Annotated in this window: 37 protein-coding genes and 2 pseudogenes (1 of these 39 running past the window's edge); 3 read left to right on the top strand and 36 right to left on the bottom strand. The window is 43.9% G+C overall.

The window, feature by feature from the left end; all coding sequences use genetic code 11:
* The 32 genes and pseudogenes from NBH14_RS23075 to NBH14_RS22920 all read right to left on the bottom strand — a co-directional run.
* Positions 1-198: the start of a polysaccharide deacetylase family protein gene (locus tag NBH14_RS23075; protein ID WP_186961382.1), read on the bottom strand. Its footprint begins 681 nt before the window's first position; the window shows 198 of its 879 coding nt (coding positions 1-198); its start codon is at positions 196-198; the stop codon falls past the left edge of the window.
* The gene (locus tag NBH14_RS23070; protein WP_186961383.1) at positions 195-1,163 is read right to left on the bottom strand and encodes a hypothetical protein; all 969 of its coding nucleotides are present in this window, start codon (positions 1,161-1,163) and stop codon (positions 195-197) included. Before NBH14_RS23070 ends, NBH14_RS23075 begins: the two co-directional genes overlap by 4 nt.
* Before the next feature lie 9 nt (positions 1,164-1,172).
* Positions 1,173-1,901 carry an SDR family NAD(P)-dependent oxidoreductase gene (locus NBH14_RS23065; RefSeq protein ID WP_186961384.1) on the bottom strand — a complete coding sequence of 243 codons (729 nt, stop codon included), beginning with the start codon at positions 1,899-1,901 and terminating at the stop codon, positions 1,173-1,175.
* Between the two features lie 2 nt (positions 1,902-1,903).
* Complete coding sequence (locus NBH14_RS23060) at positions 1,904-3,142, bottom strand: ANL family adenylate-forming protein (protein WP_186961385.1); 1,239 nt, start codon at positions 3,140-3,142, stop codon at positions 1,904-1,906.
* On the bottom strand, positions 3,142-3,360 hold the full coding sequence (locus NBH14_RS23055) for an acyl carrier protein (protein ID WP_186961386.1): 219 nt from the start codon (positions 3,358-3,360) through the stop codon (positions 3,142-3,144). The genes NBH14_RS23060 and NBH14_RS23055 overlap by 1 nt, the downstream gene beginning before the upstream one ends.
* Before the next feature lie 11 nt (positions 3,361-3,371).
* Positions 3,372-4,583 (bottom strand): glycosyltransferase family 4 protein, encoded by a 1,212-nt coding sequence (locus tag NBH14_RS23050; RefSeq protein ID WP_186961413.1) that lies wholly within the window; start codon positions 4,581-4,583, stop codon positions 3,372-3,374.
* A 444-nt stretch (positions 4,584-5,027) separates the two neighbouring features.
* On the bottom strand, positions 5,028-6,173 hold the full coding sequence (gene wecB, locus NBH14_RS23045) for a non-hydrolyzing UDP-N-acetylglucosamine 2-epimerase (RefSeq protein ID WP_186961387.1): 1,146 nt from the start codon (positions 6,171-6,173) through the stop codon (positions 5,028-5,030).
* A 2-nt stretch (positions 6,174-6,175) separates the two neighbouring features.
* Positions 6,176-7,381, bottom strand: a complete 1,206-nt coding sequence (gene wecC, locus NBH14_RS23040) for a UDP-N-acetyl-D-mannosamine dehydrogenase (protein WP_186961388.1) — start codon at positions 7,379-7,381, stop codon at positions 6,176-6,178.
* Positions 7,382-7,400: 19 nt separating this feature from the next.
* Complete coding sequence (locus NBH14_RS23035; RefSeq protein WP_222622145.1) at positions 7,401-8,351, bottom strand: NAD-dependent epimerase/dehydratase family protein; 951 nt, start codon at positions 8,349-8,351, stop codon at positions 7,401-7,403.
* 77 nt (positions 8,352-8,428) lie between these two features.
* Positions 8,429-8,761, bottom strand: a pseudogene (locus NBH14_RS23030) (polysaccharide biosynthesis protein); the annotation flags it as partial.
* A 628-nt stretch (positions 8,762-9,389) separates the two neighbouring features.
* A complete protein-coding gene (locus NBH14_RS23025) occupies positions 9,390-10,583 on the bottom strand; it encodes a glycosyltransferase (protein ID WP_186961390.1) in 1,194 nt (397 codons plus the stop codon).
* Positions 10,584-10,596: 13 nt separating this feature from the next.
* Positions 10,597-11,751: a glycosyltransferase gene (locus tag NBH14_RS23020; protein WP_186961391.1), complete on the bottom strand. Its 1,155-nt coding sequence runs from the start codon at positions 11,749-11,751 to the stop codon at positions 10,597-10,599.
* Between the two features lie 7 nt (positions 11,752-11,758).
* Positions 11,759-12,778, bottom strand: a complete 1,020-nt coding sequence (locus NBH14_RS23015) for an EpsG family protein (protein WP_255502367.1) — start codon at positions 12,776-12,778, stop codon at positions 11,759-11,761.
* Between the two features lie 22 nt (positions 12,779-12,800).
* The gene (locus NBH14_RS23010; RefSeq protein ID WP_250817772.1) at positions 12,801-14,045 is read right to left on the bottom strand and encodes a lipopolysaccharide biosynthesis protein; all 1,245 of its coding nucleotides are present in this window, start codon (positions 14,043-14,045) and stop codon (positions 12,801-12,803) included.
* A 199-nt stretch (positions 14,046-14,244) separates the two neighbouring features.
* Complete coding sequence (locus NBH14_RS23005) at positions 14,245-15,510, bottom strand: nucleotide sugar dehydrogenase (RefSeq protein WP_186961394.1); 1,266 nt, start codon at positions 15,508-15,510, stop codon at positions 14,245-14,247.
* Positions 15,511-15,522: 12 nt separating this feature from the next.
* The gene (locus tag NBH14_RS23000; protein WP_186961395.1) at positions 15,523-16,491 is read right to left on the bottom strand and encodes an SDR family oxidoreductase; all 969 of its coding nucleotides are present in this window, start codon (positions 16,489-16,491) and stop codon (positions 15,523-15,525) included.
* Positions 16,492-16,873: 382 nt separating this feature from the next.
* Positions 16,874-18,805, bottom strand: coding sequence for a polysaccharide biosynthesis protein (locus NBH14_RS22995; RefSeq protein WP_186961396.1), 1,932 nt, complete (start codon positions 18,803-18,805; stop codon positions 16,874-16,876).
* Between the two features lie 362 nt (positions 18,806-19,167).
* Positions 19,168-20,750: pseudogene (locus NBH14_RS22990) on the bottom strand (PD-(D/E)XK nuclease domain-containing ATP-binding protein).
* Positions 20,751-20,939: 189 nt separating this feature from the next.
* Positions 20,940-23,216: a GH92 family glycosyl hydrolase gene (locus NBH14_RS22985; RefSeq protein ID WP_186961397.1), complete on the bottom strand. Its 2,277-nt coding sequence runs from the start codon at positions 23,214-23,216 to the stop codon at positions 20,940-20,942.
* Positions 23,217-23,245: 29 nt separating this feature from the next.
* Entirely contained in the window at positions 23,246-25,516 is a 2,271-nt protein-coding gene (locus NBH14_RS22980; RefSeq protein ID WP_186961398.1) for a GH92 family glycosyl hydrolase, read from the bottom strand.
* A 20-nt stretch (positions 25,517-25,536) separates the two neighbouring features.
* The gene (locus NBH14_RS22975) at positions 25,537-27,852 is read right to left on the bottom strand and encodes a GH92 family glycosyl hydrolase (protein WP_186961399.1); all 2,316 of its coding nucleotides are present in this window, start codon (positions 27,850-27,852) and stop codon (positions 25,537-25,539) included.
* Positions 27,853-28,246: 394 nt separating this feature from the next.
* Positions 28,247-29,815 (bottom strand): RagB/SusD family nutrient uptake outer membrane protein, encoded by a 1,569-nt coding sequence (locus NBH14_RS22970; protein ID WP_186961400.1) that lies wholly within the window; start codon positions 29,813-29,815, stop codon positions 28,247-28,249.
* A gap of 29 nt (positions 29,816-29,844) precedes the next feature.
* Positions 29,845-33,222, bottom strand: a complete 3,378-nt coding sequence (locus tag NBH14_RS22965) for a TonB-dependent receptor (RefSeq protein WP_186961401.1) — start codon at positions 33,220-33,222, stop codon at positions 29,845-29,847.
* Between the two features lie 159 nt (positions 33,223-33,381).
* The gene (locus NBH14_RS22960) at positions 33,382-34,356 is read right to left on the bottom strand and encodes a FecR family protein (RefSeq protein ID WP_186961402.1); all 975 of its coding nucleotides are present in this window, start codon (positions 34,354-34,356) and stop codon (positions 33,382-33,384) included.
* Between the two features lie 69 nt (positions 34,357-34,425).
* Positions 34,426-34,989, bottom strand: a complete 564-nt coding sequence (locus NBH14_RS22955) for an RNA polymerase sigma-70 factor (protein WP_128134069.1) — start codon at positions 34,987-34,989, stop codon at positions 34,426-34,428.
* A 219-nt stretch (positions 34,990-35,208) separates the two neighbouring features.
* A complete protein-coding gene (locus NBH14_RS22950) occupies positions 35,209-38,106 on the bottom strand; it encodes a glycoside hydrolase family 38 N-terminal domain-containing protein (protein WP_186961403.1) in 2,898 nt (965 codons plus the stop codon).
* Between the two features lie 6 nt (positions 38,107-38,112).
* Positions 38,113-39,258, bottom strand: coding sequence for an MFS transporter (locus tag NBH14_RS22945; protein ID WP_128134070.1), 1,146 nt, complete (start codon positions 39,256-39,258; stop codon positions 38,113-38,115).
* 16 nt (positions 39,259-39,274) lie between these two features.
* Positions 39,275-41,647 carry a GH92 family glycosyl hydrolase gene (locus NBH14_RS22940; protein ID WP_186961404.1) on the bottom strand — a complete coding sequence of 791 codons (2,373 nt, stop codon included), beginning with the start codon at positions 41,645-41,647 and terminating at the stop codon, positions 39,275-39,277.
* A gap of 21 nt (positions 41,648-41,668) precedes the next feature.
* The gene (locus tag NBH14_RS22935; RefSeq protein WP_186961415.1) at positions 41,669-42,757 is read right to left on the bottom strand and encodes an ROK family protein; all 1,089 of its coding nucleotides are present in this window, start codon (positions 42,755-42,757) and stop codon (positions 41,669-41,671) included.
* A 30-nt stretch (positions 42,758-42,787) separates the two neighbouring features.
* Positions 42,788-44,539, bottom strand: coding sequence for a class I mannose-6-phosphate isomerase (locus NBH14_RS22930; protein WP_186961405.1), 1,752 nt, complete (start codon positions 44,537-44,539; stop codon positions 42,788-42,790).
* A gap of 201 nt (positions 44,540-44,740) precedes the next feature.
* Positions 44,741-46,039 carry a GH36-type glycosyl hydrolase domain-containing protein gene (locus tag NBH14_RS22925; protein WP_128134072.1) on the bottom strand — a complete coding sequence of 433 codons (1,299 nt, stop codon included), beginning with the start codon at positions 46,037-46,039 and terminating at the stop codon, positions 44,741-44,743.
* Between the two features lie 323 nt (positions 46,040-46,362).
* Positions 46,363-51,897, bottom strand: a complete 5,535-nt coding sequence (locus NBH14_RS22920) for an alpha-2-macroglobulin family protein (protein WP_186961406.1) — start codon at positions 51,895-51,897, stop codon at positions 46,363-46,365.
* A 286-nt stretch (positions 51,898-52,183) separates the two neighbouring features.
* Here NBH14_RS22920 and pbpC point away from each other — a divergent pair, with 286 nt between their 5' ends.
* The 3 genes from pbpC (at position 52,184) to NBH14_RS22905 (ending at position 55,229) form a co-directional block, all read left to right on the top strand.
* Complete coding sequence (gene pbpC, locus NBH14_RS22915; RefSeq protein ID WP_186961416.1) at positions 52,184-54,505, top strand: penicillin-binding protein 1C; 2,322 nt, start codon at positions 52,184-52,186, stop codon at positions 54,503-54,505.
* A gap of 101 nt (positions 54,506-54,606) precedes the next feature.
* A complete protein-coding gene (locus NBH14_RS22910; protein ID WP_186961407.1) occupies positions 54,607-54,930 on the top strand; it encodes a hypothetical protein in 324 nt (107 codons plus the stop codon).
* Positions 54,915-55,229 carry a type II toxin-antitoxin system RelE/ParE family toxin gene (locus tag NBH14_RS22905; RefSeq protein WP_186961408.1) on the top strand — a complete coding sequence of 105 codons (315 nt, stop codon included), beginning with the start codon at positions 54,915-54,917 and terminating at the stop codon, positions 55,227-55,229. The genes NBH14_RS22910 and NBH14_RS22905 overlap by 16 nt, the downstream gene beginning before the upstream one ends.
* Positions 55,230-55,235: 6 nt before the next feature.
* Here the strand turns inward: NBH14_RS22905 and NBH14_RS22900 are convergent, their stop codons facing one another.
* From NBH14_RS22900 to NBH14_RS22885, 4 genes are all read right to left on the bottom strand, one after another.
* Positions 55,236-56,087, bottom strand: a complete 852-nt coding sequence (locus tag NBH14_RS22900; protein ID WP_186961409.1) for a D-Ala-D-Ala carboxypeptidase family metallohydrolase — start codon at positions 56,085-56,087, stop codon at positions 55,236-55,238.
* Positions 56,080-56,283 carry a hypothetical protein gene (locus NBH14_RS22895; RefSeq protein ID WP_186961410.1) on the bottom strand — a complete coding sequence of 68 codons (204 nt, stop codon included), beginning with the start codon at positions 56,281-56,283 and terminating at the stop codon, positions 56,080-56,082. Before NBH14_RS22895 ends, NBH14_RS22900 begins: the two co-directional genes overlap by 8 nt.
* Positions 56,284-56,320: 37 nt before the next feature.
* Entirely contained in the window at positions 56,321-56,770 is a 450-nt protein-coding gene (locus NBH14_RS22890; protein WP_186961411.1) for an HU family DNA-binding protein, read from the bottom strand.
* Between the two features lie 211 nt (positions 56,771-56,981).
* Positions 56,982-57,509 carry a hypothetical protein gene (locus NBH14_RS22885; protein ID WP_186961412.1) on the bottom strand — a complete coding sequence of 176 codons (528 nt, stop codon included), beginning with the start codon at positions 57,507-57,509 and terminating at the stop codon, positions 56,982-56,984.
* Between the last annotated feature and the right edge of the window lie 162 nt (positions 57,510-57,671).

Genomic DNA, 57,671 nt, shown 5'->3' with positions numbered 1-57,671 from the left:
TGCAATTCGCTTAATCACATACGGAAAATCACAAGCAATCTTACCCAAACAAAAGAAAGTAGCTTTACATTCCTTTTCTTCTAATAGATCCAAAATTCGTGAAAGTATAGCATCATATTGAACATATTTATCCTGTCTGGCTCCATTAAACTTTTTCTCGATAAACCATTCTTCTATATCAAAACTAATTAGATTCATCGTACATCATAATTTACCAACCCAAAATCCCAATTTTTAAGATCATAAACTCCTTCTAAACCACTATCCTCATTAATAATATCACAAGTCAATGGAAGTAATTTAGGTTCAAGTCTAGAGGGGACTCTTACAAATAATGTTTGAAACATATTCATCTGCCCAATATAAAGCACCATATCTATTTTTTGTGATTTTAAGATATAGAGTGTTGTTTTAGAAAAAGCCCTAAAAGATAATTGTCCCTTTTCTTTACAATAGATGATATATGCAGTTCTAACTCCCTCCTCTTCTACAATTCTGAAAAAAGATAAAACATCTTTATTTTCAAAACATTGATAACAATCATTAAGAAAACGATGTTTTAAAAATTTGGCATCATCATGAATCCGATAAACACTGTCCGATTTTCTACTGTCTACAAAAACAGAAAGCATACATGACAGATAAGTAACCGAATATGCATATAATTTTGACAATAGATTTAAAAATTTCGCTTTATGTAATATAGCTCCAATATGTACAGGTAATGCCCAATATCGTATAGCTCCCACATCTTTCCATTTCACTACATTTTTCCAATACGGATAAGCAATAGCATTAGGAACCGCAATAACTGCCAAAATATTCAAACCCTTTAAATAGGTCGCCAACTTTTTATACATCTTACGGAGAACCAATGGATCCATGCGATATTCATCACGAATAAAAACACCTACAGCCAATCCCAATCGAATCAACCTGTCCTTATAATAATACTCTTGGGGAGAAACAGAGCAACTACCTACCACATCACCACCATCATTCAAGAGCAAAGCGTGATATGAAGTCCCATCCACATTGGTTGTATAATTCTTTTTGAACGACTCTATTGTCACTTCTCGTTTAAATACAGAGATAAAACTATCAACAAATGTTTTCCACTCATGATCTGACCATTCTGTAGTCTTGCACACTTTTATTTCCATGACATTATTTTAAATCGTACCAGAATCCACATAGATATTCTGTGCGGTAATTGATGCCGCACTTTCTGAAAGCAAGAAACGAATCGTTTCTGCTACCGATTGAGTTGCGGTCGGCTGTTTCATTGATGTTCTTTTATAGATGCGATCTTTTTGTTCTACCGATAAAGTTGCACTCATTGACGTTTCCATAAACCCTGCAACTAACGCATTACTTCTCACCCCTCTTTCTCCCCATTCTCTCGCCGTATTCTTTGAGAAAGCTTCCAAGGCACCTTTAGAAGAAGCATACATAGCCAAACCTTTATATCCTGTATGTACGCTGATTGATGAAAGATGAACAATACTTCCTTTTGTATGATGAAGTAGAAATTGACGAATAGCATACTTCGTTATCATCATCGGAGCGAATACATTCACTTGATACATCTTAAGAAGAGATTCATAATTCAAGTTTGTTACAATATCATCGTATGCGATAGCGGCATTGTTCACAAAGCCATGAAGCGGAGTTTTAAGACCTATGAATTTTTTAAAAATCTCTCTTCTAACATCCTCCGCATTAGACAAATCATAAGACATCCATTTGAATCTCTCGGGATAAGCAGATAGAAGTTTCTCTATTTCAATAGTTTTTGAACGGCTAACACCAAACACACAGTATATCTCATCTTCCATCAATGTTTTTACGATCTGAACACCTAAACCTCGTGAAACACCTGTTACCAATATGTTCTTCATAATTATAATTTTCTTAATATTTTACCTGTTCTTGTTGTTTGAAGTGTTTCAACAAACTTAATGACTCTCGGTATCTTAAACTCTTGAAGCTTATCTGCCAAGAAACGTCTAATTGAGAGTTCTGTCAAAGACAAATCCTCTCTAACAATTTCACAACAAACCACATTACCTATTAATCTATTTGTTTTACCAAATACGGTCACATCCTGTACCCCTTTACAAGAACGAATTATTTCCTCTACCTCAGAAGGATTTACCTTGTAACCGCCAACATTGATCATTTCATTTTTTCTTGAAATGAACTTAAATTCTAGCGGATCCGTAGCTATAATCTCTATAAGATCACCAGTTGCATACCACCCATCAACCATTTTTAAAGAAGCAGATTCGCCCATCAGTGATTTATGTAAATAAAGTTCATTATCCACAACCTTCACTTTCGATACCATGTCTCCCTTAATCATAAAATTATTTCCTTTTGAAGCAAACAACGTTCCTGCCTCAGTTGACGCATACACATTGGTCAGTTGAGCATTAGGGAAAACTGAATGCAATGCATCCAAAGTTTGTTTATCAAATTTCTCTCCCCCAGAAGTCATCCTGATAATAGATCCGCACACCTCCGATGCAGGAAGTAGTAAACGATAGAATGTTGGAGTTGCTGATATGTGGGTGATGCTATAATCCTGTATTTCAGTATATATTTCTTCTTTTTTCAACCCGAATAATCGTACAATCGTATTTAAATTCAACAAGCATTGGAAAAAAACTTGTAACCCTGCCATATGGGTTGGATTGTAAGCATATCCCCATACATCATCTACATGTTTTTTACCTATATGAACTTGCCTTGTGATCGATTCATATGTATGAGAAACCTTCTTTGGCAACCCTGTTGTTCCTGAAGTAAATAGCGTGATTCTCCAGTCAGCTAAATGTCCAGACATTTTTTCAATCAAATTATCCATTGTTAGTTCTTTTGAAGCTGAAAAAGGAACACGCTCCATCAATACTTCGGATGAACCAATCAATTTTTCAATTTCTTCATCCTTAAAATCGAAATCTAATAAGACCAATTCTCGACCTATCAAAAGTGAGATAATAATTTGCTTAAAGATCTCGTAATACGACTCACATTTCAAATAAGGAACGAAATACTCTGCAGAGCAAATATCTTTCAGCAATTGCTCATACGATATTTGCTCTTTGGTTTTAATATCGCTGTAAAATAATCGTTGCATCAATTAATTTTTTCCAATATTTCACCAACGGTAGTTACTACTCCATCTTCAAAAATATCGACATCATATTCTACCTCAATACGAACAGTCAATTCTGCAAGATCAAGAGAATCAAACCCTAAATCATTTCTCAAAGAAGACTCTGGGGCGATTGATTCTATAGTTTGCTTTTGACGGTTAGCTAGTACCGTATTAATAATATCCAGCAACTTTTTCATGATTCTTATTTTTAATTATTATCAAAATGTTTTATAATTGCATTATATGTGTTTTCCACCAAATAATTATCACATAAATATTTATACCCCTTTTCCCCCATTGATTTTGCCAAAGACTGATTTTCAACAAAAATGTCAACACATGCAGTAAAATTAGCAGGATCTACACTATCACATGAAAATCCATATCCATTAGTTTCAGCGATAGTACCTACGTCCGTATTTATATCTGTAGCAGCAATAATAGGTTTCTTGTATGAAAGATATGACAATAAGCGACTAGGATAATTAGGAATAGTATAACGATGATCTAAAAAGATCAAACCTACATCTGAAACTTTCAGCAAATTATCGTAATCTACTACAGGAAGAGCATCTAACAATTTAGCATTAGAGGGTCTATTATGTATAAACCAATTATTTAATTTTAGAAATTCCGTTCCACTGCCAACTATCAAGAAAAAACGATCATCTCGTGATTTATTATATTCCAAAACTTTTATAATAAAATCTATTGCTTGCGGTTTACCTAAGTTTCCACCATAAATAAATATAGGTTTATCTATAGGCAAATCATTCTTTTTCCTGATTTCAGTATATGAAACAGGTTCAAATTCTTTTAATTCTATACTATTTGGAGCTAACTCTATTCTATCAGATGAAATATAACTATTATGTTCAAGACAATACCTCACATTTGCAGGAGACATACAACCTATATAATCTGAGATTTTATACAATTCTTTCTCTATAGCTCTATAATATTTATACAATAAGCTTTTTTTCGAAAAAATCTGCAAATCCACTACCGCATCTGGAACTATATCTTTTAGAAGCAGGTAACTCTTCGCCTTAGGAAATTTCTTTTTTAGATATTTAACAATACTTAAAAAAGTAATCGGAGGCGTTGAATAAATAATCAAATCAACACTAATTTTTGATATATACCGACTAATTGTTCTTTTCATCAAGCAACTAATAGTCAACATTGAAAAACCTTTTTCAATAATTGAGCATTTAGTATTTTTAAGAGTCTTTACCCTAATAATAGTAGCTCCTAAAGAATCTGTATAGTAATATTTATCTAATTTAACTCCTCTTGGAGCAGGGCTTATAACGTGAACATTATGACCTTCCTTTATAAATTTTCTAAGAAGATCCGTATAAATGCCACTTTGTGATAAGTCATCTATCACATTCAGCGTTAAAAAAACAATATTCATGGCTGCCATTTTTCTAATATTTCTTCCAAACCATCTTTTCCTCTACGCCTATATAGCCTTGGAGGTAAACCGTAAACGCCCCATACAGCGTACCCATTATTTATTAGATAGTTAAGCTTAATAGATTGAAAAATAAGTTTTTTATTGAATTTAGTTAGGAAATGTGTTATACACACTTTAGATCAAGCGGATCACCTTGGTAAATGTGATTGAAGAAGTGGAATACAAGATCAGATCAAGTTTGACCTAATCTTGTATTTACGGATCTCACAAATAAAAAGGTCTTCTTATATCCTATCTTAGTTAAATTACGTAGATCGATGGAAACGACGTTCCACTAGCATTACAAAGTATGACCATTGCGAGCGAACTTCCACATCAAATCCGTGCAAATATCTGTATCAGAAATATCAGCACAATTGCCTAACGTAAGAGATAAAATAGTCATCTTCTTAATACGTTTATAATTCTATCGCAAGCATTCCCGTCTCCATAAGGATTCAATGCCTTGCTCATTTGCCCATAATACGCAGGATCATCTAATAAAGTGGAAACCTCATATACGATCTTGTCATATTCCGTACCAACCAATCGAACAGTTCCAGCCTCCACGGCTTCCGGACGCTCCGTCGTATCACGCATTACCAATACAGGTTTGCCCAAACTCGGGGCCTCCTCCTGAACTCCTCCACTATCTGTCAAAACCAATGTTGATTTCTCCATCAGATAAATAAAAGAAAAGTACTCCAACGGTTCTATAAAAAAAACATTGGTTAATTGCATTTGTCCAAAAGTATCATGAATGGGCTTACGGACATTGGGATTTAAATGCATCGGGTAAACAAAATCCACATCCGTATATTTTAAAGCCAAAAATTTAAGAGATTGACATATATTGATAAATCCATCACCAAAATTTTCTCGCCGATGTCCTGTCACTAACACAAGGCGACGTTCTCTCCTATCATTGACCGGATAGCCTAACTTCCTTAGAGTCTCTGATAACTGTTCATCCAAGACCTTATCCAACTTTATCTTATTAATTACATGAAACAAGGCATCTATCACCGTATTCCCTGTCACCCAAATGTTGTTCTCGTTGACACCTTCCACCAATAAATTCTCTCGGCTATTCGAGGTTGGTGAGAAATGGTAAGTGGCTATACGACCCGTTATTTGTCGATTCATCTCCTCAGGCCATGGACTATACCTATCATAGGTACGAAGACCGGCTTCTATATGTCCTACAGGGATCCGCTCATAAAATGATGACAGAGCGACCGCCATGCTCGTCGTCGTGTCACCATGTACCAATACGATATCAGGCAGAACTTCTCTCAAGACCTTACGCATACCTGTTAAGATACGTGTTGTCACGTCATATAGGTCTTGTCCTTGACTCATTATATCCAAGTCATAATCAGATTTGATATCAAACAAATGGAGAACTTGATCCAACATCTCACGGTGTTGTCCCGTCACACACACAATTGTTTGGAAATCTTTAGGACATCTCAATAAGCCCTTCACCAAAGGAGCCATTTTTATCGCTTCGGGACGAGTCCCAAAGACTAACATAATCTTTTTCATATCTATTTTCTGAACACACCCGCAAAATCCAAAATCATCTTGTCCGGGCAAATGGGAAGAGACTTAAATTCTTTATGCGTAACTAAAAAAACGACTATATCAGCTTTCTCATACGCCATCCGATAAGGAGTCAATTTAAATACGTTGTGAGAAGAAATATTAGGCTCGACTACCAATATATCAGCATTATTACAGCCTTGCAAAACTTTTGTCGTAATATATTTAGCAGGTGATTCCCTTAAATCATCGATGTCTGGTTTAAATGCTAATCCCATCATAGCAACCACAGGCTTACGGTGATGTTCTAACTCAAACTTCAACATCGTAGTCTTAATTTTCTCCGCACACCAAAATGCTTTATAATTATTAATCTCACGGGCTTTTGCAATAAGTTGAGACTCTATAGGAAAATCCGCCGTGATAAAATAGGGATCCACGGCTATACAATGTCCGCCAACTCCACAACCCGGCAACAATATATTTACCCGAGGATGCTTATTTGCCAAATTTATAAGTTCCCAAACATTGATCCCAGCCTTGTCGCAAATAACAGATAATTCATTAGCAAAGGCTATCTGCACATCACGTGATGAATTCTCTGTCAACTTACACATCTCTGCAGTTTTACTATTCGTCCGATGAAGAGTTCCCTTAACGAAGCGACTATAGAACTCTATGGCTTTATCCGTCGATATCTCATCCATTCCTCCTATCACGCGGTCATTATGTACCAACTCATAGATCACATTACCCGGTAATACCCGTTCCGGACAATACGCAATACTTATTTTACCTTCTAATTCTGGGCGTAAACTAAAGATCAAGTCGCTCATTTTTTCTGTTGTCCCTACCGGAGATGTCGATTCTATCACATAAAGATCATCCTCCTTCAAAAAAGGTACAATCATCCGAGTGGCTGTCTCCACATACGAGATATCAGGATCATGGTTCCCTTTAAACGGTGTCGGGACCACGATGAAATAAGCATCGCTCTCTTCCGGCAAACTTGAGGCTTTCAACATCCCGTTCTCCACCACATCTTTAAGCAATTCATCCATACCTGGTTCTATGATATGCAATTTCCCTCGATTTGTCGTATCGACAACATTCTGATTGATATCAACTCCCGTAACCTTTATGCCGTGCTTGGCCGCAATAATGGCGGTTGGGAGACCAATATATCCCAACCCCATGAAACATGCTTTCATTATAGATAACTATTAAAATTCATAATCTGTAATAATCCCTCATCCAATCTATGGTTTTCTTGACCCCATCTTCCAAAGAGACCGTCTCCTCATGCCCTAGTTCTCTCACGGCCAAACTATTATCCACTTTCTTCACCTTTGTCGTTAATACCTCGCAATCCTTGTACTCTATCAACGACTTATCGGCACCCGTATATTTCCAGATAATATCCGCCAAGGTCTCGATGTCATGATACTGGCTGCTACCAATATTATAAATTCGACCATCAATGAAATTATTACTTATATTCGCCAAAGTCCTTACACAATCGTCGATATATGTACTAGAACGATAGAAACCCTGAAAAACCTGCACGGGCAGACCAAACAAAGCATGATAACAGAACTTACAGTTTACAGAACGATACGGGTGATAATACTCTCCCGGACCATAGGTATTAAACAAACGAACAAGCACGGTCTCTGTACCATACATGATCCGAGAATTCCGTATTTGCATCTCATTAGCCCTTTTAGAGATAGCATAATCATTCATCTGATAAATCACATGTTTATCCATGACATCCTCATGCATGATATCCATATAATCCCCATATACCTCCGAGCTAGAGAAGTGAATTAGCTTAAAATGGTGTTTTTCTTGCAAACGAATGATATTCTTCAAACCTATCAAATTACTTTTCCACATTTGCTCATAATAATCCTCACCATTCCAGCGACCAAACTCCGCGGCACAATTATAGACCAAATCAAATGGCCCTGCCATATCAAAGATCCGTTCTATTTGCCGGTATTCCCCTATATCACATCGAGAATATTTCCATGGCTCATGACTCATGACTTGCACATATCCGATCTCCCCCGGATGATGCAAAATATCAACACCAAATACAGAATGCCCTTTCTTCTCTAATTCCGATACTAATTTAAGTCCTACTATTCCTTTAGAACCTGTTACTAAAATTCTCATGATTAATTATTTATTAAAATGAATATTCTTTGATACTATTATTTGCGCTTCATTCTATACTCGATTGTGAAAAGTTATAAGTTCACCGTACCTTTCAGATTCATGCGAGTAGCCTCTATTGGGAAAAACTCACAAGAAAATACCTGCTTCAATGCAGAAGCAGAAAACAGAAAATCTACACCTCGTATAGCTAGATCTACAGATGTTTTGTTCCGAACATTCCCAATGTAAAACTTAGCTTTTAGATTTTGTGAAGCATGACGCATATCATCTTTCTTTTTCTCATTCCAACTGAAAATCCAGATTTCCTTGATATCCAAATCTAAGAAACGACGAAGTACAAGGTTTCTGAAAGAGACGGTACCTCCAGTGATCAAGAGGACTTTGTCTTTAAAGACTGATAGATTCAATTATGTAAAATTATTCAAATATTATCTTTTGATAATTAAAAGATAATTTAACTGTGATAAGTCGTTAATTCGCTAAACATTTTAATATATCATTTGAAACCAAAGTAGAGTAAGCATTAGTACCTTCAGCATTCAAATGATTAATATCTTTATGTCGGTTCTAGCTTTCTTTAGTATATATCAATCGTATATGTGAACGATTGGAAAATATAAAAACTGATTCCTATAGGAAGCAATAAATTCACACTCTTAACAGAAATTCTTTTTCCAAATAAAGTGACCATTGATGAGAATGACTCTATAAAGAAATCTGAATACTTGAAAATCACCAATGCTTCAATAATATTATTATGGATACAAGATGTATAATAAATGCAGGTTGCCACCATCGATTTACGTTTTTATCAATATTTTGTCAATAATATCTGATTCCATAACCACAGACATAGGTTATTAAAGTGATAGTAAACAACAATAAACAAGCACGCCAATTCCAGCATCAATAAAACACATAACCGCTAATTATCAAGAATATATCAGACCTCTAGTTTGTTAAATTTTGCATTCACAAGCCTATATAACACAAACACAATGAGTAGAAATACTGCGAATTCAATAGATGTAAATATCATGTGAGTACTATGTCATTATTTACAGCATCTTTCAGACTCTCATAAAATTCTTTTCTTCGAGAATCAAGAACGTCCTTGCAATATGCTGCACTCCTCTCATAATTTATTCTACTTTGATTCTCGTAGAGATATTTATCATTTATTAGTATTTCTATTTTATCAGCAAAGCCTCTGACATCTGAATAATCCACCAAAAAATCTTTATCGATCAATTCTGTGTTACCCGAAACCGGTGTAGTCACACAAGGTAAACCTAAAGCCGAAGCCTCAATAATCACCCTCGGAAGCCCTTCTGCCCTTGTTGGATAAACTAGAATATCTGCCTCCAAAAGAAGTTCCCGTAAACGATCGGTAGAAACAAATCCTGAGAATCGAAGCAAGTCGCCAACTCCCAAACTTTTCGCATATTGTGTAAGCTGAGCTATTCCTCCGAAATAATCTCCCCCGACGAAGGTTAATGTCACATCAACGCCCCTTTCTCGCAAAATACGTAATATCAGAATCATCTCCCGGTGCCCTTTGCCACTATATAAAAACACTTGATTTGAAACATGAATCAATCCCCAAGGTTTCTTCTGTAGATAGTGTCGATTTCCAGATCGAAACGCAGCCAACATCTCAATGGAAGAATAATGAGAAAAAATCCTATCTTTCCGATGTGAACTATAATGTTTTTGCATATAATTACGAGTAACACACGAAATCCCCATAGCTTTATGGCTAGCCTCTAGCATTTTACAATGCATCCTATACCACAATATTTTATGCAACAAGCTAGAGCTATTCTGATAAATATCATAACAATCAGCTACCCCCTCTATCGCATACGGAAAACAGCTCTTGATACTATCCCACACAGCAAAAGCAGTGGTACTAGGAAGGCGCAGAATCACCAGATCACACCCCTCCGCCACTTTTTCCATCATTCTCTTTACAGAGAAATAAACTTTTGCATATTGCAAAGGCCCTTGAAAAAAAGGTACAGGAACAACTTCAACCCTTGGATCCTCCACTATATATTTATATATTTTTAATTCTTCCAAAGCAAAAACCTCACGAGTTCTCACCACAAAGCGAACTTCATCAAACACCATCAAATACCGTTTCACCAGTATTTGACCAAAATCACGTAAATAGAAATCTTTTCCAAAACGATAACTATACTCATCACAAGCCACTAATACTTTCATAAACAATGTCTATTTAATATTTTAAATTTCGCAAAAACAATTTCATGGATTCAATGTAACTTTCATAATGGAATGAACAGCGGGCAGTGTTACTAATGGCTTCACTTAATACCTTAACCGAATTCGTATCCATCTTATCCACTTCAATTAAACGCTTCACTAATTCCTTTTTATCAGGATGTTCAAGAACAATTGCATTCACTCTATCTTTCAGGTAGTCTTCAATATTACTTGTTTTATTAATAATAGGTGGAACACCGGCAGCTATCGTCTCTGCCAGCTTTGTAGCAAAGCCTGCGTTACTCTTGCGATTATTGTCTCGAATAAGAATAGAAAAATCAGCAATTTTATAATACCTAGGCACATCTTCCTGCGTTACTCTCCGAATAACGCATACCGCATCTTTGAGCTTCTCCCGTTGTTGGTTACTTGTGTAAATAACCTTTGAGCTACCTAGAATAAGTAATCTCAATTTAGCACCTCTATCAAGAGCTATTTCCAACGCTTCAAGCACAATATCTATTCTATCTTTGCTATTGGCAGCATTACCCGCATAGATAAGAGTTTTTCCCGCGTACGGAGCATATTGTGCCACAGTTTTCTTCCATTTCTCCTCATTAAGATCGACAAGAGGTGGAAGTAGTAACCTATTCGACGATTTACGAAAATGATTGTCAAGATAACGGCTAATGCATATTACATTTTTTACGCGAGGATTAACAAATCTCATAAAGCCTTCATTGATCCAGAAAAAAGGGTTCACATATCCTAGGTGATAATCACGGGCTACATACCATTCCGTTATATCAAGCACAAACTTTACCCCATTACAACAACACAACCTATCCAGCTTATACGGCAACAAACCAGCACCAAAATATAATACCACTACGTCATACTCATTTATTCGAGAATTGATAAAATCATATGCTTTATACCCCATCATAAAAAGAGATTTCACTTTTGAAAAACTAAATTTTTTAATATCCAAATCATCACTTATAACATAGTTAAAGCCTTGCCAAGAGGTAGCCTCTTGTTTTCCTCCAAAAGCAATGAAATCTACTTTATGTCCTAGCTTACGCATAATCTTTGCATTATTTAGCACTCTTGGTGCAGCTGCATCACCCGCAGGAAACCGAAACAGCCCACAATATAAAATTCTCATTTTTTACTCAATTAAATACTGGTTTATAAAATTCGTTACCCCAAATTAAATTGCACTTATAGAGTGGTATTACGGTATAAGGAAAAGTACTTTCAACAAAATAAGCCAATACCATAGCTACAAAAACAGTAAATGTAAGTGACACTACCAATTTTTTCCTCCTTTTGGCAACAAACAAGAAAATGGTAAACATTAGTAAATCTATTACAAACAGTAACCGTAAAAAACGGGAGGCTGCATAGGGGACAACGTAGAATATTCCGATAAAAATCAACGATATCACATTAATATTGTATATTAGCCTTACAATGGAAGGAGGACGTTGAGAGGAATTCCATAAATAACGTGTCAGAAATAAAATCATGAACACAAGTATCATTAATGCATATGATGAGTTTGTTATGGCATTTTTCGTTTCGTAGAGAGACAATTTTGTGACAACATTACTTCCTAAATAAGGAAAAATGAAGTCACTGACAAAAATCAAAATCAAAACGCAAGGAATAATATACACAAAATACTTCTTGAGCGGTAGTAACTCAGAGCGTAAACTAGGTATCAATAATAGATATGTGATAGAAAAGACATGGATTGTAGCACCTATTAAAATAGAAACAACAAAATATTTTATGCTGTTTTTCTCGCACGACAACCACAGCGAATATAGAATCAACGTGGTAAGAATATAATTCCGACTAAAAACAAACTCCATTAGAAACAAAATAAAATAGATCACCGCAAACAGTGATGGATAAGGTGATAGTCTAAGCGTGAAATAGCACATAAACGATAATATCGCAAACGAAACAGTTATTAGAAACACCTGATAGCTATCAGTGAAACATCCAATTAACCGATTCAATACCAAATAACCAAACTCATTATTTGAATTGTCGGGAAACGAGAAAACCTCCTCGTAAGCAATATAGTCTCCGTTCCACGTGTTCCATCCCCACAATGTCCACATAAAAAGAAAAAACAAAATGGCGATATATTTTGATTTAGGATAAATCAAAGAGAGAGCCATCAATACAATGGTTATAATGACATCAATTTCCATTTTTATTTTGAAATGAAGTTTTATATGTATATATTATCGAACTCAAATATACCAACCCAGCCACAGCCTTGATATAGGCAGCTCCATAACAGCCCCATAATTTAATGAAAGGATAACTGATAGAGATCACCACTATTCCAACTATCAAGGATACGTTTCTTAGTTTCTTTCCACAACCTTTCGACAAGATAAATTTGTTAAAAAAATCCGCAATACCATACAGTAATGCACCCAAACACATATATTTTATCAATGGAACAGAAGTCATATATCTATTTCCAAAAACAACCAAAATAAACGACTTTGAAAATATCAATATACACAAATAAACCGACATACATAGAAAAAAGAGAATTATCAATATTTTTCGATTGATAAAATCCAAAAAAACAAATTTCTTATATAAAACCGTTGATAAAATATTAGGTAACATAGATAATGGAATGGATATTTGCAGAGCAATATTATAGAAACCCACGTTTGTATTGTCTGCACTCAATACACCGAGTAATACCCCTACAAAATTACTTGCTCCTACTGCAAAAATTGAACCAATATAGATAGGAAAACCATATTCTTTATTGATTGACCATATTTTTTTAAATGAATTACCGCTCTTGTTTCTAATTGGTTGTATTTTACATATTATATATATATATATTACTAAGTAAGAAAAAAAGTATGTAATTAATATAGTCCTTAAATTAACATTTGGAAGAAGAAAAAAAAACGAAACTGTCAATAAAAAGAATACCAAACGAGGAAAAAATCTTGACACTGCCAACAAACCAATACGATTATCCCCTTGTAATACTAATTCGTTGAACTGAGTAAACAAATAAACCGAACCTAGTGGCAGTATCGACAAGAAAATATCCAAAATATGTTTATTCCTCAAATCATCTGAAAGGATGGAATAGAGACTTAGTGACACACACATTGCGACGGACAACAATGCCCAAATAAGAATTCCAGCGAAATAGTAACTTCTAATGGATACATCATCCTTTTCAAGCGATATCAACCTACAGATTGAATAAAAAAAACCGAAATTAAATACTATCTGTGAGAAAATAAACATATTAATTATAAAAGCATAATTTCCATATTGCTCAAGATCTAGAATCTTAGTCAAATAGAAATTAGTACCTATCAGGAACAACATACTTAAGAATGTAGAAACCAACAGCATTATACTCTGAGTAGCTAATTTGTTGTTTAATATGTTTTTCAAAAAGCTATGCATATAAGCATTGATTATTTATCCGCATTTTTCTGTAATATTTAACAAAAACCAATATTATCACAACATTAACAATCGCAAATCTTCATTATTATAAGATTCAGTATCACAAGTCCAATTGTAAAACCCCGGAATCACGACATGACTATCAAGAACACAATATTTACAATGTATATATCCTAATTCGATTTTATAACTTCCCATCACAATGGCCATCAAGTATCCACTTCACATCATATATCACACAGTTCTCCTTGGTGAGAGCGAGTAAATCTAGTGATTTAAACTCATTATGTGCTACTGCCATAATAGCTGTGTCAAAACGATCCGTCGGCAATTCATTGGTGATTTCAACACCATATTCACACCATGCGATCGCAGAATTCGCCCACGGATCATATACAGTGATAGTCACATTATATTCTTTCAAAACTCTATAAATATCAATCACTTTCGTATTACGTACATCAGGGCAATTTTCTTTGAAGGTAAAGCCTAAAATCAAGACATTTGAATTCAACACCTGAATCCCCTTCTTCAACATCAGTTTCACGACTTGATTAGCAACGTACTCACCCATGCCATCGTTCATCCGACGACCGGCCAAAATAATTTCCGGGTTGTAACCATAGCGTTGGGCACATTGGGCGAGGTAATAGGGATCTACACCGATACAGTGACCACCTACCAAACCTGGGCGAAAAGGAAGAAAATTCCATTTCGTACCGGCTGCTTCCAGCACCGCCTGCGTATCAATACCCATACGGGTAAATATCTTGGAAAGTTCATTTACAAAAGCAATGTTGATGTCTCTTTGTGAATTCTCAATTACCTTTGCAGCCTCAGCCACTTTCATGGTAGGAGCCAAATGGGTACCAGCCGTAATGACAGAAGCATACACCTCATTCACTTTCACACCTATCTCCATCGTTGAACCCGAAGTGACCTTCTTAATATGCTCCACAGTGTGTTGCTTGTCGCCTGGATTGATACGTTCCGGTGAATAACCTGCAAAAAAGTCTTTATTGAATTTCAATCCACTCACCTTTTCCACTACAGGAATACACTCGTCTTCAGTAACACCTGGATAGACCGTAGATTCATACACCACAATATCTCCCTTCGAGATGACCTTACCGACTGTAGTACTAGCTCCATAAAGCGGAGTCAAGTCAGGTTTATTATCTTGATCAACAGGTGTAGGAACCGCCACCACATAAAAATTACAATCCCGAATATCTTCAATACTCGCCGTACACTTAAAACCGCTAGCAATAGCGGATTGGAGTAACTCATCAGATACTTCCAATGTCGCATCATGGCCTGCCATTAAAGCCTTTATCCGCTTTGCGTTCATATCGAATCCCACGGTTTTATATTTCGTAGAGAACAAACGAGCCAACGGAAGACCTACATACCCTAGGCCGATCACACAAATTTTCACTTCCGTATTCATTTTATCTTCTGATTAAATATATTTCCAATACCATTTCACAGCCTCACGCAGACCATCTCGCATACTAAATTTCGGATCGTACCCTAAAAGCGTCTTCGCTTTGTCGATACAAGCTAAAGAGTGAGGAATATCACCTAAACGATTAGGTCCATACAATACCTCTACATCCGCAATCGCCGGATCAAACTCGCTTAAGAACTCTTTCAAATATGAGATCAATTGATTCAATGTAGTTCGTTCTCCAAAAGCTGTATTATACACCTGATTCACCGCTTCGTGATTTGTGGTTGTCATCGCCAGCAGGTTCATTTGGATCACATTATCTATATAGGTAAAGTCACGACTATATTCCCCATCACCATTAATCACAGGACTCTCATGTGCCATAAACTTCTTCACGAATAAAGGAATAACCGCAGCGTATGCTCCAAACGGATCTTGTCGACGACCAAACACATTGAAATAACGCAAGCCTATACACTCCATATTATAGGTCTTGGCAAAAACCTCCGCATATAACTCATTTACATATTTTGTAATAGCGTAAGGAGACAAAGGTTTACCTATCACATTCTCCACCTTTGGAAGAGATCTGCTATCACCGTAAGTGGAAGAACTAGCGGCATACATAAAGCGCTTCACACCTGCATCACGAGCTGCCACTAACATATTCAAGAAACCTGAAATATTGGTCTCATTGGACGAAATTGGATCCTTAATAGAACGGGGAACAGAGCCTAACGCCGCCTCATGAAGTACATAATCTACCCCATCCACCGACTTTTGGCAATCATATAGTTTACGGATATCACCAATGATCAAGTGAAATTGTTTTGGATACAGTTCGAGCAAAGGGAGAATATTCTCTGGTTTTCCGGTGGCAAAATTGTCTAGACAAACCACCTCATACTCTTGTTCAAGTAAATACTCACAAAGGTTAGAGCCTATAAAACCAGCCCCACCAGTAACTAAAACTTTCATATATAAACATTTATACAATCTCTATCTCTTTCACCATACAAAAATCAACAGAATGAAAAATCGAGTATTTCTATCTTAACTAAATTTTAACCAACAATGGAGTATCCCCTCTATTTTTCTACCAGTTATGAGTAAATGGTAAAAATTTGTTTGTTTATTGACTATCGACATAGCACCAGTTCGATATTCTCAAATGTCAGATATAAAAAACTCCTCATCTATTAAAGATTTTATCAAGAACAGTTCCGAGATACCCCAGGCAAATTTACCATGCTGCAACCATCTCCTCCCCCTCATCATTGTCGAAGTGTAAGGAGTTCTTGCATTGGTTGTAAGTTCTACCTAATTGTTAAGATTAGAAACAACAAGGCTATTATTTAGATTATTTATCCAGTTTCTCGTACTCAGAATTCTTACTTATAAACTCCGGTACAATTGATTTCATCACTTTCACAGCTTCCAACTTTTCTACTCGAATAGATAGATCTACCAAGCGTGTAATAAGTATTGATATATCCATAAAATCATATTCTCTCACTTTTGCACGGAAGATTTTAGCATTGTTAGTGGGGAGAGTATTTTCTTTGGTTGCCAGCAACTCTTCATACAACTTCTCACCTGGGCGAAGGCCGGTATATTTTATTTCAATATCTTTTTCGGGGATAAGACCGGCCAGTTCTATCATTCGACGTGCCAGGTCGGCAATCTTTACCGGGGTGCCCATATCAAATACGAAAATCTCATTTCCTTTACCCATAAAAGCAGCTTCCAAAACAAGACGGCAGGCTTCAGGGATTGTCATAAAATAACGGATAATATCGGGATGGGTGACTGTTAAAGGACCTCCTTTAGCCAACTGTTCACGGAAACGGGGAATGACAGAACCGTTACTGCCTAACACATTACCAAAGCGGGTAGTGATAAAACGGGTTTTCCCCGGATGTAGCCCTTTACTTATCGCGATACTCAGACTCTGCACATAGATCTCGGCCAGGCGTTTGGAGGCCCCCATCACATTGGTTGGGTTGACTGCCTTATCGGTAGAGATCATAATAAATTTGTCGGCACCATATTTTACGGACATGTCGGCCATATTACGGGTTCCCTGGACGTTGGTATGTACAGCTTCACAAGGGTTTTCTTCCATCAGAGGAACATGCTTATAGGCTGCTGCATGGAAGACATATTGGGGATGGAAAGTTTTAAAAACACTTTCTACACGGGCAAGCATCCGGACATCTCCCATGATCGGAGTGAAGACAACATCGGGAAAACGATCTGCCAACTCCAAACGAATGGTATGCATAGGTGTCTCGGCACTATCAAACAAGATCAGTTGCTTCAAACCAAATGTACAAAGTTGCCGGCAAAGTTCACTACCGATAGATCCGGCAGCACCAGTAACCATAACGACTTTACCCCCTAATTCATCTGCTATCTCTTTCAGATTGATATTTATTTCATCACGTCCTAACAGGTCTTCGATACGAACCTCCGGTAGATTTCGTAAATTGACTGTCCCTCCTTTTAACTCATCTACGGTAGGAAGCATCAACATACGAACCTTTTTCCGCTCACAATAACGAACCAAGCGTTCACTTTCTGCTTTTACAGCATGATAGTCGGTAAACAAAATAGCCTTGATACCTTTTCGGTTTACCAAACCATTAAATTCCAACTGATCTTTTACCGAATAGACCGGACATCCTCCTATACGGATCTTACTTCTTTTTCCTATTCGTATATACCCTTCAATCTGATAATTATCCGATTGTTTCCAAAGAGAAGTGGCAGGCGAATTAGATACAGCGTCTTCCTCGCTGTAAATCAACAGTCTCTCATTATTAGCCACACTTCTAACTATCATGCTATACATTATTATTAATAAAGCACGAAATATTGTCAGGATGAAGAAGATCAGGAATAAATCAAGCAGACCTCCTAAAAAGACTTGAAGAAAAGATAACGAGTGGATAAAACAGGAAAGGACTACAATCATCAAAGCAGCTTTCACAAAGGAGGCAATAGCAATACGCCCCGTCTCTGTAAAAGTAGAATGACGAATGACACCTTTATAGGTCTGGCAGGAGAGAAAACAGATTGTACTGCATAGGATGGAAAAGAGATTTATATAAATAAACTCATGTACCGGCAGACTTATTTTCAAAATATTGCCAAGGGTCGCAAAAACTAAAAAAGTGGATAAAACCGAGAAAAACAGGTCTATAAAAAAGATTATCCACCGATTAAAGTATTTTTGCTTCGAGAAGAGGATGATAAAATCGCTGATTTTCAACACATTAACACTAGTCATATATCATAAAAATGTTCGTCAGTCCCATAACGGGAATAACGATTATTGCTTGTTTTTCAAAGCCTATATAAAGAAAAGGGTGACTAGAAAAAACGATCGTTTTTTCTAGTCACCCTTTTTCTGTTTAAAATCGTTAATCGCTGATTAACAGATATTTTGTACGAATCAGAGGCATAATATTGATACTTAGGAAAATAATAATTCAGAAAAGGCTTTGATTATTGGATTATAAAGAATACTTTTGCACACGAATAAATGACTAGAAAAAACGATCGTTTTTTCTAGTCATTTCACTTTTATCCTATTAATTATTTGATCTTATTTTTTAATTTATATATGGATAAACGTTTTTAGCTATGCATTTATTTCGGCATCGAAGTTGCCGAAGGGTTCTCCACGATTCCCCATTCTCCGATATTCCGTTCTTTCCGATCGAACGAAACACCGACTTTTATCAGTTTACGATGATCTATTTGATAAGGTAACAGGTATCCTTTATCGTTTATTTGTTGTAAAGCATCTTCTATACTTCCGTCCAACTTAAATTCAAAAACGTAAATGTATTCTCCGGTTTTGACAACTGCATCCGCACGGCCTTTGGCACTACGGACCTCTGCATCACAGAACTGCCCCATCAATTTAAAGATCAGATAAAAGACAACCTGGTAATGACGCTCTGTCTTGTCATTCAATTCATAAGGAAAATCCGCAAAAAAAGCACGCATACGTCGCATAAAAGCATCGACATCGCCGGACTCCAGTTCATGGACAAATTTACCGATATAGAAGCCTCTTGCTTCTTCAGTGATGGAAGAATAGAAAGGAGTGATAAAGTTTAGGAATCCGTAACGCACTTCTTCGTTTGGAAATTCCAGTTTATAGAGTTTAAAACGAGCATCGTATTCTTTGATTGTCAGATATCCGCTTTGATAGATTAATGGGATCGGGTTGTTCCGTTCGGCACGGTATTCGGTAAAAGCCGATGCTTGTGTCTCTACACCATCGATCAAAAGACGAAGGTCGTATTCACTTTTCTTCAATAATTCGACCAAAAAGGTAGGAGTTCCGGTCTGGAACCAATAATCACCAAACTCTCTTTTGTCTAATGCACTTAACGTACTGAAAGGATTAAACACTCCCTCCCGGTTCGGATGAAAGTGGTAGCCGTCGTATTGCTTTACCATCGTTTCAACTGTTTCTTCCCATGTCAGTGACTGCATTTGACCTAGCTGTTCCAATTCGGGACGTAAGTTCGCAGTTAACTCTTGATGTGTTATACCGCAAAGAGTTGCATAATTATAGTCGAGGCTTATATCATTAAGTTGGTTCAAATCACTAAAAACACTTACTTGTGCAAATTTAGTGACACCGTCAGGAATACAAAACGCAGATAACGGTCAGCACTTTTGAGAACGCCATAGAACGCTTTCATCGTACGCCGATAGGCTTCCATCAAAGATTCATTATTAATAGCCTGCAAAAGAGGTTTATCGTATTCGTCGATCAAAACAACTACCTGACGCCCGGTTTGTTCCCAGGCACGACGAATCACTCCCTTGAAGCGAAGCGAAAGCGTTGTTTCATCATTACCCCGTCCATAAAGTTCTTCCCACTGTGTCAGTTGATTGCTCAATAAAGCATCTAATTGTTCAGGTCTGTCAAATTTTTCAGCATTCAAATCAAGATGTAACACAGGATAAGTATTCCACTCCTGTTCTAATTTTTCAATGGCCAAACCTTCAAATAGTTCTTTTTTCCCTTGAAAATAGGCTTCCAATGTAGAGATCAATAAACTCTTTCCAAAACGACGGGGACGACTGAGAAAATAAGGGACTTCACTCGCTACCAAATGATAAACTTGTTCGGTCTTATCAATATACAAATAGTTTCCATTCCGAATCTTTTCGAAACTTTGTATTCCTATCGGTAATTTACGACTCATCATCATACGCTATTTTAACTTTTACCTGGTTGTTGAACAAAGATAAACATTTATCCGTATAAAGCGGAAACAACCAACCAATTAATATCAACTACAACAGAATATCAAAAAAAATCAGCCAAGTAGCTAACCTATATGCTACCTGGCTGATTTTATTTTAAGAATTTCAGATCAAATCCGGAAAGAAAATCATTATTGAGGCATCGGAGCTGCTGAAGGCGGAGGTGTCTTTGTCCCCCACTCTTTATTGGCTCTCGGACCCATTTCAAGTTCAAGCAGGCCGCCTTGGGCGATGTCGCTGTGCTGGAACCAGGGCTGGTTCAGGACTTCCCCGTTCAGTTTGGCCGACTGCACATATTTGTTCTCTTCGGAAGCATTGTTTGCTTTGATCTCAAACGTATTGCCGTTACCCAGGTCGATCTTCACATCGGTAAATACCGGGCTACCTATATTATAGGTAGGCGAGCCGGGAGTAACCGGATAGAATCCCATCTGGCTGAACACAACGAAAGCAGACATACCACCACCGTCTTCATCACCGGGAACGCCCATCACGTCGTTACGGAACCACTGGTTCAACAACGTACGGATACGTTTCTGAGTCTTCCAGGGCTGACCGGCATAGTTATACAGATACGGGATATGCAAACTCGGCTCGTTAGCCATCGAGAACATACCTACGTTGCCGGTATGGTCGGGAAGGAAGGAATAAAAACTCCATTTGGACATACCGAGCGGTTCGTTGAACATGGAATCGAGATCCAAAACGAATGCTTTGTCACCACCGATCATAGAGATCAGGTCGCCGATGTTATGCTGTACGTCCCAACGATACACATAGGCATTGTTCTCATCGTAATAATCGCGGGCACCCAGGCCACCGTCATAACGGTAATCCATCGGTTCGATGAACTTGCCGTCCTTATCCTTCGGATGGAAGAAACGGGTATCGGGGTTGAACAGGTTGCGGTAGTTATAGGATTCGCGCAGGTAATGTTTGGCTTCATCTTCCTTGCCCAGTTCGGCTGCAATCTGCGAGAGACACCATTGGTCGTAGGCTGTTCCCAGCGTAACGGCTACCGGCTGGCGTTTTTCCCAGATAGAGACGTTGGCTACCGTTTCCTTTTCGCCGGGTTTCAATGCGGGGATATAACCGTGTTCCTTATAGAAATCGTCCAACCATCCGGCAGGGGCAGCCGACCAGGGGATCAGGGTTTTCTCTTCGATACCTTTCTTTGAAGCGATATAGGCCTTTTCCAGGTCAAAGCCGCGCAGGCCTTTCTTCCAGGCGTCGATCACGGTGGCAACGGCATGGTTGGAGTTCATACGGCGAGAGTCACCGGTCACTTCCGGGAAGGTCGGCATCCAGTTCGTACCCATCTGTTCCGCCATCAACAGGAAGGAATTGATGATATCGCTCTCACGTTCATTGTCAATCAGGATACGCAACGGATGGGTTGCACGGTAGGTATCCCAGATCCAGTCGTCGGTATAGAACGGACGACCGCCGTCTTCATGGATCTGACCATCGAAGGCACTATAGTAACGGCCGTCTTCGCTCAGGTTGACCGGACGTTCGTAGCAACGGTATAAAGAGGTATAGAATACGGTCTTGTCGTCGTTGGTTCCGCCTTGCGTCTGGATTTTGCCGAGGGCATCGTTCCAGTCGTTGCGGGCGATCTTGGCTACAACATCCACATCGTAGGCGGCGATCTCACGTTCGAGGTTCTTCTTTGCCTGGTCTTCGCTGATGAAGGAGATACCGTAGCGCACACCGAGTTTCTTCACGTCATTCCCGTAAGAAAGGACAAGGGCAGCGTCTTTACCTTCTACCGATGTTTCACCGTATTTCACGGTGTTATCTCCCAATACGCCACATTGTTGCGGAGCTTTGTCTGTTTCGGCATAGAGATAGACTTTCGTCTTCCGGTCTACGAACTGGTAACCGCTGACGCTCTTTCCATCGCTCTTCAACTGTCCGTTACGGCTGTTGAAGATCAAGTAGGCAGGCCCTTCTCCTTCAAAAGTGATGCCATAGACGGCACTCTGATGCGAAGGGGCGAAGTCTACATCTATATTATTATCGTCCAGATATACCTGGTAACGATACGGATAGATCTTCTCATGGTCATAGCTGTAATTGATAACCGGCTTCAATCCGGATTCTTCTCCCTGATACGGGCTCAGATTAAAAGCAGAACTTCCGCGGTGGCTGGTTACGATAACCGGCAACCCGCTCAACATATCACCTGTAAAATCGGCACGCTCCGGATAGACACGGAGCATACTGTTAGGTAAATGTACGGTCGGATAGGTAGGCACCAGCAAGTGACTGATGTTTCCCATATAGGGATTGACATAGTCTACCGGGCTTTTCTGCTCCGACGGGAGACCTCCTCCGGCAGCGCAGGAGGCCAGTAAAAAAGCTGAAGCCAGCAAGGCAACAGATGTCTTGATTTTTTTATTCATCTTTTTTCTGATATAAAGTTTATAAATTATTATTCGGCCGACTTAGGACGGTTTTCCGGTGCCGCACCAAACTGCTTGTTCGGTGTGTTTCCCATAACAAACGTCAGGTTCCCGCCTTTCATGATGTCATCATACATTATATATGACTTCTCGTAAGGCTGTCCGTTCAATGTAACCGATTGGATATAAATATTGTTTTTATTGTTATTCTGAGCTACAATATCAAATGTCTTACCTTCTTTCAAACGTACCGAAGCCTTCTCAAACAAAGGACTGCCGAATACAAATACGCCATTTGAAGGATTCACCTGGTAGAATCCCAAGGCTGACATTACATGCCAGGCAGACATTTGTCCGCAGTCTTCATTACCGATGACACCTTCCGGCTGGTCCGTATAGAACTCATCCTGGATAAAGCGAACCTTCTCGGCCGTCTTCCACTGTTCGCCGGCATAAGGATACAAATAAGCGACATGATGGCTCGGTTCGTTACCATGGGCATACTGGCCGATCAGGCCGCTGATATCGCTGGATGCCCCCTCTCCCATGTCACCTTCAACAAGGAACAAAGAGTCGAGTTTTGAAATGAAAGCGGCATCGCCTCCCAGTATGTCGATCATGCCTTCCGGATGCTGGGGTACAAAGAATGTATATTGCCAGCCTGTTCCTTCCGTAAAATCGCCTACCCCGTGTATGGAACGGAAAGGATCATACGGCGTACGCCAGCTACCGTCGTCCATCTTCGGACGGACAAAGTTGATGTCCTTATCGAAATACTGCGCATAATATTTACCTCTTTTCAGGTAATTGTCATAATCATCTTTCTTACCCATTTTCTTTGCCATCAATGCAATGCCCCAGTCATCAGCAGCATATTCCATGGCGATGGAAGTCGCTTCATGCACTTTATCACAGGGGATATATCCTTTTTCCAGTACATAAGGCACGGCATTCTGTTTTTTGTTGGTAGCTGTTCCGGTCATCGCCTGGAAAGCACGTTCCGGATCAAAACCCTTGAAACCTTTGAGGTAAGCATCAGCCACAATAGGCACAGAGCTATATCCCGGCATACAATTCGTTTCGCCTCCTATCAGATGCCAGATCGGTAATTTACCCTGCTGGTCGTAGATGCTTAGGAAAGAATTGACGATATCGTCTACTTTCTCCGGCGCAATAAGGGTGTAAAGCGGGTTCAGAGTACGGTAGGTGTCCCACAGGGAGAAAGTAGAATAGTTCGTCCAGTTGTTATTGGAATAGATCTTATCATCCTGTCCGCGGAACTCGCCGTTCACATCACAGTACAATGTCGGGGCAATGAACATGTGATAGACAGAAGTATAAAATATCTTTTTAGCCTTTTCGTCCTGTGTATCTACAGCGACGCAAGCCAACTGGTCGTTCCATTTCTTCCGGGCATCCTGATGAACCCGGTCGAAATCCCAATGCGATAATTCTGCCTGCATATTCTTCAAGGCATTTTCACAGCTGACAGAAGAAATAGCCACCTTTGCCGATACATTTTCAGGATTGTCTTTAAAGGTAACAACCCCTTTTACTCCTTCGCCGGTCAACTCATCGTTACCGGCCGGGGCGTCATCGTTGAAAACCTGCAAAGAAGCAACCGGCTGGTCAAACTGCATGGTGAAGAATACTTTATGCTGCGGACTCCATCCATGAGAGAAACGGTAACCTTCCAAGGTGTATTCGTCCTTCTTTTTCAGATAAGTCTCGTAAGAGCGATCGCCGTTCCCTTCTTTCAGGTTGATCAGCAGATGCCCCGGTTTGCCCTTCGGGAAAGCATACCGATGCAGGGCGACACGTTCGGTTGCCGTCAGTTCCGCCTTCACGCCGTTATCCATCAGCAAAGAGTAGTATCCCGGAGAAACCGCCTCATTCTCATGTTTGTAGTAAGAGGAACAGGCACCTTCTATATTGTCCTGTTCACCGCGTGCCGTACGGACTTCTCCGGTAAACGGCATCACAAGGATATCGCCCAGGTCGGCACAACCGGTACCGCTCAGATGCGTATGGCTGAAACCGATAATCACGCTGTCGGAATAATGATAGCCCGAACACCAGTCCCATCCTTTATGAATATTCTGCGGCCCAATCTGTACGGCCCCGAAAGGCACGCTGGCACCCACAAATACATGGCCGTGTTCACCTGATCCGATATAAGGATCCACATAAGATACATAGTCTGTTATTTTCTCTGTCTTCTCCGGTGCCTGGCAGGAAAAGACGAAAGATGCCAGGCATATAGCTACGCCTGACATCATCCATTGTTTGTTTAATTTCATCTTAGTATTCAATTCAGTATTTATTTTTTCTTCTTTTCATCCACTGAGAATGAATAAGGGAAGTCTTCCGGGTTAACACCTCTGTTCAGGTTGGGTTTGTCGCCCATCTTAAAATCGAGGACACCGCCTTTCAGCAGTTCGTTGTGGTCGAGATAGTTCTTGGTATAATTGACGCCGTTGAATGACATCGACTCGATATAGATATTCTTGTCGCTGTTTTCGGGAGCGTTGATCACCAGGTTCTTTCCATTCTCGAAATGCAGTGTTGCCTTCTTAAACAACGGGGCGCCCAACACATACTGCGTAGTACCCGGAGCCACCGGATAGAATCCCAGGGCTGAGAATACATACCAGGCGGAAGTCTGGCCGTTGTCTTCGTCACCGCAATAACCGTCAGGTGTCGGAGTATACATCTTATTCATTACGTCACGTACCCAGTACTGCGCTTTCCAAGGTTGTCCAGCGTAGTTATACAAGTAGATCATATGCTGGATCGGCTGGTTGCCATGTGCATAGTTACCCATGTTCATGATCTGCATTTCGCGGATCTCATGGATTACCTGTCCGTAGTAACTGTCGTCGAACAATGGCGGAACGGCAAAAACAGAATCAAGCATCATCACAAAAGAGTCTTTGCCACCCATCAGGTCGATCAGTCCCTGCGGATCGTGGAAGACAGACCAGGTATAATGCCAACTGTTGCCTTCGGTGAAAGCATCCCCCCACTTCAACGGAGAGAACGGTGACTGGAAAGTGCCGTCGGCATTCTTTCCGCGCATCAGTTTACTTTCCTTGTCATACAGATTCTTATAATTCATGGCACGTTTAGCATACAGGTCGAGTTCTTTCTTCGGGCGGCCCAGTTCTTTGGCGATCTGATAAATACACCAGTCGTTATAAGCATATTCCAGTGTACGGGCTGCGTTTTCATTGATCTTGACATCGTAAGGCACATATCCCAGTTTGTTGTAATACTCATGTCCCAGACGACCGGTGGAAGACACTGTCGGGTGTACGTTTTCCGTTCCGTGGATCAGGCCTTTGTACATCGTTTCCAGGTCATCGACCTTTACACCCTTCATATAAGCATCTACCAGGATGGAAGCCGAGTTGTTACCCACCATGCAACCACGGTGTCCCGGACTTGCCCATTCGGGGAAGAAGCCGCTTTCCTTATAGGTATTGATCAGACCTTCCTGCATTTCCTTGTTCATAGACGGATACATCAGGTTCAGGAACGGGAACAGGGCACGGAACGTATCCCAGAAACCGGTATCGGTAAACATATATCCCGGCAGAACTTCACCGTTGTACGGACTGTAATGAACTACATTTCCGGCTGCATCGATCTCATAAAACTTACGCGGGAAAAGCAATGAACGGTACATGCAGGAATAGAACGTACGGTACTGGTCCAATGTTCCGCCTTCTACCTCGATCTTGCCCAAGACATCGTTCCAGGCTTGTTTGCCTTTAGAAACCAGGGTATCGAAATTATCATTACCCAATTCTTTCATATTTACAGCAGCCTGGTCGAAACTGATGAAGGAAGAAGCCACCTTGGCCTGAACGATCTCGCCTTTCTTCGTCTTGAAACCGATCACGGCACCCACATGGCTGGAAGTTTGTTCTTTCGAACCTTCTTTCAGCGTGTTGTCGGCAAACGTCGCTTCGTAGGTAAAAGGTTTATCGAATTCGATAATAAAGTAGTTCTTGAAGTTCTCAGGAACACCGCCGCTATTCTTGGTAGAGTAACCGATAATCTTGTTTTCTTCCGGGATGACTTTGATATAAGAACCGTTATCCAACGCGTCTACCACTATGTAAGAATGATCGTTTTCCGGGAAGGTGAAACGGAACAGAGCGGCACGGTCGGTCGGAGTCAGTTCCGTTATCACATCGTGATCGGCCAGATAGGCTTTATAATAATAAGGTTTCACCACTTCACTCTTATGGGAGAACCAGCTGGCACGTTTATCCTGGTCAAATTCAGGAGCGCCCACAACGGGCATAATGGCAAACTGTCCGTAATCGTTGATCCACGGACTTGGCTGGTGGGTTTGTTTGAATCCACGGATTTTATTTGCGGTATATACATACTGCCATCCGTCTCCCATCTTTCCTGTTTGGGGAGTCCAGAAGTTCATCCCCCAGGGACGGGCAATGGCGGGATAAGTGTTTCCTGTCGATAGTTCAAAGCTCGATTGAGTTCCCATCAACGGCATTGCATACTCTACCGGGTCAAAGGCGTCGTTACCGGGAGCTGCCATAGCTGGCTTTCCAATCCAGGCCGTCATCGCGACCAAAGCAATAGCCAATACATTTTTCTTATTCATGTTTTCTTATTTTGGGTTGAATTTACAAGTTTAAATGAAGCCAAATCATCAAATTCATTATTCACACAAAGATAAAGACAATCCGGAAGAGAAAGAATACAAATATCTTTAATTCATATACAAAATCACATAAAGGGACTCTTTTTAAGGGAAAATGAAGTCCAAACCTAGTCTTCGGTACATAAGCGACCTTGTAATCTTAATACTTCCAGGCTAAATTTCTGTCTGACAGGAGCTGTTCCTGATCAGTTGCCTATAAAAACTGTAGCCGACACTGTCGGCAAAATAAACGACAGTGTCGGCAAAGTTTTCGACAGCGTCAACAATATTACCGACAGCGTCGGCAACAGATTACATCGGCAAGCAAATGCAATCAGACGCCATGTCATCACGATTACTTCGAAGAGTAACCGGAGTTTTGAGTCAGGCGGGGATTACGCTGCATTTCATTTACTGAGATCGGCCATAGCAGGTCGGTTTCCTTAAACGTAGCACCGGAAGCATTCTGAGCTCCTATCAAATCTACATAATATACCCGGCCAGCTTCTGTTTTGGAGATCACCGGGAATTTGCCTGTACGCACGCAATCATCCCAGATCTTGTATTCCAGCGGGAACTCACGCAAACGTTCGGTCCAGCAGGCTTCGATAAATGCCTGTTTCGACAGCTTCTGCAAATCGGCGGCAATCTGGCCGGCTGTTTTACCTTCCATATCGGCACGGGCCTGCACCTGTGCCAGATATCCGGCAGCTTCGGCCGTGACTCCCTGGCTTTGGACAATGGACTCCGCTCCGTCCAGCAAGGCTTCGGCGTAGCGGAAGATATTCCAGTCTTTTGTGCCCTTACCTGTACTCAGCAAAGCGTCTTCATCATAATAATACCAGCATCCGGCATTCTTGGAAGACCAGGTCGCTCCTGTGTTCGGGTTGGTGTATTCCCAATGGAAGAACTGGTTCTGCTGAACGCGCAAATCGTTCTTGTCATACACATTCAGAAATTCATCAACAGGGCCGTAGACACGTTCGAAAATCGAATAGGTACCAAATACGGACACGGCACTTGAATTAAAGGCATATGTAGGGAACCAGTCGCTTGTATTCACTGCATTGTCGTATTCCTGGGCATAGATCACTTCGTCGAGATCATCGGTCGAACGCAGCTTGTTGAAAGCACTGTTCATCTTGAGGTCGTCATTCTGAATCAGCTTATGGGGCGAGTCAATCACTATTTTTGCATACTGGGCGGCATCGGCATATTTACCCTGCTGCATATACACGGAAGTCAGCATCATAGCGGCGGCATACCGGGTGATCCGGTGAGAGTTGTCGGCAAATTTTGCAGCCGGCAACACATCGGTCGCCTCTTTCAGGTCGGCTTCGATCTGGGCGTAAATGGTTTCGGTTGCCGTTCGTTCAAGTTCCATATTCTCTGCAATAACATAAGGTTCCGTATAGAAAGGAACTGCTCCGAATGTTTTCACCAGATAGAAATAATTGAATGCACGGAAGAACTTGGCCTCCCCGATCAAGCGGGTCGATACCGCCTCTTCCATCTTTATATCCGGAATACTTTTAATGGCTGCGTTTGACACGTTGATCGCTTTATAACAGGCATCCCAGATTCCGTCCATCGTTCCTGAGATTTGCATGGTGTATTGCTGGCGGTTCAATTCGCGGGAATACTTACAAACGATCTCCTGCCCTTCATAGCTGTTCAGAAAATAACCAGTGAGCAGTCCGGTAATGGAGGCAAAACTTCCGACATAAGCACTCGGCGCCGATGCTATCTGCCGGATAGCACCTGTACGGTACAAATAGTTGACGTTGGCCAATGCCTGCGCTTCCGTTGTATAATAACCGACAGTAGTCAGCTGGCTTTTAGGCTTTTCATCCAGAAAATCACTACATGCCGTAAAGCTGAACAGTCCGGCACATAAAATCGCGGTTGTCAATATCTTTTTCATATTTTAATCGTCTTAATTAGTTAAATGAATCAGAAAGTCACATTAACACCGAAAGTAAACGTACGTGCTCTCGGATAAGAGAAGAAAGTCATGTTCTGACCGAACTTGCCGGCTCCCTTGTCCGTCGAGCTGGTTTCGGAAGTCGATTCGGGATCGTAGCCCAGGAAATCCTTAGAGACAATCTGGAACAGGTTATTACCACTAGCATACAGGCGCAAACCGGACAAACCGAGTTTCTTGATGGCATTCTTTTCAAATGTATATCCTATCTGCAACATATTGCAACGCAGATAAGAACCGTTGGCAACCCATTGAGAGTCGGTTGTCGTATCCTGACCGGCATGTTTTTCTCCGTTATGGTCGCCGCTTTGCAGATAGATCATCTGCTGCATGGTTCCCGGATTTGTTCCGTCATAGGCATCATACAGGATATTCTTCAAGCCGTTGGTTATACCGAAACGGTCATAAGTTGAATGGAAGAAACGCTGCAACGTTTCAACGCCCCATACAAACTGCAAATCCAGTGTAAGATCAAAATTCTTGTAAGAGAAATTGTTGATCCAGCTACCCGTCCAATCCGGTAATCCTTTACCGATGATCTCTTTTTCGGAAGAGCGTTTTGCACGACCTACCTGATTCTTTTCGCAATTGCCGGCTTCAAAGTCTTCTATCGTATAAACGCCGTAACGTTGCAGGCCATAGAAGCTACCCATACTTTCTCCGACACGCAGGATACTGCCGCCGTTTACCCAATCGTACAGATAAACATCGGCATCGGTATCACCCAGAGCAAGGATCTTATTTTTGTTATAGTTCAGGTTTACTACTGAGTTCCAGTTGAATTCTTTACTACGTACCGGAGTTGCATTCACCATCAAATCCATACCCTGGTTTCTTACTGCTCCGATATTTTTAAAGATCGTGCTGAATCCTGTTGAGTGAGGAACCGGGCAGTCCAAAAGCAAGTCGGTCGTTTTCTTGTTATAATAAGCGATATCCAGGTTCAAACGGTTCTCGAAGAAGCCGATATCGAAACCGATATCAAACTGCCCTGTCTTTTCCCATTTCAGATCCGGGTTCGACATGGTCTTGATATAAGACCAGGGAGCACGTTTACCGTCGATCAGATGCGTTCCGGCATCCGTCTTTCCCAACGAATTGTACGGGCCGATTTCAGAGTTACCGGTCAACCCATAACTGGTGTGCAGTTTCAGGTTGCTTATCACTTCGCTGTCGGACAGGAAATCTTCCTGAGAGATATTCCATGCCAGACCGGCAGACGGGAAAAAGGCATATTTATTGTTATCTCCGAATTTGGAAGAACCATCAACACGGCCGGTAACGGTTGCCGAGTAACGGTCTTTATAGGTATAAGCCAAACGCAGAAAATAAGAGTTCATAGCCCAACGTTCCCAACTTGATTCCGGACTGCCTGGATTGGTTCCGACAGCCATGTTGTTATCTTCGTAGAAGTCGTCAGCAAAACCTTCCGTACGGGATTTGTTCCAACGCTGTGTGCGTTCCTGCCAGGATAAACCGGCCATGGCGTTTATACGGTGATCGCCGAATACTTTGCTGTAAGTCAGATAAGTTTCTTCCTGCCAGTAGAGTGAGTTCCAGTTCTGGTATTCAGCCCAACCGTTAGGCATGGAGATATTATTCAGGGAAATGGAAGAATATCCCCTATAGGTTGCATTATGGCTGTCGATACCGAACTGGGTCTTCAAGTCCAGGCCGTCCATCAGATGGAAAGTCAGCGCAGCATTACCGAATATCTGCGTATTATATCGCATACGTTTCTGCAAGTCCAGGATCATAGCCGGATTGGACATACCCTCCAGACCGAAATAATTGCTTTCGCTCAAAGAAGTGGTGCTTGTCGTATAATCACCGTTGGCATCATAGACCGGCAGCCAGGGAACCATCTCGATCATGGTACGGCGGGCATCCTGTCCGCCGCCGTCTTCCGGAGTATAGCGTCCCCATGTATGGTTAACCAACAGGTTAACAGCCGTAGACAACCAGGGAGTCGGATTGGCATCGTAAGCGACCTTGGCATTCAGACGTTTGTTATACGTATTATTAACAATACCCTGCTGGTCGGTATAATTCAGGAAAGCACCCATAGAAGAGTTCTTGCCGGCCTGCTGTATGTTTATCTGATGGTTATGTGAAACAGCCGTACGGGTAGCTTCATCCTGCCAGTCAGTATCATACAAAGGATTACCGTTTTCATCGAAATAGTTACGGTCATGGAACCAATAGGAACGGTCCAACGACCAGTCTTTCCCCATATAGGTATTCTCATTCTCCAACCCTTTCATGAAAGTGTCTACCCATTCCTGCGAATTCAGCAAGTCCATCTTACGGGCAATATGACTGACGCTGACCGACCCCTGATAGCTGACAGAGGTTCCTTCGCCGTCTTTCTTTCCCCGTTTGGTTGTGACCATAATAACTCCGTTGGCACCACGTGCACCGTAGATGGCAGCAGCAGAAGCGTCTTTCAACACTTCCATGGATTCGATATCATTCGGGTTAACCAGTCCGAAGTCTTCCATCACGACACCGTCCACTACATATAACGGTTCGGAAGAAGAGTTGATAGTAGCCATACCACGGATAATGACACGGTTCGCATAGGCTCCCGGCTGGCTGGAGTTCGAGAAGATATTGACACCGGAGACTTTACCGCGCAGGTTATCCAACGCGCTGAAGTTCTGATTCTTTGTCAGTTCCTCTCCTTTGGCAACTCCGATAGACCCTGTTACATCCGATTTGCGCATTGTTCCGTAGCCGACAACAACGACTTCATCCAGCGCCTGTGTATCTTCTGTCAGCACAGCACTGACGGTCGACTGGCCGTTTACCGGAACTTCGCGGGTCAGATAGCCGATATAAGAGATCACCAATACCGCTTTATCCGGAATCTCCAGGGAGAATTTACCGTCGACATCCGTGATCGTACCGTTGGTTGTTCCTTTCACTACCACATTGGCACCGATGACAGGCTCTCCGGACGAATCGGTTACCGAACCGGTTACTTTCTTACCTTGCTGCTTGATAGAAAGCAAACTGTTCTTCGTCAGTACAATATAATCATTCTCAAAAGCGAACTTTACTTCCGAGCCTGCAAAAGCGTCATTCAGGTATTGGGCAACGGATTTACTTCCAGCTTTTACAGGAATAGTTTTATTTACATCTACTTCATTTTTACTATAGACAAACAGATAATCTGTCTGCTGTTCAATCTGATCTATAAAATTAGCGATAGTCATATTCTTTCCGCTCATATTCACTTTCACGTTTTGCGAACTAGTCTTTGAAGCAAAGGAAGAGAATACACAAAGGGAAAGCAGAATGGCTGAAATTCTCATAACATTTAGAATTTTCGGTTCTTTTTTCATAACTTTGTATTGTTTATTTGTTAATACTTAATTACTTTGATTACGTGTTAGCATGCGGCCGAATGGATGCGGGAACGTCTTTCGGCCGTTTTTTTATTCTTTATATTTCCATAGGCAAATGATGATTTAAAGGTTGAACATATTTTATTCTCTCAGTCTTTATCGTATTATAATATTATTGTTTTCTTCATCTTTAATATAAGTGAAATAATAGACTTTCCGCAATGTACGGAGTGCACTTTCCACCCCATCCCTCTGCCGGAATTTTCCACTAAACTTATATTTCATGAGCTTGCTGTTATTGACCGTTATCACAATATCATAATATAATTCAAACTTCTTTATTATGTCTTCAAACGGGACGTCATCAAAGGCATAAATACCTTCTTTCCACAGCAGAAAATCGGTATTGCCCATAGGGCGTTTCACTAATTTATTATCCTTTAATTCCACACATTCGTTTGGATTCATAAACAGCGCCTTTTCCTCGTTCATACGTTCATATACTTTCACCGAACCTTCCAGCAATGCCGTATTAAATTCTTCCCGGCCTTTATAGGCAAACACATTGAACTTCGTTCCCAGGACTTTTATATCCAGTTTCTCCGTTGACACCACAAAAGGTTTATGTTCATTATGTTCAACATCGAAAAAGGCTTCCCCGTCCAGTTCCACTTTACGTTCTTCACGGGCAAAATGATTCGGATAGCGGAGCGTGGAACGGGCGTTCAACCAGACAGTCGTTCCGTCGTGCAGTTTCACCATCGCCCGTTGTCCGGACGGGGTCGTAAATTCCTCGTAAGTGACCATTTCTTCTGCCGGTTCCCGGTCATTCATGACCATCCAGGTCGAGAGAATTGTTATACAAATGGCAGCGGCATAACCGGCAGCATGTTTAATGATATGTATCGGATAACGCTTTTTCCTGCAATGGGTCTGTTTGAAAGCGGCTAATTTATCCACAGCCTCAAATTCGTCATTTTCATTTGGTAACCAGGAAGATAAAGCATACAGGTTCTGTACAGAAGAAAAGTCTTTCCTCAACTTCTCATCTGTCTGGATCATCGAGAATAACAACTTTCTTTCGGCTGCCGTTATTTCTCCTTCAAAGTATTTTGTTATTAAAATGTGCATTTTCCGGCTTTTATACAAGGAGAGCGTTTCAAAAGCGGTTTCCTCCTAAAGCCGTTGTACAAATAAATATTATTTAACATCTAAAAGAAAGAGTAGCAGGGGCAAATAGTCCTTCAACTCTACACGGAGTTTTCTCAGGGCAATGGTCATCTGGTTTTCCACCGTACTTACGGTTAAGTTAAGTTCATTGGCTATCTCACGGTTTCTCTTTCCTTCGATACGGCTTTTAAGAAATACCTGCCGGCAGCGTTCCGGAAGTTTATTGATTGCCGTCATCAGAATTTGTTCTATTTCTTCATCGGAAGTAAAAGAGTAATTCAATAATTCAAGGGCGGTTAACTTCGCACTAAGCTCCTGTTTATATTCATCTGCTATTACCTTGTGCCTGAGGTAATCCAGGGATTTATTTTTAACCAGAGCGAAAAGATAAGAGACTAAACTGATCTGTATATCCAACACTTCCCTCTTTTCCCACAACAGGAGAAAAACATCCTGTACTATATTCTCCGCATCTTCGTCAAACAATACATATTCTTTAGCAAAACGGAACATACGGGAATAATATAGAACATAGATTTTGTCAAAATTATTCCGTACATCTTTCAGCAAAATATCTGTATTTTCCACTTGCATTTTTATATCAGGAGTTACTATTCTTTACAGAATACCATAGACATGAATGTTATAATCACAGCAAAGATATAAAAGATACTTTCACGGCAATAAAGTTCAGGTAAGAAATATTTATTTACCAAACGTATCAAGGGGAATAATAAAAAAATGCCACTTATGAAAATCCTTTATTACAGAAGGATAGTTTCATAAGTGGCATTGCTTTATCTTACAGATAGATTACCAGGAAAGTTTTATAAACTTATTCTCCCAGGGGACAAAGTCGGTTGTTGCATTTCCGGCAACCGGGTCTCCCACTACATCACAAACAGTGACTTTCGTAAAGTTGACCTTATCGGAAGTAACGGCAAATTTAGCCGATTTTCCTGCAATCTCACGCAACTGAAGCATCACGGCGTTTTCTCCTTCAACAGGTTTCATATTCACCAACAACAAATTGTCGGATGAGATATTGAACACGGAAGCAGGAGATACGACTTTGCTTCCCTTCGCTCCCGCCGGCAATACGCGGGTCAGGAACGGGATGCGGTTCTCCCAGGCAAAACGGGTGGCATAACCAATCGAGTTGTCTTTGCTTGAATTGATAAAGTAACTCCATTGCAGTTCACCCATCTGGTCGGCATTGAAATTGGTTACCCAATAGTTGTTCATCGGCCAGGAATACATATTGGTGGACTGGGGAACAGCACCAGCCTTATAGCGTCCGGTGTTGATTGCCCCGAACTGCATCAATGGTATTTCAGGGCTGCCCATCACTACCTGCGATTCGCTGTTACGCGCCGTAGCAAAGTTCTGGACGGTGTACCAATCGTTCGATGAACCGGGAATCTGGTCTACACCCGCTTCGATCGTTCCGCCGGGAACATCCAGGAAAATCTTACCCTGATTCACCTCAAACGGGAAAGAGATATAGACAGCTTCAGGATCGGTAATGGCTTTTTTACGCAGACGGTAAACAATATCGATCTTCTTTGTCACATTGAATACACGAAACTCGACCATCAGGTTGTTCGGTTCACGACCGGCAACAGTCTCGCCACGGAAACGATACGTATCCCAGATCGCTCCCTTTTCGTAACGCTCGAAACGAATCCGTTCGGGACGGCGGCGAAGGAATTGCGGTGCGCGGTACTGTTCCATCGGATGACGGCTGTCGATGATCTCGTAGATAAATTCGCCCAGCTCCCACTCGGCATTCGGGGTGGTCAGCTCCTTGTTCAGTTCCTTGTCGAACAGTTTACTGATGGTTCCCTTGCGAGTATTGAAGTCGATGGCATACCAGGGATTCTCGACATGAGCATTCTCCAATTTATCAGCCAATTGCACGGCAGGACGAGGCTCGTCTTTCACCTTTATATAATATTGGGCATACCCGAAGGCAGGTACGTCTTTCACGTAAAGCGACCAGTAAGTACCGTCCGAACGGCTTTCCGCCGGTTGCGCAGGAATGATATTCCCGGAGGCATCCACTATTTCAAAGGCTTTCTCGCGAGGTAATATCTGGTGATCGATATACACTTTGGCTATACCGCTATACGCCCAGTTCAACGTATTGAAGACAGCCACCGAGGGATATTCAGCTTTCGGAACAAACGACTGCAATAATCCCATCGTCACTTCTCCCAGCAAACCGGAATGACGGTAAGCCTCCCAGGCATACGATTGTTTCAGGGAACGCTGCTCCCAGGTTTCCTTGCAATAGGCATCACGGACGCTTTCGCTGTAACCGAATGTATGTTCATCATAAAACAGCAGGGCCTTGTTGATGTCGTATATCTGGTTACCGATCTGAGCAGGAAGTTTGGCTCCCAGCATACCGGCAAAAGACAGGCCTGCCTGATTGGCGATAATGTCCGAATGGGTGATACGGGAAATAGCCGCTTCACGGGCACCGGAAGCAAAACCGTCTGTCCACCAGTCGGGCCATGCGCCACGGATGGTCTGTATCTTATCGGCATAGTTCGATTCCACCTCTTTGATGAACTCGCTAGCCACAGCTGTACGTATTTTAGGCCATTCATATTTCTCATTCCATTTCATCAACATCTCGCAACTCTTTGTCGAAGGAGGTGAATTATCCGTGAAATAACCGGAATGCTGGGCAGCAACGATATCGTACGGATAGTTTTTGGCTTCCATCTCTCCTAAATAATTCAGTACACGTTCCTCGAACTGTTCGAAGTTATCAGTATGGATGCCAAAGAAGTTACCCATATTATAATGTTCGGCACGATAGGCCAATACCTTCTTTCCCGAAGGCGATTGCCACCAAAAAACAGTCGGATAATCGAAACAAATCAAGGCACGATGACCGTGTGTTCCCATATTGACATATTTCACACCTGCATCGGCAAAAAATTCGGTGAAGCACCAACCGATACCGTTCACATCGTTCTGCATAGCGACTTCCGCTTTCATTCCAGCTTCACGGAAGGCCTTCAACGGGTAAAGGGAGGCGGCCAATGTCTGTTCGTCGGGCAGTTCGTCGAAGTTCAGATACATGGCAGCCAGTTCGATGCGTCCTTCGGCTACCCGCTTTTTCAGACGGGCGATCTGTTCGGCAGGGCGGCATTTCAGGTATTCGCTAACGGCCCAGGCAATTTCGCAGGTCCAGCGGAACTTGGCAAAGTCGGGGTAATTATCGGTAGCGTCGCAATAGTCGAGAGCATAGTCGATGTAGCGGAGATGTTCTGCCAGGATTTCAGTTTGCGAACGGGTGTAGCCAATATCGGTATGCGTATGCTGCACCATATTCATCTGCCAGTGACGGACAGGTTTTACTTCCACCCGGATAGATTCTTGTTCCTTACCGACAGTTACTGTCAGAGGCAACTGCACGGCAGACTGTACCTGCGGTATCTCAAAAAAGAAGGGATTCGGCCCGTCATTCAATTTCACTTTCCGGGACTGATCGCCCAGGGTAATCGTTGCATTGGCGGAGGCTCCTTCGTGTTTTACCGTAACCCGTACTTTCTGTACCGGGCCTTTCGCTGTTTTATACAAAGCGGGAAAGAGATGCGTCTCGATCCCCGGCGGAGCGGTCGAAGCGCTCCAGACAAAGGATGACATGGCAAACAATGCCAGCCCTGTCAGGAATAAGGTTTTAAGCGTTTTCATAAGCATCTATTTTTTATCGATTCTAAAAGAGATTATACAAATATAAAGGATGCAAAGCATGAGGATAGACAATCCGGCAACCTGTCCGAAACCGTCGGCTACAATTCCCATCAACGGCGTTATCAAGGCACCACCGGATACTCCCATGATCATCAGGGCGGATATTTCATTTGCCCGTTCCGGCTTGTGCTGAAGGGCGTATGAGAAGATGATCGAAAAGACATTCGCACACGCCAACCCTACAATAACGATCATAACAAACATGCTCCACATATCCGGAACCAGCAACAATAAGACAAATGCCGCTATCGCAACAAACATGCTATATTTCAGGAAGCGGGCACCGGAGAGCTTCGCCAGCAGGAAAGCTCCGGCAAACGAGCCGATCGTACGGGCGGCAAAATAAAGGCTGGTACCTAGTCCGGCTTCGGAAACGGGCATACCTGTCCGTTCCATCAGCAACTTGGGGATAGTAGTGTTCAAGCCGACATCTATGCCGACAATAAAAAGGATCCCCAGGAACAGGGATACGATATATTTATCCTTGAACAGGGATAAGGTGGTAGCAAAGGTAGCCCCGGCCTCTTCCAGCTTTTCCTTTCCCGGGATCGTGGAGATCAGCCAGATCGTAGAGATCAGTGTCGTTACTGCGTAAACAAGGAATATCAATTTCCAGTCACCCCAGAAAGAGGCAGCCGCCCCGGCAATGATCGGGCCGAGGAAAGAGGAAATCGACTTGATAAATTGCCCCAGAGTCAGGACACTCGTAATACGGTCCGGACTAACCACATTAGCCACCATCGGATTCAGGGAAACCTGTAAAATAGTATTACCGATCCCCAATAAGGCAAAGGCCAGCAGGATACAGGCAAAGTCATAAAAGAACAAAGGCAGCAACATCGCCAGGGCTGTAACAGCCAACGCGATGACCACCGTGTTACGTCGTCCGACCTTTCCCATCATGACTCCTGTCGGAATAGAAAACAGGGCGAACCAAAGGAAAACCATCATCGGAATCAGGTTTGCCAATGTATCAGACAATGAGAAGTCTACCTTTACATAGTTGGTTGCTATGCCGACAACATCTGCAAAGCCCATCACAAAGAAACCGAAGAGGATGGGGTAAATGGCTTTCGAATTTTGTTTATTCATGGTATGTATTGTTTTTTCAATAATCATTGTATGTATCTACCGGCTGATTCCCCATGTCCAGTTCCAGACGTCCTCCGGCTGCAATTGTTTCAAAAGGAATGCGGGTAGCCGGATAGACTTTACCGTTCAAACGGTACTGCTGAACGTAATAGTTTTCTTTGCTGTTGTTCTTTGCTTCGATAACAAATTCTTTTCCTTTATAATATTTATTATTCAGCTGAATCGTTATTTTATCGAATACAGGGCTGCCCAAAGCAAAAGAAGGTTGCAGGTCTGTCAGTCCTTTGACATCGAATAGTCCCAGGGAAGCGATCGCATACCAGGCACCCAACTGCCCCTGGTCTTCATCCTGCCCATAACCGTAACCATGAATACCGTCCGTTCCATAGAACTCGTCCAGAATGGCACGTACCCATTTCTGGGTCAGCGAAGGACGTCCTGCCTCGTTGAACAGCCAAGAGATATGGAGGCAAGGTTGGTTGCCATGATTATACAAAGTTTGCAGACCGGCAAAGGCTCCGACTTCTGTGCCACCGCTGAAGATCAGCTCACGGGAAACAGTAAAGATACTGTCGAGACGCTGATTGAAAACATCGGCTCCGACTTTGCCGACCAGACCTTCCGCATCATGCGGCACATAGAACGTGTACTGCCAGGCATTTCCTTCCTGGAAACCGCGCCATACCTGCATCGGGTTGAAGTTATCCATGAAACTTCCATCAGCCTTCTTCGGATGAACAAAATTAGTGGACGGATCATAGATACGTTCCCAGCCTTTCGACAGCCACATCAGTTTATCATAGTCATCAGTCTTACCCAATTTCTTTGCCCATTGAGCGACTGCCCAGGCACTGTAAGAATATTCTAATGTATGGGAAGCGGAGAACATAAAGGCCTCGTCGGGACCATCCCCCTTATCCAAATGGGGAACGTAACCGTACTCAAGGAATTTATCCGTATCGACCTTACCGGCTCCCAACGGACGGTTTTCGCCATCCAGTTCATTCTTACGGGCAGCTTCATAAGCGAGGTCGACATCATAATTGCGGATACCGCATTGATAAGCACCGGCAAAAACAGCTCCCAACAAATTCGTACCTACACCTGAAACATACCGGCTACAGGCTATACCGTCACCTAGCCAACCGGCATCCTTATATACCAGCAGATGACTGCTGATATAATCGGCATAATATTCGGGAGCGATCAACGCCCAAACCTGTGCCAGATTCCATTGGCCACCCCAGATACCGTCTGTATTATAGAAATTATGAGCTGGCTTGCCATTTTCCAGAGGTATCTGCCCTACACTACCGTCGTTGCGGGGATAAGCTCCGTTTACGTCGCTGGCAAGACCACGTCCCAGCAGGGCATGGTAAAGGCCTGTATAGAATTTCACCTTATCTTCTTTGACCGGTGTCTCCACCCGGATGCGTCCGAGGTAGTCTTCCCATTGCCGGTGAGCCGCGTCTTTCGCCTCGTCAAAGGTTAGCGTGCGGGCTTCCGTATCACGGTTCAGACGGGCATTTTCCACAGAGGTATACGACAGGCCGACCTTGGCAGTAATGCTTTCTCCTTCCGTAGTCTTATAGGTAAGATATAATCCCGAACCGACTCCGGAAACCTGTTTGGCATCCGGCTGTACCTTTTCACCGATGAAGGTGCCGTATCCGGAAGGCTGTTTATCCAACTGGGCGGAAAAATACAACGGAACTGTTGCGCCCGGCTGGTATTTCTTTACATATTCCGGCAAGGTAATCACCCAGCCTTCAACTGTCCCGTCATCGTTCAACGTGACGGAGGCATCCTTCACGGCACCGCTTTCGCCCTGCCGGTTACCGATATCGAACAGGATACGGCTTTCTTCGGAAGCAGGGAACGTATAACGCTGAAAGGCCACGCGAGGAGTAGATGTCAATTCTGCCCGGATATGGTAGTCTTGCAGATTCACAGAATAATAACCGGCAGTGGCAATCTCTTCCGAATGATCGAAGCGGGAACGGTAACCGCTTCCGGTCGAATCATTCACGGCACCGGGGACAGTCTTCAACTCACCCACCGTCGGCATCAGGACGATACCGCCCACCTGAAACTCGTGGAGACAGGGAAAACCTTCAATGGAAGTATCGCGATAGTCATAGCCGGTTGCTTCCCAGCCGGAGTTATTCCCCAAATGAGCGTTTGTCGACGGAGCAGGTTTGGCCATACCGAAAGGAGAGGCTCCCGGAGTGAAATGGAACCAGCGGCAATGTGCCGTCCCGATACGTGGCTCCACATATTGGGACAGGTTCTCCGTAACCGCCTTCTCTTCTTTCACCGGCGAGCAGGAAACAGCCAGCAAGCCTGTCAGAAGGGTGAGAACCGGAGTTATTAAACAGTTTTTATTCATGGCGTATTTATTTTTATATTCTTATAAATGATTCAAAGCATATACGTAAGCTCCCAAAGCGACCGAGCGGCTGGCTCCCTGCTTACTTATCATGACACCGATGCGTTTGCAAGGGTCGTAATCCACCTGGCGGTCCGAACCGGGAACAGGTATCTTCACCGCTTCCCCTCGGGCAAACCGGTTGAAGTCCGCTTCGTCATCCAGGTTGAATGCTTTGCTTTGCAGACGGCTGAAACGGCTTCCGTCCATCATACCGGTCTCGCTGTTCATCTCTTCAAGCAAGGCAGGCATGAAATATTTGGCAGCACCGGTCAGTCCTCCGCCAATCACGACCAGACCGTCGATCAAAGTGATGGCCTGCGCTATGGCATCCCCGGCCATTTCCCCCAGTTCGGCAAAGGCGCGGCGGGCGGCATCCTGATTTCCGGGACGGGTACCTTCGGCAATATCGAAAATATCCTTCGGAGTCAAAGCGGAAGTGTCGCCGGAAAGCTCGCGATAGACATGTTGCACGGCTCGGATACTGACACTTTCCTCTACGATATATTGCTGGTGTTTCTTATTGCGGAAGCACCAGATATCACCTCCGGCGGCATTGTCTCCCATCAGCAGATCACCATTGATCACGACTCCGGCACCAAAACCGGTACCGAGTGTTACGCCGAGCAGATTTTTATAACGCTTAATGCTTCCCGCCTTTTCCAGACGAAGATTTACCTCCGGCAATGCTCCGGTAAGGGCTTCGCCATAAGCAAAAAGGTCGCCGTCATTATTGATGAAGACAGGGATGCCGAACTTTTCTTCCAGATACGGCCCTAACGCTACGCCTCCGCGGAAAGAAGGAAAGTTCGGCAGGTTACCGATAATACCGGCCGGATAATCGGCTGGTCCGGGAAAAGCAAAACTGATGGCAACCGGGGCTTCCGTCAGTTGTTCGCGAATCCGGGAAAATCCTGTGGCCAATTGTCCCAGGCATTGTTCCAGATCACAGGCACAAGAGGGCAACGTTATAGGAGTCACTATCTCATTTCCCCCACGGATAGCCGAAAAGACCAGGTTGGTCCCTCCGGCATCAAGGGTCATTACTATGCGGTTATCGTTATACATTATATATATGTGTGTTTAATTGATATTCGATTATTATCCTTTCGTCCGTACATAAGCCTTGATCGTTCCGCAGGTTTTTCCTTCTGAAATGCCATACGGGCGGATCGTGTAATCACCGACTACGGCAGGTACGATAAATGTCTCGGCATAATGAACGATAAACGGTTCGAACGCATTTACCGGACTTTCCACGATCAGTTCATCTCCTTCTATCACATTAAAAACGTTGACTCCCCCACCTGTATTGTGCGGCACTGTGCCGGTAAACCAGTGGCGGCGGGTTTCGATAAACTCATTTTCATGCAGACCAGTACGTTCTTCTACCCAGCCTTCGCCTTCGGCACGCGGTTCGAAATGGTTGACCAACTGGTCGCGTACAAACTCCGTCTGCCGTTCCCATTGTATCACATGCGAACCATGGGTGATGTTGATAGGACGCGGTTTGCCGTCCAACCCCAGGCGTCCCCAGTCCCATAACTTAAATGTGAAAAGGCTCGGGGTAGCACTGATCTCCAGTACCATCGCATTAGAACCGGAGCAATGGATAGTTCCGTTCGGGATCAGATAATGATCATGTTTCTTGGCCGGCCATTTGTTTACGTACTTCTCCGTATCGAACGGCTTACCCGATACCTGGGCTTCATTCAATGCGTCGATCATCTCATCCGGGTTCACGCCCGTTTTCAGACCGAGGTAAACGGTTGCATCCTCTCCGGCGTCCAGCAGATAATAACTTTCGTCCTGTGTATAATAGATACCGAACGTATCACGGATATACTGGGTAGTCGGGTGTACTTGCAAACTGAGGTTGCCCCCTCCCATCGTATCCAGGAAGTCGAAACGGATCGGGAAATCCTGTCCGAAGCGCGATTCGACCGGGCCTCCCAACAAGTTACGGGTTTGATAAAATACAAGATTATTAGAGGCCATCTCAAACAGTTCGCCTTCTACTTTCAGGTACAGGCTGTTCTCTTCGGGCACGCAGTCGAAACACCAACCGAAGTTTGCCTGCTCCTTATCGAGGTCGCAGACTTCCTTCATCCACTGGCCTCCCCAGGGGGCCGGGTCGAAGAAAGGAACCACACGGAACGGTTTACGGGCTGTCTTTTCCAGTCCGGCACGCAGGGTTTCGCCGGTTATCATTTTAGGCATACCGGGGATATGAGTGTCCAGCCAGTAATCTGCTTTCGGTAACAGTTGTTTTTTCAGGGCGTCACAGACATTCCAGTCTATGAAATATCCACGTTTGTAATGGAGCGAAGGCGCTTCCTCCCGGTTTCTTACTCCCAGGCCGTCGATCTTTCCCTGGCGGAAACGTTGTTGTATTTCCCAACGTGCCATATCGACATAGACCAGTACATCAGCTTCGGGGACAACCTCTGCCGCAGCATGCCCGTAGACGATTACCAGTCCGGTCGCAGCTTTTATCTTTTCCCGGCATTCTTTTACTTTGTCCGCATCCAGGAAGTCTGCATAGTAAAACGGGGCGCGGCGTCCAAAAAGGCGATCGTCTGTCAGATAAGGACGCGTCATCTTCTCAATGTCTTCTACGCCTTTAAAACATTGATCCGAATGAATCATCAAAGAAGGATGCAATGTTGCCAGGTGTTCAGCCAGTTCCTCCGGGTATACACCATGGTAACATTCAATGACAACGACCTTTCGCGCCAACTCTTCCGGGACGTTGCATACGTCCTTCAACTTATCCAGAACAGACTCCCAACCTTTCCAAAGAGCCCCGTCGACGATTGTCGAAGGGCTTTTATCGTAATTACTTTTTCTCATTTATATAATGTTTATTATTATCTGATTTGAATCTGTTTATAGCAACTGGTTGTAACCGATTCCCCTCTTGAGAGGGGGCAGGGGGTGTGTTATCATTCCGCCCCATAACTAGCTTTAACACACCCCTTATCCCCTCTCAAGAGGGGAAACAGTTACTCCCGTCACTATAAACAGATAGCTCACACCTTTTATTTTGTCTCTTTATTTATTCTCTTCCGACCATTGATTGAACATCTCGATAGCTTTCGCCAGTACCCCGGCCGATCCTTTGAAATGACCGGAACCGCTGGGTACGCCACCTTTGCCGTACCATTCATAAAATCCCTGATTCTTTATGACGCGGTCGATCATCGGACGCACTTCTTCGTAGGCTTCCTTCACCATACCGTTGGCAATAAGCTGCTGGATCATACGGCCGCCGAACCAGGTCCAGTCTCCCCCATTCTGATAGATATAGGGCTTGGACATTCCGCCACGGAAGAATCCTTCCGGATAAGTAGGATACAACGTAAGACCGATACTCGGCATACCGGACAGACGGACATTCTCCAACATCTGCGCATTGACAACGGCTATTTCTTCGGGAGACAACAGGCCGGCTTCTATCGCGATGGCGGTTCCTCCGTGATAATGCACGTCCAATTCGTTAAAGCCTTCCGGTATCGGAGATTTCTCCAGGTAGATATGGGGAATAAACTTCTGACGCTGTTCATCCCAAAGATGTTTGCGGGTATTCGCTGCTATATGCTGGCGAAGTTCTTTCCAGCGGGTCTTATCCACATTGTCCGCAGTCATCTCCTGCATAAAGTCGAGGGCGATGATAAACATGGCATTGTCGTAGACATCGATCGCGGGGTCCGACAATTCATTCATATCGCAGCCGAAATCGTCGTTGGGTTGCACGTCGCCCCAGTCTGCCGTCATGGCTCCGTAGAGAAGGCCATATTGTTCGCTATAACGTTCCTTCATCAGATAGTCGATCATTCCGACCATACGATCGTAAACGGTGCGGCCGGCTACCACTTCGTTCAGGATAGAGGTGTCGCCGGTCTTACGGATATACTTTCCTACGATATGGATCAGGGAAGATTCCTGGTCGGTTTCGACCGTATTCTTGAAAGCGACATGGTCGGGAGCGGCATCGGAATAATAAGGATGATCGTCACCCCAGTTGAAGTCTGTTTTCAGGACATATCCGTCTATCATCTCGTCGTTTGGCTGTTGCAGGGCAAAAAACAGCAGGATCGCATTGCGCAGATCGGACGGGTTGCTTTCTTCGCAGGCCACTTCAATAAAGGTATTCATATCGCGCGCCCATATCTGGGAGTAACCGCTTCCGGCATTAAAACCGCTACGGATTACAGCACGGGCCATACTGTCGACGGTATGAAAACTTTGGTCGGCCAGGATATCCCCGGCTAACTGTTGAGTCGCTGTAGGTGCTGTACAGGATAGAAGTCCGCTACAAAACAAAGCAAAGAGTAAGTGTTTTTTCTTCATGAATCAGTTGTATTTATCCACGGCAAAGATAAAAAGGTTACTTCTGAATAAAACAAGCATTTGTTTCGATGTAGTTGGATTATCTTACGATTTGGAAGTCCGGGAATGCTGGTCAAACGGTGAAAGTGACCTTCCTAGACCTAGGGAATGAACTTTAAACGGTGAAAAGTCATTTCTTAGACCTAAGAAGTCTACTTTAAACGTTTGAAACACGTCTTTTAGGCCTAAAAGATGAACTTTCACCATTTAAAAGCCACTTTTTAGGCCTAAGAAGTCCACTTTAAACAGTTAACCGGGATTTCTTAGACCTAAAAGACTCTTTTTCATTCTACAACCACTTCTTTCCCTTCGGTATTCGCCCGTACCAGATTATCGTACATGGCTTCGCAATAAACCGGAGGCAGATAGAAGCGTCCCGGATAAACGGCACAGAGGTTGATCTTTACCGTCACCTGGCGGCCGGAAGGCAGATAGTCGATATAGCTATACACCTTGTCGTCGCGGATATCCTGGTAATTTATGCCTGTGGCCGTCTTGTCCGTCGCCCCGTCGTTCAGGAAGCGGGTGTTCAGGATTTCCCAACCGGCAGGGAATATTTCCGTCAATACCAGGTTGTTTATGCCGCGGGCGGTAGGATTCTTGACCGTCACCACGGCTACGAAATTCGTTCCCTGCTGCATGTCGGCTATATTCACAGCCCGGCCGTTCTGGTCGGTGTAGCTGACGGCCAGCGACAGACCGTTCGCATAGGCTTCTTCCTTGCCTTGTTCCGGGATACCTTCGGTAATGATGCGGGCGAACAAGGTCGATGTTCCGGTGTTCTTTAGTTCTACGGAGGCGGATGCCCCTGCCTTTTCCAGCAAGGTTTCTGTCCATACGTTCTTGACGGAGCTGACTTTGTCATTCTTTCCGGCGCAGGAATAGGTGAAATCCATCGATCCGCCCACCTTGTATTTTGCCATGTATTCGGAGAGGGATACCAGGGCAAAGGCCGTGGATTGCGTACTCAGCCAATCGTCCGACGAAAGTTCTTTCGAGATGTCACGGGTGAGCAGGGCAGCTTCCTTACCGTCTCCCAGCAGGGTGAGCGTCATCAGGCGGATGGCCTGGTCGCGCAAGTCGCTGCCGAATGTAAGGTCGTAGTCCGAATAATCTGTTTTCAGCTCCGTAGTCTTTTCGATCAGGTTCTTTGCCACGTCGCTACGGCCGATCAAGGCATAGGCGGAGGCAAGCAGCCAGCGGCTCATCGGTTGCAACGATTTATTTTCTTTCAGACGGTTCATGGCGCCTACTTCCGGCGTCTGTCCCAAAGCGAGGACATAGAGGCGATAAGCTTGCGTCATCTCTTCCGAACGGGAATAATAGGAGTTGACGGGCTTCCAGTCGCGTGCCACACGACGGAGGTTATTCAGGACATTCCGCTTCATGCCGTCGGGCACCAGATATCCTTTCGTCTCGGCAGAAAGCAGGAAGTGGGTGGCATAGACCGTTCCCCAGGCATTGCTGCTGGTTCCGCCGGGCCAGTAAGAGAACGCACCGTCTACCGTCTGGTAAGAACGCAAGCGGCGGATGACTTCCTTTACAGCGTTTCCGGTCGTAGTCTGCTGCGCCTTCGACAAAGCGGCAAATTCACCGACATACAATTGCGGGAAACCTTTGGAGGTGATCTGTTCGACGCATCCGTGCGGATAACCGATCAGGTATGACAGGCGGGAAGACAGATTCAAAGGCGGCACGTCGGATACTTCGAGGGTTAACGAATTGGTACCTTTCATTCCCGGCATCTGAACCGTTTCTTTCCAGGACTTGCCGGCTTCCAGGGTGACAGGCAATACCTTCACCTGCGGACGGGAGACTGAACGTATCTCGATATCCGTCGTGTAAACCGACTTATCGCCTTTGCCCGATGCAGTGATCGTTACGCGTCCGGCTCCCGGCTGGTCTTTCACCTTGATACGGAACGAGGCTTGCTTGTCACTCTTCTCCGTAAAGTTCAATTGCTGGGTGGCCGGCCCCACGACTTCCATATTATCGGAACAACTGATCGAGACATTGACATTTCCGACACCGTTCTCGGTAGCAAATACGGTGGCCGGGACAACCATCTCTTCACCGACACCAATCACACGGGGCAACGTTCCGAGCAACATCACAGGCTTGCGCACGAAAACGCTCTTGTCGGCATTTCCGTAGGCTTCACCGTTGCCGGCTACGACCATGACCTTCACCCGACCGTTATAATTCGGCATCCGGTAGGAATGACGCTGCTTCTCCCCTTTCTTCAGCAGGAACGGGCCGTCGAACATGACAACCGGCTTGAAACGGTTCACAATGGCTTTCGGTCCCTTGTTAAGGGCATCGTCGCCACCGATGCTGAACAATTGTTCGATACGTCCGCCGTAAGCGCCGACTACGAAGTTATACATATCCCAGGTACTTACGCCCAGGGCTTCGCGGGCATTGAACGCCTTCCAGGGTTCAGGGGTGCGGAAACGGGTAAGGTCGAGCAGGCCTTCGTCCACAATGGCTAAGGTATAGGCCATTTCACGGCCGTCCTTTTCCGAAACGGTTACCTCATAGTTGGCTTCCGGCTTGATCTCGTCCGGTATACTGATCTGGGGATATAAATGACTTTCCGGAGAGGTCACCGTGAACGGGACAACGCCGTACATACGGATCGGCAAATCGTTTTTCGTGATTCCGTGAGGCTGCAACAACGTTACATAAACGTAGGCATTCGGCTGCATCTCTTTGGTCACGTCCAGTTTGATTACGGTCTGTTGGTCGTCACAGGTATGCTCGGTGACAGACAGTACCTTCGTGCCGTTTTCTATGCTGACAACGGCACGGCTTCCTTTGGCTGATGGGATGGTGATAACCAGTTTCTCACCCGGCTGGTAATTATCCTTATCCGTCTTGAAGGTCAGCATGCTGGCCGATTCGCTACCGTCGGCATTCCTCCGCCCCTCGTTATAAGGCCAGTCAAAATAACTCATGACACCGGTCGAATGCTTGCTTTCCTTATCCTTCACGGAAATAAAGTAAGTGCCCCACTCTTCATTGCTGAACGATAAGCTAAAGGTCCCGCGCCCGTTCTCCCCGGTGCGGACTGTCATATTTTTGACAGGTTTGTTATAGGAGTCGGAGACATAGTTTGCCAGGCTACTGTTGTCGGAACTCCACCACCAGTACCAATACACTTTATAGACCTGTACCTCCAGTTCCGTATTGGCCTGCGGGTTGCCCAGGTAATCGGCCGAAGCAACTTCGTAGGTGTAATTGCTTCCCGTATTGAGTTGTTCGCGTGTCTGCTGCGGCGACTTGATACCGGCATAGCGCTTATAAGGCGAATACAACATCCGGTTGGCATCGATACTGAAATCGCCCGATTCTTCATACACACGGGTAACGAAGTTAGCCATCAACATACCCGGAGCCGTCGAACCGATCTCAAACTTCGCCTGCACAAGGGCGTCTCCCTTCTCGTCGGTCGTTCCGGAAATCAGTTTGCTCTCTTCGCTGTTAAACACTTTCGAAGGATCATCGAAATAGAAATCCTTAAATCCGCTGAAAGTGGTCGGTGTAGAGATAAAGGTTCCCTGAATATCGTATTTAAGGTTCCTTGCCGTTGCTCCCTGCAACCATTCCGTATGCAGACGTGCGTTCAGCGGTTCGCCGCGCAATAATGTCTTTTCGGGCATGGACAGGTCGATCTTCAGACGGTTCGGCTTGATGGATTCCACACGCAGGCGTTTGGTGAAGCTGACGCCTCCCACGTTTACAGTTACATTCCAGGCACCTGTCGGTGCATCCGGTTCCGTCGGCATGGCAAACGAATACACACCCAGTTCTCCCCGGGTCTGTGTCTTACGCAGATATAATTGTCCCAACGGGTTATACAGTTCCATTACCACCGGATGGTTGGCGGGAAGTTTTTTGGCACGGTCGTTCAGCATAAAACTCAGGAACAAGGTATCGCCCGGACGCCAGACGCCCCGGTCACCATAGATAAATCCTTTAATGCCTTTCTGTACGACCTCGCCGGAGACATCGAAAGAGCTTAACGACAATGCCGATCCGCCATCCACACGCAGGTAAGAGCGTTCATTTCCCAAAGAGGCGATCAGATAGAAAGGCTTGCCCGAAGTTATCTTCAGACGGGTCTGTCCCTGACTATCCGTAATACCCGATGCCAGCTGCTGGTTCTGGTAATTGTAAGCTGCGACATTGACACCATTCTCCGGATGGGTCGTCATCAGGTTATGCACCAGGACCGTCATTTCATTATCCTCACCCGCCATCGCTATCAGGCCGAGGTTGGTTGCCAACACATTCTTGCCTTCTACCTTATTATAATAGTAACTGTTCGAACAAGGGTCATTCCGTTCACTGTAATTATAATCACTCCAATCGAAATCACCATTATAATAATAGTATCCTCCATTATCGAAACGCGAACTTTCCTCTTTGAATTTGATTTCATCTTCAGCAAGCAATTGCTCGCGGGAGACTTTCACGGAATCGTCACAGGGATAAGCCGACAGATCTTTATTGAAAGAAAGTTCGACACGATAAATGGCGCCGGGTTCAGGCTCCATCATTTGTTTCATATCGATAGCATAGGTGTTCCATTGGGAAAGATCGCTGCCGCCTTCATCCAGGAAGATCGTCTTACGTGCGACCAGGCGCCCCACACGCATCAGGTCCGAAGTCCCGTCCAGATTATTCACTTGGAGGAACTGGCCGATATTCTGTTCCAGTATCTTTATCACACGTACCACAACGCCACGAAGATAAACGGCCTGGAAAGGTACGATCAATTGAGTGGATTGCGGTATAATAACTCCCTGCCCGACAAACCTGACATCCGGCAGAAGGCTGCTGATCTCGACCTGGCGGGTAATATCTTCTTTCAGAGTAAGGCCGTTCTTACTACGTATCTGATGGTTCAGATGTACATTCATAACTCCCGTACGTTGGGCATCGGGATATAAACGCAGACGGTTCCCCTCCACATTCACCGTTTCGGAGGTATTCCCGGCGATAAAGGCCAATCCCTGCATATCCTGCGAAGAATCCAGCTCTTTGGAGAACGTCACTTCCACATACCGTTCCGGTTCCGTCACATAAGTCACGTCATAAACCTCAAAATCGTTCATATCCGGGATACTTACGGATAGCAACTTATCTTCGGCAACACTCAGTTTATTCGGGGCAACGGAAAGGGTAAGCGTACGGCTTCCGTCGGTTCCGGCCTGTACATTCTGCAAGGTAACCTGATGTTTTTTACCGTCGGGGCTGTGTTGCCATATGGCATCCGCCTTTTCTGAGAAGCGGACCAACGATTCAACTGTTTCCGGCGTCTCCTTATCGGGGGTCAGCAAAGTACACAGTACATCATAACCGTTCTCGTTCTTCTTGTTAATCTCCATCGATTCCAGATTGGCACGCAACGCCATAGGGAAAGTAGAAAAGCCGAAGGTAAACTGCTTGTCCTTGCCTGTCACATCAAACCATTCGGAAAGGTCGGCCGTCAGCTTGTAGGAGGTATTCCGGTCAAACTCTTTTGCAGGTTTGAAGACGATAGTCCGATTATTCTCAAAAGAGAACTCTCCGGCTATATCCGGTTTGATGCGGACCAGCTTCGACAACCGGTCGCTCTGTAATTTATCCTGTGGTATATCCTGATTGAATATCAGATACACCGGTGTATACCTGGATATTTTACCCGAGGTAAACGCTTCCACATGCGGGTTAAAAGGCAACTCTCCCGTCTCGCCTTCACTGCTCTTCGAAGTACAACTGCCCAACAGGCACAGCAAATAGCATAAACACATCAAATAAAGACACCTTGCCATATTTCTTCCAATTAACGGTTACTACTTATTCAAGATCAAACAGATAATTCACGAATATAGGGATTTGGTATATTCTATAATCCTACAAATATAAAGAATTAATTCCACGACAAAGCATATTCAACTCTATCTTTCAGTTTTTATCTTTATCTTTGGTAACTAAAACGAGCACATACCGAACTGTTCAAACAAGATGTATTATACGAGACTCATAACCTCCTTCAAATCGAACCGTAAAAAGATTCTTATCTTCTTTTTGCTGTTTATCCTGTTTCTTTGGGGAGGGATGTACCTGCTGGTTCCCCGTACCCTGTTTCCCGTATCTTACTCGACATTACTTTACTCTTCGGAGGGTAATCTGCTGGGGGCGAGGATTGCACCGGACGGGCAATGGCGGTTTCCGGCGACCGATTCTCTGCCGGATAAATTCATTACCTGCCTGACAACTTATGAAGACCGTTATTTCTTTTATCATCCGGGGATAGACGCGGCAGCCATTCTGCGTGCCGCCTATCTGAATGTCCGGTACCACCGCGTCGTCAGCGGAGGAAGTACACTGACCATGCAGCTGGCACGCCTCGCCCGGGGAAACCGGGATCGTACCGTGTACGAAAAAAGTATCGAGATGTGTTGGGCGCTCTTCCTGGAAACGACCCATAGTAAAAAGGAAATACTCAACCTGTATGCTTCCCATGCCCCCTTCGGAGGGAACGTTGTCGGCATCGAGACAGCGGCCTGGCGTTATTTCGGACGCAGCGCCTCCGATCTCTCATGGGCGGAAAGCGCCACACTGGCCGTACTTCCCAACTCTCCCGCCCTTATCCATCCGGGCAGGAACCGGAAACAATTGAAAACAAAACGCGACAAACTCCTGCACACGCTGAAAGAAAGAAATATCATTGACAATACCGAATACGAACTATCCTGCATGGAACCTCTGCCGGAAGCCCCGGTGCCCTTGCCCAACGAAGCTCCTCATCTGCTGGAACGGCTGGCCGCCGGTACACCGGGAATACGTATCACCTCATCGGTACAGTATTCTTTACAGAAACAAACCCAGGAACTCGTCAACCGTTATGCCCGGGAATACAGCACTTCCAACCATATCCATAACCTGGCAGCCCTTATCGCCGATGTGGAAACCGGAGAAATCCTGGCCTATGCCGGGAATGCCACTTTCCAGGCTGATGAAAAACGGGGAAACCAGGTCGATATCATCACTTCCCCACGTAGCACGGGGAGCATCCTGAAACCTTTCCTTTATGCCGGAATGTTGCACGACGGACAGATACTCCCTTCCACCCTCGTATCGGATGTACCTCTGAACATCAACGGTTTTATGCCGCAGAACTATAACAAGACATTCAACGGTGCCGTCCCTGCCCACCGGGCAATCGAACGTTCGCTGAACGTTCCTCTGGTCCGCATGTTGTCGCAATATAATACCGGCCGTTTCATGACCTTACTGAAGACATTAGGTATGACCTCCCTCCGTTTCTCGGAAGAACATTACGGAGCGTCCCTGATTCTGGGAGGCGCAGAAGGTACTTTATGGGATATATCCGGAATGTATGCCTCCCTGTCCCGGGTTCTCACCCATTACCACCCCTACAACGGGCGATATAATCCGCAGGATATTCATCCGTTGACTGTCCTACGTGGTAAGGGCGGTTCGCGAACCGCCCCTACCGACACCCCGATCCGGTCGGTCGCCGACCTACGACTTACCGACAAACCCCTTCTTTCAGCCGCCTCCATCTGGTTTACTTACGAAGCCATGTCCGCCCTCAACCGCCCGGAAGAAGAAGCCGACTGGCAACAATTCGAATCGATGAAGCAGATCGCCTGGAAGACCGGGACCAGTTACGGAGGACGCGATGCCTGGGCTATCGGGACTACTCCCCGCTATGTCGTCGGCGTATGGGTGGGAAATGCGTCCGGCGAAGGTCGCCCGGGCCTGACAGGAGTAGGAAATGCAGCCCCTGTCCTCTTCGACCTCTTCTCACTGTTACCCGGCAGCGGTTGGTTCGATATGCCTTACGACGAACTGGAGCAGGCGGTGATCTGTCGCAACAGCGGACACAAAGCCTCCCGGATCTGTGATCAGACGGACACATTATATATCCCCCGTTCCGGCATCAACACCCCGGTATGTCCTTACCACAAACTCGTCCATCTATCGGCAGACAGACGTTTCCGTGTAAACAGTTCCTGCGAGTCTGTCGACCGGATGATCACCCGTCCCTGGTTCGTGCTCCCGCCTTCACAGGAATATTATTACCGTAACTACCATATCGACTACATTCCCCTCCCTCCCATCAAACCGGGATGCGAACAAGCACAAAGCCGGCAGATCGAACTGATCTACCCGGAACACAACGCCATCTTATACTTACCGAAAGGATTCTCCGGCAAACAGGAGAAGTTTATCTTCAAAGCCGCCCATGCCCGTCCCGACGCCACCATCTACTGGCATCTCGACGACACGTACCTTGGAGAAACAACGGACAACCACCAGATCGCCTGCACAGTGGAGTCCGGAAAACACATGCTCACTCTGATCGACAACTGGGGTAATCAGCGTAAGATACTTTTCGAGGTGAAATAAGAGGCTTCTGCTTATTTCTTAAGAAAGATTCAACTATTTATCTAAATACACAAGGAATTTACTACATTTGTAACATAACTTAAAAAGACAGATAACCAACCATGACAAAAAAGAATTATCCTTTACCGGAAGAAATTCCATCTAATGTAAACGAGCCCCAAGCAGCATACGGTCTCAATGCCGATCATTTACGGATGGAAATGATGCGTGAAGTTCTTCGCATTAACGACACCAATCTTTTACGTAAGGCACTGGACTATATCCGTGATCTAGGTGAAAAACAAACAACAGAATGTCCACCTTGCCAATACACCCTCGAAGAATTGAATAAACGTCTGGATATAGCCGAAGAAGAAGCTCGCCAAGGTTTAGGATTGACAACAGAAGAACTCCGTAAAAAACATCCAAGATGGAATATATCGTAAAATGGATGCCTATTGCACAACTTGACCTGGAAGATATTTACCAATTTTATCTGCCCAAAAGTGAACGTGCAGCCAATAATATATGGAACAGCTTAGTAGAATCAGCCGATCCTCTTAAGATATTTGCTTATTCAGGGCCCATAGAACCCCTTTTAGCCAACAGGAAAAAAGAGTATCATTCATTGGTTGTCGAGAAACATTTCAAACTTATATACTATATAGAAAGTAATATTGTATATATCGCAGCAGTTTGGGATACTCGCAGAAATCCTGAATATCTGAAAGATTCAGTAAAATAGAACAGCTTATTTCTTACAATTTCTTTTCAGCCATATCACTCCTGTAATCAATAAGCCTCCCCCGACTACCACCAATATCAAAACCCGATAGCCCGTTGCGCAATGTTCTTTCTGTGTAAGTGATCTTTCTTCCGTATATGCGGACCTGGATTGTTGTGAACCGGTTTCGGTAATAAGGCTGTCGGTTTGGTGGGTGGTATGGAGAAGACGGGCGAAGGTGATGCTTTGCAGGGGTTGCCTGCCGGACGTGTCTGGCGGAAGATAGATGATTTGCTTTAATTCCCAGGATAAAGAGTCGTGAAGGGCTGAATGTTGTTGAAGTAAAAGGCTGTCACTACGGATGAAAACGACGGAATCGCTGTAACCGTACTGTTCCGATTGGCGTATGTTCCTTCTTAATCCGCAGCCCGGGAACAAACAAATAACACAAATCATATAAACAAGTACCTGCATCCGGTTCCTTCCGAACTGCTTTAAGGAAAGATGCAGGAAACGGCGGCGTTTGTATAAGATAGCCTGGTCGAAAGGGAGGCCGGAGTTTTGCAGAGCTGCCAGTAGTTGCTCCGGTCCCTCTGCCACATAACAATCAGCAGCCTCCCCTTTCCGGTGCTGGCTGGCAACAACACCGCCGGCAAGACGGTTCACGGCATCGCTACGGTATCCGCTAAGGATCGCAACAGGGGATTTGTAAAACTTCCGTAAAGGTTCCAGCAAATAAGTAACCAGATGATTCAAAGCCGTCTTTGCTGCGGCAGGAGGCGTGTTGTCGAGTGCATTTTCTACCGCGATACGGCTGTAGGTAAACTCTTCCAAAGCGAAATGCTCGCTCAACATAGTCTTGTGATTTGTGTTATTCATTGTTTTTGATTTTAAATTTATAGGTATAATCCACCCCGAAAAGGGCACCGGCAAACGTACTGATTTCCCCGAAAGCCACCAATACGCTGTTATCAATCAATCCCTGCGGATCAATCCAGAATCCGCTGAAGAGAAGGACAATCCCGCTCATTGTGAGCAGGATTGCAATAATCAACTGAACCGTCAACCGTTTCATAACTTTACATATTGAACCGCCGATCTTCAATACTCAATTACTCAATCTCCGGTCTGTCACCACCACTTCCTCCACCATTCTCTTCCGCCTTATCGTCAAGCGCAATCTTCTCGAAACTCGTCCGACTTTTAGCTACGCGCAATGCCTTTCCCGGGAAGAAACGAACCTTCGGCTCGCGGATCATGTTCGTTGCAAAACTCTTTTCATCAGGCACCCCTTCCGACCCGAAGTTATAGCGGAAATGTCCCAGGTCTCCCACCTGTACCCTTCGCCCGTGTTGCATATGGCGAACCAGCACAACGACCGTACGGTCGATCACCGCCTTTACCCCGGCGCTCCCCACACCCGAACTGTCGGCAACCTCTTCCACAAATTCATCAAAAGGAACATAATCGCCACACACCATCTGTGCATAAATTTTCTCCGGAACTTCTTCCTGATCCGGCCCCATGTTCTTTCTCGTAACCAGCTTAAACTTCATTGCCATAATAATTAATGCATTAAATGAATAATGTATGAATTATATGCCCGCTATCGGAGCACATAACAAAGATAGGACAGCAACCAAACGGGTATTCTGCCGGAATACGAAAACCACTCACCCGAAAAGAGGAATTCCCCCGGGCAAAACCTGTATATTGACTAAAACTTATTTTCTCCCGCATATTCCGGCAGACGATTATGGCCGTTATTTATACTTATTTAGATTTAAACGGGATATGTCCCGCTCCGTCCCGCAACTCAGCAACAGTTATTAACAAGTCGATATCGTCGACCGTCACAAATTTGGTGCGCAGGCAATCGCCGATGTATTCCACCGAACAAGGGAAAGGGAAGACCAGCAGAAAACAGAAGGCAACATCCAGATAACACGGAGATCCCCCATTCTTCCGCCCTTCCAGCAAGGCTATTACACGCAAGATCAAATGAGGGTTCTTCAGTTGAAAAGTCATTTCACCCAGGATCGTATCCTGATGTAAGGAGTCTAGGGCTTCTGCCCGGTAGCGGCTGAACAGGGAGAGAAGAAAATCGCGGTAATACGGTGGCAATTCATTCCAGTCACAAAAGGCGGCTTCGCGTACCGCCTTTAAAACTCTGACCTGTTTTTCTGAAGGCAATTGGTTGAGCTTATAGATGAACTTATTTACGGAAGGCTTCTCGCCTCCAAAGAGATCTTTCAGATTATTCCACATTATTATATATATATTCGCAAAAAGCTGGCTCATACCTTGTCAGAGTTTGAGTGTTTCTGTTATTATCAAATATGAACTATCCGATTATTGACCGGTTGTACCTGGCTCCCCTCTTGAGAGACTGTGTAAAAACATATCTCAAAAAGATCTTTGACATTTTGTATAGTAAATAGAAAGAAAATTAGTTCTGGAAAA

Origin of the sequence: Parabacteroides caecihominis, assembly GCF_023656785.1 — a bacterium.
GTDB lineage: Bacteria > Bacteroidota > Bacteroidia > Bacteroidales > Tannerellaceae > Parabacteroides > Parabacteroides segnis.
This window is presented reverse-complemented; position numbering and strand designations above follow the sequence as displayed.

Excerpts from the sequence above, each read along its gene's own strand:
- NBH14_RS23025 (WP_186961390.1), bottom strand. The coding sequence starts at position 10,583 with ATGAAAGTATTAGTGGCTTGTGATGAGTATAGTTATCGTTTTGGAAAA.
- NBH14_RS22945 (WP_128134070.1), bottom strand. The coding sequence starts at position 39,258 with ATGAATAAACAAAATTCGAAAGCCATTTACCCCATCCTCTTCGGTTTC.
- NBH14_RS22995 (WP_186961396.1), bottom strand. The coding sequence starts at position 18,805 with ATGACTAGTGTTAATGTGTTGAAAATCAGCGATTTTATCATCCTCTTC.
- NBH14_RS22895 (WP_186961410.1), bottom strand. The coding sequence starts at position 56,283 with ATGAAACGGTTGACGGTTCAGTTGATTATTGCAATCCTGCTCACAATG.
- NBH14_RS22940 (WP_186961404.1), bottom strand. The coding sequence starts at position 41,647 with ATGAATAAAAACTGTTTAATAACTCCGGTTCTCACCCTTCTGACAGGC.
- NBH14_RS23015 (WP_255502367.1), bottom strand. The coding sequence starts at position 12,778 with ATGGCTCTCTCTTTGATTTATCCTAAATCAAAATATATCGCCATTTTG.
- NBH14_RS23055 (WP_186961386.1), bottom strand. The coding sequence starts at position 3,360 with ATGAAAAAGTTGCTGGATATTATTAATACGGTACTAGCTAACCGTCAA.
- NBH14_RS23070 (WP_186961383.1), bottom strand. The coding sequence starts at position 1,163 with ATGGAAATAAAAGTGTGCAAGACTACAGAATGGTCAGATCATGAGTGG.
- NBH14_RS22905 (WP_186961408.1), top strand. The coding sequence starts at position 54,915 with ATGGAATATATCGTAAAATGGATGCCTATTGCACAACTTGACCTGGAA.
- NBH14_RS23020 (WP_186961391.1), bottom strand. The coding sequence starts at position 11,751 with ATGAGAATTTTATATTGTGGGCTGTTTCGGTTTCCTGCGGGTGATGCA.
- pbpC (WP_186961416.1), top strand. The coding sequence starts at position 52,184 with ATGTACCTGCTGGTTCCCCGTACCCTGTTTCCCGTATCTTACTCGACA.
- NBH14_RS22980 (WP_186961398.1), bottom strand. The coding sequence starts at position 25,516 with ATGAAATTAAACAAACAATGGATGATGTCAGGCGTAGCTATATGCCTG.
- NBH14_RS22985 (WP_186961397.1), bottom strand. The coding sequence starts at position 23,216 with ATGAATAAAAAAATCAAGACATCTGTTGCCTTGCTGGCTTCAGCTTTT.
- NBH14_RS23005 (WP_186961394.1), bottom strand. The coding sequence starts at position 15,510 with ATGAATACGGAAGTGAAAATTTGTGTGATCGGCCTAGGGTATGTAGGT.
- NBH14_RS22960 (WP_186961402.1), bottom strand. The coding sequence starts at position 34,356 with ATGCACATTTTAATAACAAAATACTTTGAAGGAGAAATAACGGCAGCC.
- NBH14_RS22910 (WP_186961407.1), top strand. The coding sequence starts at position 54,607 with ATGACAAAAAAGAATTATCCTTTACCGGAAGAAATTCCATCTAATGTA.
- NBH14_RS23000 (WP_186961395.1), bottom strand. The coding sequence starts at position 16,491 with ATGAAAGTTTTAGTTACTGGTGGGGCTGGTTTTATAGGCTCTAACCTT.
- NBH14_RS23035 (WP_222622145.1), bottom strand. The coding sequence starts at position 8,351 with ATGAGAATTTTAGTAACAGGTTCTAAAGGAATAGTAGGACTTAAATTA.
- NBH14_RS22950 (WP_186961403.1), bottom strand. The coding sequence starts at position 38,106 with ATGAAAACGCTTAAAACCTTATTCCTGACAGGGCTGGCATTGTTTGCC.
- NBH14_RS22965 (WP_186961401.1), bottom strand. The coding sequence starts at position 33,222 with ATGAAAAAAGAACCGAAAATTCTAAATGTTATGAGAATTTCAGCCATT.
- NBH14_RS22890 (WP_186961411.1), bottom strand. The coding sequence starts at position 56,770 with ATGGCAATGAAGTTTAAGCTGGTTACGAGAAAGAACATGGGGCCGGAT.
- wecB (WP_186961387.1), bottom strand. The coding sequence starts at position 6,173 with ATGAAAAAGATTATGTTAGTCTTTGGGACTCGTCCCGAAGCGATAAAA.
- NBH14_RS22920 (WP_186961406.1), bottom strand. The coding sequence starts at position 51,897 with ATGGCAAGGTGTCTTTATTTGATGTGTTTATGCTATTTGCTGTGCCTG.
- wecC (WP_186961388.1), bottom strand. The coding sequence starts at position 7,381 with ATGAAAGCATGTTTCATGGGGTTGGGATATATTGGTCTCCCAACCGCC.
- NBH14_RS23060 (WP_186961385.1), bottom strand. The coding sequence starts at position 3,142 with ATGCAACGATTATTTTACAGCGATATTAAAACCAAAGAGCAAATATCG.
- NBH14_RS22975 (WP_186961399.1), bottom strand. The coding sequence starts at position 27,852 with ATGAATAAGAAAAATGTATTGGCTATTGCTTTGGTCGCGATGACGGCC.
- NBH14_RS22955 (WP_128134069.1), bottom strand. The coding sequence starts at position 34,989 with ATGCAAGTGGAAAATACAGATATTTTGCTGAAAGATGTACGGAATAAT.
- NBH14_RS22885 (WP_186961412.1), bottom strand. The coding sequence starts at position 57,509 with ATGAGCCAGCTTTTTGCGAATATATATATAATAATGTGGAATAATCTG.
- NBH14_RS22970 (WP_186961400.1), bottom strand. The coding sequence starts at position 29,815 with ATGAAAAAGATATTGACAACCGCGATTTTATGTGCCGGACTGTTCAGC.
- NBH14_RS23050 (WP_186961413.1), bottom strand. The coding sequence starts at position 4,583 with ATGAATATTGTTTTTTTAACGCTGAATGTGATAGATGACTTATCACAA.
- NBH14_RS22900 (WP_186961409.1), bottom strand. The coding sequence starts at position 56,087 with ATGAATAACACAAATCACAAGACTATGTTGAGCGAGCATTTCGCTTTG.
- NBH14_RS22930 (WP_186961405.1), bottom strand. The coding sequence starts at position 44,539 with ATGAGAAAAAGTAATTACGATAAAAGCCCTTCGACAATCGTCGACGGG.
- NBH14_RS22925 (WP_128134072.1), bottom strand. The coding sequence starts at position 46,039 with ATGAAGAAAAAACACTTACTCTTTGCTTTGTTTTGTAGCGGACTTCTA.
- NBH14_RS23065 (WP_186961384.1), bottom strand. The coding sequence starts at position 1,901 with ATGAAGAACATATTGGTAACAGGTGTTTCACGAGGTTTAGGTGTTCAG.